Origin of the sequence: Dactylosporangium vinaceum (assembly GCF_019904175.1) — a bacterium.
Taxonomy (GTDB): domain Bacteria; phylum Actinomycetota; class Actinomycetes; order Mycobacteriales; family Micromonosporaceae; genus Dactylosporangium; species Dactylosporangium vinaceum.
The window spans coordinates 3715725-3773395 of record NZ_CP061913.1; the positions used below are offsets into that span (position 1 = coordinate 3715725).

Below are 57671 nucleotides of genomic sequence, written 5' to 3' on the forward strand. Positions count from 1 at the left end.
TCAGCACCTCGGCCCGGGCCAGGTCGACGCTGCCCTCGCGCAGCTCCCACAGCAGCGTATCCGGGCCGATCCGGCTGGCGTGGTACGTGTACACGCCGGGCTGGTAGGTCTCCGGTTCGGTCCAGCGCAACCGGCCCGACTCCGCCACACCGCTGTCCAGGACCCGAAGGCATGCCGCGAAGGAGCCGTTGGCCAGCATGTGCGGCCACAGCTCGCTGCACAGCCGGCCGATCGCCCCGGCCCGGTCGGGCTGGCCGGCGCGGGCGGCGGCGTTCATGTACGCCAAGCGCATGTCCACCGCCTGCCCGGCCGCGTCGCGTACTGCGGTCGCCAGCGTCACGGCCTGTGACAGCAGCTCCAGCGCGGCGGCCGACGCGGTGTCGCCGAGGACGTTCGCTGCGCCTGCCTCGCCGGCCTGCGTCACGTCGCTGCCGTCATCACGCATAGGACCAGGCGGCGCCTTGCCGAGTGGCGGATGTACCCGATCACGGTTCATAGCCTAACGACGACCCGGCAACGGCGGGAACAGCACAAACGGCCATGACGCCGGCCCGGAATCGTCCGGCTGAGGACGGCTTCACCGCGGCGACCGGCACGGCTCACCATGTTTGCCTGGGCGACGGTGCGGGCGTGGCGACGAGCGCGGAATGTCGGCGGCACTCAGGTGAGCGACCGGTCCGGGCAGCGTCGCATCTGCGCCCAGACGCGCTTGCCGTCGCCGTGTGTGTCGACGCCCCAGGCCAGGGCCAGGCTCTCCACGATGGCGAGCCCCCACCCTCCGGTGTCATCCGGCGTGCGTGGACGCGGCACCTCCGGGCTGCCGTCGTATGCGCCGATCGTCAGCACATCGTCGCGGAGGTGCAGTTCGACCGCTATGTCCCCGCTGCCGTGCCGGAGGGCGTTCGTGGCCAGTTCGCTGACGATGAGCAGTACCTCTCTGAGCCAGTTCTGGTCGTTGAGACTCCAGCCGTCGAGCACGGCCCTGACCGCCCGCCTGGCGTGCGCCGGTGCGTGCAGCGTGACCGGCAGATCCAGGTATGCCGTCAGCCAGCCGCGAGAGGCTGCCGATGACCCGCTCGTTTCGGGAGCAGCAACCACGGGGGCGGCCACAACCACACCTCCGGCAGCGACTCGAAAGCCATTTCGATGGTTCGACGATGCACTGTCCGGTCAATCAACGCAATTTTCGACGCAACATCTGTTAGGTCGATCATCGCTGAAGTCCGAGGCGGCATTTTTTTGCTACGGTCGCAGACAGCCATGACCGACTTACAACTCTGCCGCGACAGCCTGGACGGACTCAGCGTCGGCGACGCGCTCGGCGCCCAGTTCTTCGTCCCCGGCACCACATTCCAAGATCTTCTCGACGGTACCGCACCCGCCGGCTCCTGGCCCTGGACCGACGACACCGAAATGGCCCTCTCGCTCGTCGCCGAACTCCACGCCGACGGCCACATCGACCAGGACCGGCTGGCCCGCCGCTTCGCCGAGCACTTCGAGCCGTACCGCGGCTACGGCGGCGGCGCCGTCGTCATCCTGCGCCGCATCCGCAACGGCGAACCATGGCGCGACGTGGCCCGCGACGCCTTCGGCGGCCAAGGCTCCATGGGCAACGGCGCGGCGATGCGCGTCGCACCGCTCGGAGCGTTCCACGCCGGCGACACGAAGACCGCCGCCCTCGAAGCCCTACGCTCGGCCGAGATCACCCACGCCCACGCCGAAGGCATCCTCGGCGCGGTCGCCGTCGCCGTCGCCGCCGCGGAGGCCGGCTGGGCCCGGCTCGTGCGCAACCGCCCCACCCCGGCCGAACTCCTCGACGCCGTCGCCGGGTTCCTCGTCGACAGCCAGGTCCTCACCGGCGTCCGGCGCGCGCAACACCTGCTCCGCGCGAGCGTCGGCGAGGCCGCATCCGAACTCGGCAACGGCACCCAGGTCCTCGCCCAGGACACCGTCCCCTTCGCACTCTGGGTCGCCGCCACCCACCTCGACGACTACCCGGCCGCGATCCGAGCCTGCGTCGAAGCCGGCGGCGACGTCGACACCACCGGCGCCATCGCCGGCGGGATCGTCGCCGCCTACACCGGCCGCGCCGGCATCCCCGAAGCGTGGCTCACCCAGCGCGAACCCCTCGCCGAATCCGGGATCGGCGCCGGCGGAGCGGAGAACCGCTGACATGCCCCGCGTCGTCCCGGCGGTCATCCGCGCGCTCGACATCCTCGAGCTGTTCCTCGACCGCCCCAAACTCTCCGCCGGCGAAATCGCCGAACGACTCGGCCTGCCCCGCACCACCGTCCACGAACTGCTCGTAACGCTCGTGGCCCGCTCGTACCTGATCTCACTGCCGGGCAAACCGGTCCAGTTCCGCCTCGGGATGCCGGTGTTCCAGCTCGGCGCCGCGTTCGCCGGGCAGCTCGACCTCGTCCGCGAAGCGCAGGAGGTAGCCCAGGACCTGGCCGCCGCCTGCGACGAGGCCGTGCACGCCGCGGTGCTCGACGGCACCGACGTCATCTACCTGGTGAAGGTCGACAGCACCCACCCGGTCCGGATGGTGTCCGCAGTCGGCCGGCGCCTCCCCGCGCACTGCACCGCCGTCGGCAAGGTCCTCCTCGCCTGCCTCGACCCGGCCGAACTCGACGCGCGCCTGCCCGACGGTGAACTGTTCGGGATGACACCGGACAGCATCACCACCCTGGACCAGCTACGGACCGAACTCAACAGGGTCCGCGCCGCGGGCGTCGCCGTCGACGACGGCGAGTCGGACAGCTCGGTGCGCTGCGTCGGCGCGCCCGTCCGCGACCACACGGGGGCGGCGGTGGCCGGGATGAGCATCTCCGCACCGATCATCCGGTGGACACCAACCGCCCAAGCCGAGTGGACCCGCCTGGTCCGCGAGGGCGCGGCAGCACTGTCGGAACGGCTCGGATACCGGCCGCGGAACTGAACGCGCCCAAGCGGCAAACAACACCACGCAGCCTGCGGTTCCTGGCCCGTCCACCGAGATCTCGGTGACCGATCGCAGTGCCGGCTTCGGTGACCCGCTGCCGAACTTGGCGGTCGAGGACGCCGCAATGGACGCCGCCGTCCACGCGTACAAAGACGAGGGTTGGCGTGTCGAGGCCGTCAGCCGGGAGAAGCTCGCCTGGAATCTGTCCTGTCCCCACCCTGGCGGCAGGACGGCCCAGGCGAAGTCAAGGGCGTCAGCGGGAGCCGGGCCTACGGTACTGCTCACGGCCAACGAGGTACGCGCCGCGACCAGCGAGCGCGACTGGGTGCTGCTGGTCGTGCCGTGCGCACCTACACAACGTGCCGGCATCTTCAGGTCGACCGGGTGGTAGGCGTGCGGCGGCGACCAGAGCGTTCGCCGAACGTGCCCCGCCATCTGAAGAGCAGGTCGGCAGCCGCTTCAACCTGGCCTCCGGCCGGCAGATACACCAGCGCCCATCCGATCGCCGGGGACCGGTGGTCGGTGACCGTACCGAATACCCGTTGTCGCCCCCGGCGGGCCGTCGGGCTGGCCAGATCTCCCATCGGCCGCCGCGCCCGCGCTCGAGCCGGGCCCCGGCTGCGCCGCCGCAGTCCGGCGAGCTCGCCGGCCACCTGGACCAGAGGCCGGCCCGCGACAACGACGGCGACCGGCTGGGCTGGCGGGGCGGCGGCCGCTCGCGAGTCGATCTCCGCTGTGTCGCTGTCCTGGCGGAGGGCGGCGAACCAGCGCGGTCAGGCCGGGCACGGCCCGGACCAGCCGCGGTCAGGCCCGAGGAGCCAACCGTGCCAGGCGCCGGAGCACATTGCCGAAGCGGTCAACGGCCCCACCCCGGCCAGCACGTCATGCTAGACGTCGGGACCCACGTGTCAGCGAGCGCGGGTCCCACCGACGGACGGCCGGCGCCTGTGCTTGCGAGTTCGGGAACCATCCGTGGGCCCGACGAGCCAGCTCGGCCGGAGAGCTGAACCGGTGAACGGGTTGCCAACAGTGCTTGCGTGCCCCGGCCAGGGACGTTCGGGACGCGAAGGAGCCGGTCTGTCCTCGGGAGTCGCGCATCGTCACCGGCAGAAGAGTGCGCCGCGGTCAGCGGAGGCGTGGATCGGCCGCTCGTTTGGTGATGGCGGCGATCGCCTCGTCTCTGGCCGAGTTGTCACGTGACCAAACCGGCGTGCGGCGATGTGAAGACACCATCAGCACAATTGTCCGACCGTCCCGTGCAGTGATCCGCAGCCGGGCCGGTCGTTCGCCGGCCGGTTCAACGCTTCGAAGGTCGCCGAGGCCGAACCGCCGAACGCGTCCAAGGCCGACGAGTGGCGTGAACGTGACCTCGTCACGCGTCAGGGCGAGCGTCCCTCCTAGCATCGCGATCCGGCCGGCGATCGATCCTCCCGACGAGAACGGAATACTTGCCGGCCATTCGCCATCGCTTGTCACTTCGGCACCCTCCTCGGAGTCGATCGTTGACCTGAGGAGTACCCACTTCACAGTCCACGCAGGACTCGGGCACACATTTTCTTCGCCAGGATCACGTGCACGCTCTTCGGCAGGGCAGGAAGCCGGCAGCGCTGCCGGTCCGTCACCGATCGTGACCAACTGCAACAGGCAGCTGCGCACGAACGGCGGCATGAGCTGAAGCCAAGATCTGATGAGCATTCTCGTCGGTGTGCGAGCAGATGGTCGGCAGGCTCAGTGACCTGGTCGGTGACGCAGATCGCGCCCGATGCGTCGCAGACCCGCTCGGAAGCCTGTACGGTGCCCGATGTCGTCGCCGGTCGTTTGCTGGGCGGTCAGCGGCTGCGCATAGCGGCCGCGGCACGAGCGGAAGCGGCAATCCGCTCTGTCAGCGCGGAACTCAGGGCTCGGGCGACTGACCGGCCCGAATCCAGGCGAAATAGTCGTCGAGGTGTTGCGGGTACATCATCCGGTTGACGACGCCACGCCATTGCGGTGGCAGCTCCCGGCTGGGCGTGCCGTCACCAGCGACGTCTTCGATGGCCATGTTGTATCGCAGATACGTGTCCAGCTGGGGAAACACCGTCTCGTCGAGCGTCCGGCACAGCCCTGCGCCGTGCTCGGCGGCGGACTCCACCGTCCGCAACATCCACATGTCAGCACCTGGGGCGAAGGCGAACTCTGGCGGCGGGTGGACGCGTCCGGACAACTGCCCCAAACCATGCTCGATGCCGCCCCGGTACGCAATCCAACGGTCCGTGGCGGCGTCGATGTTGATGTAATACGGCGCGCAACCCGGATAGCTAGAGTTCTGAAACCACAGAGAGTCCACGCCGACGCCATCGACGACGCGCAGAAAGCAGCCCTTCTTCCGGTCCTCGAACCCGTGGTCGCGCAGAAACGGCCGGACCTGCCCGGCCATCACCTGGTTGAGCGCCCGCCGCACTTCCGAGACCATGCGTTCACGGTATGCGGTGAAAGCGCCAGAGACGTAGAGGTTCGCGAGGCGTTGAGAACCATTTGGGCAGCCACCACTCCGGTCCGGAAACCGACGCCATCACCAGCCTCTTGCGCACCATCGGCGCCAGATGAGGATGCCGATCGGTCGTTCAGGAAGCCTCCTATGTAAGGATCGTCGGATGACCGACGAGCAGGCGCGTGTACTTGCGCGCGGCGGGAACATCGCGGTGACTTGGCTGGATGGCCGCGCCTTTCCAGGGATCCACGTACAGGGCGACACCTTCGCCGGGCTGTGTCGGCAGATCGCCGAAGCCGCCAGCCGGTTGCGCCATACTGGAGGCGACAGCGAAGCATCGGATGATCTCGGCTACGCGGTCGAGGAGATGGCTGGCATGGTGCGCTTCTACGAATCGGCACTCGCGGAGCGGGACATTCGACGGCCGTACCACCATGACGATGCCGGCTGAGGTGTGCTCAAAGCACTACGCAGCGCATCTCACTCAGTACGGTCGGCACGCCCGAATGGACCCACTGAAGTTACTACGCGTGGCGAGCGACTTGCGGCAGATGTGCGCACGTGACCTTGCCGTAGCAGGTACCTGCAGTACGGCCCTGAACTGCGGGAGCATCGTTAACGGCTCGTCTCACGTCCCGCCGCCAGCAGATCCCGGCTGCGGACCGCCGATGTAGACCCGCACGAAGTGAAGCTGAGAGTGAAGCTCGTTCGCCGCATCTAGATGGCCCGCCAGTTCCTCCGGCGTTATCTCGATAATCACATTCTTGCCCCCTTCGCGCTTCACGCGGCGGAAGAAGTCGCCTTCGATCGGAATTGAGTGTGCGACCTTATTTCGGAAGGAGACCAGACTCAGAAGCCTCGGCTTGAGGCTCTTATACGGCTCGGCAGCCATAAGATCGGGACGCTCTGCCTGGAGGATGTCCCTGAGTAGCTTGATCTTGTCGTCATACCGCATCCGATCGAGAGAGGCTTCTAGATCAGCGCGCTCGCCATCGGTCTTCGCGTACCACCAGCCGACAAGATCGGTTACCCGGAGTTCGCAAGCCTCGTGCAGGGCAAGGATTAGCTCCGGGATCGGCTCGGTGCCCAGTTGCTTGGCCAAGCCATCGACGAAACTTGAGCCCGGGCGGCCGGCGGTCTTGAACTGGGCGATGCCGGTACATTGCATCGGATCGTGATCATTTTCCGAGCAAACGCAACCGCAACCCGCCATCGTGGACACCAACACGTCACCCACGCGCTCTCCAACGAGGAACGGCTTGCCCGTTTCATCCCGCTCGGTGACCCGCACGCCAGACTTCGAAGCTTTCCGCCATGCCCGGTTGATCAGAGCCCGGTCGACCTCAATCCCGAGCGCCATGCGGCACGGGTCACAGACCATGTGGTAGGCCACGGCGAACCCCCTTGCCCTTGCTGGACGTGGGCGAACTTTACTCCCTGTCCAACTGGGGCGCCCCATGATTTCGGCCGCCGGGCCACGTGGCGCTTGAACGCGCTCACGGCTGGCGACGTGGGCGGCAGGGGTTTGGCCCCGTCCACCATTGAGGTGCCGTTCGCCTCCCGGCCGACCCCCAGGGCGACGACAAGTGAAGTCGGCAGAACACGAGGTCTCGGCGCCGCTGGCCTCACCGGCAGGCGATAGTGGGCTCGGCCGGCTGCCGCGCACGAATAGCGGCATGAGCGTGCGCGGCGATGATGCGGTCGGGCAGGGGCGAGACGGCGTCGCTAGATGTAGGTTGTGTGGCCGGGCCTAAAGCGGCATAGACGCGATTATATGAGACCTTCGAAGGACTGCCCGCCGGGACGCCAGCACATCCAATGCCCGTCCTTGAAGCCGCTCAGGAGCGCGATTTCTGGTCCGGGCACGTCGTCAGCCTCGGGATGTAGGCAGATTGCGCCTTGGTCGAACTCGATCCGAAGGCCCCGGCCCCTCTCTTCTATCGTCGCGACAACACGGCTCGGTATGAACCTGCATAACGCATCGGCGTAGCCCACCTGCCGCGGGCCGATCCGACCGGACGGCGTTTGTACGACGGGTAACACATCGCAGTTGAGGACCGGCATGTCTTCTGTCGGTCCATCGAAGCGCAGTTGCACGTAGTCCAAGACGAACTGGACCGAGTAGAGACGGAAGCCGACGAGACGACTTAGCAACGCGTTGGGAGCGTATGCACTGGGTTCCGACGGCATGGCGTCATATTGCCCGAACATCCGGCAGTGGACATCCTCGATTCGGCACGGTCGGAAGCTCGGCGCCGTCAGCCCACTCACCGTCTGTGACAAGCGCTGGGCGGCCGCCGCACACCAACGGCGGCATGTCCGGATGCGATGCGATGCCGTGGCGGCGCACATGTTGGCAGTGCCGGTATCGGTCTTGGTGTGGGTGTTAGGAGTGCTGGTCGCCGCCACGGCCGGTGAGACGGTGGACGGCCGGTTGTTGACCGGGTGACGATGCTTCAGGGGCGGGTTCCGGCCGTTGGTGGCCGCACTCGAGCTCGCGGCCCTCGAGGTCGGTCACCCACCCTTCGGACCCGTTGAAGTACACCTGTATCAGCCCAGCGTGGTAGTTCACGTCGAACGGCTCGCCTGGCCTCGTAGTACCTGGCCAGGACGACTCGCCGCCGGCCCGGCCAATCGTATGGATGACAACCGATTCGCCAGGGTTGAGCCAATAGTCCCACCCGTACCATTCGAGCACCACCTCAAGCGGTTCGGCGCTATTGTTGTGAATCGGCAAGCGGGCCAGAGGCTCGTCCCTCACGGTTCACCATCCTTACGAAGAACACCAGCCGCCGCGCACGCCAGATGAAGTGCCAGCGGTGGGAGTGACACTAACGCCCAACCCGACCGCGCCTACCGGTCCGGGCAGCACGACGCATCGACCTTGGGGAGCACGAGCATCGGCAGAACAGGTAGCCGCGACCACGCCGAGGACGGTCACCTTCGGTGACGGCCTCGAACTGCCAGGCGCGCACCAACGGCGGCATGAGCGGATGTCGACGATCAAGGTGCGGCGCGTCGTCGGGTACGGTCATCGCCGTGGATGTGGAGGACTTCTGGCGGTTGCTGGAGCATTCAGCCGAGGAGAGCACACACCCGCAGCGCCGGGCCGAGTGGCTTGAGTATCGGCTCAGCAAAGTTGCCCTGGGTCACATCATGGACTTTCAGATCTACCTTGACACCGCTCGAGGACCGATCGATACCTGGAACATGCTGGGAGGCGCCAATCTCATCATGGACGGTCTCTGCAGTGGCGACTCGTTCTGGTACTTCCAGCCATGGCTCATCGGTCAGGGACGACGCTGGTGGCAGCACGCCGCTCAGAATCCCGACAATCTCGTTGACCTCCCCGCGGTACAGAACCTCGCTGGTCGCCGTCCACAGCAGTGGCCCGATGCCGAGTGGCCGCACTGGGAAGACCTGAGCGCCGTTGCCTCCCTCGCCTACGACCGGCGCACCGGCCAGGAAGAAGGCATCTACGACGCCCTCAGCGAACGGGGTCACCCCTGCCCCTCGGCGCCGCAGATGATCGGCAACATTTGGAACACCGACAGCCCGGCCGAGATCGAACAGCGTCTACCACGGCTCAACCGGCTGTTCCCACGCGAACGCTACCTGCGGCCTTGAGCGCGCGAGCACGACGGCGACCCCTCGCCGACCGCTCGACCAGCGGCATGAGCGCGCACGTGATCAAGCAACGCTGGCGCCCCGAGCGTTCGGAACGCAACGCCCTATCACCTTTGACTGGAGGTGCTGATGCAAGCAGATGAGCCGGCCGTGGCCGAGATGGAGAGCGCGACAGCGGACCTGCTCCGCCTCGCGTTCGTCGAGATCAGATTCCTGACCGAGGATCGACACGAGGATCAGTCGCCCGAAGCTGTCATCCGGCGCCGTAAGCGCGTCAACGCGATCGCCGACATCTGCCACAACCTTCCGGGCCTGCTGGCGCCGGATCGGCGTGCCCGTCTGGCTGATGGACTGCGGTCTCTGTGGAACACTGCCAACGCGGTTCAGCGGCGTTGGCTCGTCGGCAACTGGGATCACCTCGCCTACGATCATCGGTGGCTCACCGCGTCGACACCGGACGCGACAGCAGGCACCGCCGCCGAGTGACGGTTCGCCGTAGGACCGCAGCACACCGGATGGCGGCAGATGCGGAAACGGCGGCAGCTCGGCGGCCGCTTTCTCCGCTACTACAATAAGCGCGCATCGCCGAGCGTTACGTGTGTAGACGTGCCGCCGCTGCGGATTACGCATCTTACCACTAGGCGAACCGCGCCATTCAATGGGAAGTCGACGCTCTTGGGATGGCCGAGTGACACAACAAAAGAAGCATTGAGTGCCTGACCGTCCTGATTTTCGAACGTCACTGACACCGAGTATCCGGTCGCGCCACTCTCGTCGTCTGCGATGCCGACCGTGGCAGCGAATCGGGTGAAGCCGCCTGATGTCCACGTTTGCTTGCTAGCATACTGGGCAGTTCCGCACCACTTCTTCACGCTCTGCTCGTACAACTTACCCGACATTGAGAACGATCCCGCACCAGCTGTGTTCTCAGCGGTTGACGTTCTGGCGATAAGGTAAACGGGCGAAGGCGCTGGCGATTGCTCAAGTGGTGGCTCGGACTTCACCGAACTTTGAGACGGCGCCGCGCTGGGCGAATTCTGACTCTCGAAACGACTTGGCGCCACCGACGTCGGGGAGCCGATGCCGAACGTCGGGTGCGGTGAGCCGGCGGGGCTAGTTGACACCGTTGGGGGTTCCGCAGGACCAGCCGTGATCTTGAAGTCAGTAGCATCCCGTACCAGCGCGAGGATGCTCACGAGAAGCCCGAGAATGCTGACTGCAACTCCGATTGCCGCGAGCCCAGGGTGTTCCTTGAACCAGTTCCACAGCCGCACGAACACGCACCTTCCAAGATGGCGGGCGCTGGTGACCCTATGACGCAGGCGGCAACGCGTACATCCCATTCACCCGATCGGCGGAGCTCGTAGAGAGCCATCCCAACCGTTGCCCGACGCACGTCGGGCTTGACAGGATGCTCGATCAAGCCGAGCCCCGTAACTAAGGGTGACGAGTTCGGGTCGGCCACAGCGCACCAACGGCGGCAGATCCGGTAAACCTGGATCGTTCCGCTCACAGGGCCTTCGGCGTTGGCCTGCGACGGCGCTGGCGTTGCAGGCCCGTCAGGTCAGTGATGTCGACGGTGCACCATTGCTGGTCTTCGGCTGCGAAGTGGCCGACCCATTCGGCGAACGTCCAGTCGGACTGCCCACTGGTGATCGACGCGGACGTTCGCAGCTTCGCCAGTGCCTCGGACTCCAGTGCCGTATCGCCGGTCGTCCGGGCAAGGATCACCGCCTGGACGATCCGGGCTTCTGCAGCGCCCTGGGGAGACGCGAGCAACCCGTCCCGCTCCCAGATTCCCTCGTGGCTGCCGTGGCCGGCCAGCAATAGCCGGCCGAGCTCGGCGCGGTCGTGCAGCATCCACAACATGGCGGGTACGTAGCGGCGACCGTCCTCGACGAGCTGCGGGTCGAGCGGTTCACGGCCGTTGGGCCACGGGTAGATGCGGCGGCCGGCGACGTAGCGCCGCTGCCCGTCGACAACGGTCCACTCGTCGTCGCCTTGGAACTCTGCGCAGAAACCACGGCCGGCCATCAGGTTCAGTGCATCGTCGCGAACCTGGACCCCCCACTGCAGCTGGCCGGGCGGATGCATGATCGATACCTCGCGCCGCAACCCGTCGCTGTAGTACAGCGCACTGGCCGTCAGCTGATTGCCCAGCATCTGGTCCGGCTCGGGCAACCCCCACGCCACCAGCAACTGGGCGAATACCCGCGCCCGCGGCCTGGGCCGACCTGCCATGATCACACCCTACGCGGATCGGCGGCCTATACAGCGACAACAGGAGGTTGGTCACTGCAGGCGCCGCCAACGCGCTGTCTCAGCGGCATGAGCGCGCGCTGTCGGGATGGTGTCCGGTGGAGTTCGGGCCTCCGCCGGCGCAAAGCAGGACGTTGGTTTACCGTCGCTGAGGCGGGAGGCATTCTCGGCGACGCTCCATGGAGGTGGCGATGGCTGACGTCATCGTGACAGGAGCGCGCGACCTGTCGGCAATCCAGCAGCCGTCATGTGACCCGCGTCCAGCGACCATCCTTGATACGTGCAGGTAGGCAGTGGAAGTGGGTTGGGCAATGGCTGACCAGGCAAGGCAAGTAGGGTCGGACCACGGGCTCGAACTACGACCCGTCCAGCCATCCCGGAAAAAGCTGCGACCTGGCGACATCTTCGTGATGCGGGCGGCAACCGGCCAACACCTGTACGGGCGAGTCGTTGCCGTCGATCTGCCGGAGGATCGCGCCCCCCTTCCCGGCTGCAACATGATCTACGTATACGACATACTCCGTGAAGCGGCAGAGCCGGTACCGATCGCAGAACTGACACCCGACCGGCTCCTGATCCCGCCAATGTTCATCAACCGGCTCGGCTGGAGCCGCGGCTACATGCAGACGGTCGCGCACACCGACCTGACAGCCGAGGACCTACTCGAACAGCACTGCTTTGTTGACTACTTGCGACGCGGGTATGTCGACGAGAAGGGCAAGCAACTGCCGGCACGCACGGACCCCTGCGGAGAGTGGGGACTAGCCAGCTACCTGGTGTTGTCGGACTACGTCCACAAAGCGCTCCGAGGGGAACAGCCGGTCGCGGATATCTGAAGTGCCCGGACCGCGACGAAGGTCGCGGGCGTCCTGACGATCGATCGGTCTTGACGACCAGGTGCGCGCACATCGGCAAATCCGGTAACCATGATCGGGCACCCTGGTTCGACCCCGCGCGGGCGCCGATGCTCTCGGGAGTGGTCGTCGAGCTCGTGTGGATGCGTCCCTGGTGCGATCTGGCCGGATCCTGTTGATCACAGTACGGGCGCACGTATCGCCGATGTGTTGTGATCGTCCACAGTGGACTAGTTTTGCAGATCTTTAGGGCGCGCTAAGTAAAGTGTTTGCTGAGCGGCATGCTGGTCGCCGAAACCGCGAAGGCGCAGGTCGGCATCGTGCCCGGCTCCGAGTTTCCGCATTCGTTGGCGCGCTGGGCGTGACCCTGAAGCCGCAGGTCGAAGCTGTGGCGGATAGGTATCCGTACGCCCGTGCGGATCATACTCGTGTCGTACGGCGATCACCGCGTCGGCCAATGTCAACAAGAAGGCCTGAGCTGCCCTTTCCTTCGTCGGGACAGCGGGATTCGAACCCACGACCCCAGGGGGCGTCGGAGGCCCCGGGCGAGCTGAGCGAGGTCGTGGGCGGCTTGTTCGGCGGCGTTAGGCGTAGCTGCGCGTGTAGTAGCGCAGGAGGGCCGCTGGGTCGTGGCCGAGGCGTTCGGCAACTTCGGGGATGCCGAAGCCGAGGTCGAGAAGGTCCGAGGTGAGGAGGTACCGGATCTGGTGTGACCCGATCGGGCGGACGTGGACGGCGCGCGAGGTGGTTGAACCGGTTGCTGGGGGTTGTCGGGTCGAAGAGGTGGCCAAGTCGGCCGAGGAACATGTGGCCGGAGACGAGCCACCGTCCGGCCGGCCCGAAACGCGGGCGCACCCGGCCGCCACGGGCCTGCGCCGGTCGTCGCTGCCCGGCGCCGCGCACGGGTTACGGTGGCCGAATGACTGTCGATCACGCATCGGTGTTCCGGGCCGTCGAGGCCAACGGGTACGACGATGTCCGGGTCGAGTACGCGCCGCCCGCGGTCGCCCGCGTTGCGCAGGCCGCGCTCGTCCGGCTCGTCGAGGAGGCGGCCCGCGCCGCCACCGCCGACGCGCCCGGTGTCTGGGCCGAGAGTGCCCTGCCCAGTGTCGCTGGTGCCGCCGTACGGCTCAAGGACCTGTCGGGGCCGGAGGCGGTCACCGCCTGGCTCGACGCGTTCGCGGCACGGCTGCCGGGCGACGGGGCGGTCCGGGCCGTGCCGGTCGCCGTGTTGCCGGCCGGGCTCCTGCGCGGTGCCGAGCCGCGGCTGACGGCCTACCTCGCCCTCGACGGCGCGTTCACGGACGACGCGGATGAGGCCGAGCGGTGGTGCCGGCGCGCCCTGCACGGAGTCGGGGCCCGGCCACTGGTCGCCACGGGGCCGTTCTACCAAGCCGCGCCGCCCGACGCCGCCACGTACCTCGCCACCGCCCTGCACGCCGGACGGCCGGTCGAGGTCGTCGACGCCCCAGCCGCCCGGGTCGCGCTCAACCCCGACGGGCAGGTGATCCTGCAGCGGTACACCTGGGAGGATCTCGGTCCGGTCCGGCAGGCGCTGCTCGACGGAGCCGCCCGGACCCGGCTCGGTCTCGTCGCCGTCACGTCGGTGTGGGCGCTGGACTGGTCCGACCGCGGCCGGCTCCCGCGGCCGCCGCACGTGCCGGTCGACGCGCTCGCCCGCAACGACGCCCGGTGGGGTGGGGCGATTCCGGACGCGCACGGGCTGATGCTGCTCACGCCGGAGCACCTGCGCCGCGCGAGCGTTCCGCCGGGCTGGCGGCCGACGCCGGCGAGCGGCGGGCGGGTCCTCGTCGAGGCGCCCGACCCGCGGGCCTGGCTGCGCCCGGAGGGCCCGGACGACACGGTGCTCGCCGCCGCCCGGGCCGCCTTCGCGGGCCTGCTGAACAAAGGCTGATCAGGTTCTGAACGCATCGACAGCGGCCGTTGCCCGAGTTGACCATCGCTGACATACTGTCCGCGCGCCGTCACGGGGGAGGGCAGTCTTGAACGCCTGTCGAAATGTTTTGATCTTCGTATTGTCGATCTCCTTGATCGTCACCAACCAGCAGACAGACGCACTCGCGGGGCCACCGGCCGGATCGCCCACGGCGGTGTCGGCGGCCGCCGCGCAAGCCCAGGCCCAGGCCCAGGCCCGATCCGAGCGGCAGTCCCCGCCGTCGGGGCAGGCGCGCGGTGCCGCCGTCCCCGGTGCGACGCCCCCGGCGACCAGCCTCGCGCCCCCGCCGGCGGCCGGGCAGCCGGGTGCGGAGGCGCTCGCCGCCTGCCCGCCGAACAGCAACGACGCGTCGGTGCCGGTCAACGGCGGCGCGCAGTGCATCGCCGAGCACCTGACGTCGACCCGGTGGAGCCTCGGCTATGCCTGGAATCCGGTCACCCAGACCTACACCGGCGTCCCGTGCGTGAAGGACCCCCGCGCGCTCGTCCCGAACGCGGTCTACAAGATCCAGGACTGCCGGCCGTACGGGCTGCAGGCCGAGGGCACCGCCCAGGCCCGGGTCGTCGCCCAGCTCAACGCGGCCGGCGTCTACGGCGACAGCTCGGCGAGCGGGATCACGCCGAACCTGCAGTGGGAGACCACCGTCCCGGGCGCCAGCGGGCGGCCCGATCTCGTGCTCTACGACCGTAACAACGCCGCCGGCCAGGTCGGCCTGGTCGAGATGAAGGGCACCTGGAGCAACGACAACCCGCTCACCGAGGTCAAGGCGTACGTGACGGCCTGGCCCGCGGGCACGCGGCCGGTGGTCCGCCAGCACTTCGCCACGCCGATCAACGACACGTTCCAGGTGGAGCTCGACCCCGCCTGCAAGGACGACCCCGCGGTGCACTCGAAGTACCTGTTCCACACCTACAGCGACCCGGTCAACGACGGCGTCATCTGGGTCGACAAGGCATTCCAGCCGTGCCCGGACCGCAAGAAGCAGAACCAGACCGAGGGCGACGCGCTGGCAGACGGCTACGCGGGCACGATCGGCGCCGATACCGACCACAACGGCATCGACGACATGTGGGACACCGTCAAGGCCCACACGGACCTGTGGATGGTCGGCGGCGAGATCCCGGTGATCGCCTTCGTCGCACTGCAGCAGCCGGTGAAGGTGTACCTCAGCCGCCAGGCCCTCTACGCGCTGGAGGAGGGGCTGGCCGGGCTGTCCGACGAGGCGGTCGAGGCCGCCTGGCGAAGTATCGTGCAGAACCTACCGGACGTGTTCGCCTCGTCGGAGGCGGCGATCCTGGCCGGAGACGGCGCCGCCGCCGGCCTGGACGCGGGCGAGCTGCTCGTGGCCGAGGCGATCCTCGCCGACACCGAGGTCGGCGCGGTCACGCTGTCGTTCGCGGTCACCGCCGGGCTCGTGGCCATCGCGATTGTCGCCGTGATCGCCCTGATCTACCTGCTGTACAAGTGGGGCGCGTTCGGCGACCCGCACATGGCCACCCTCGACGGGCTGTCCTACGATCTGCAGGCCGTCGGCGAGTTCCACCTGCTCAAGGCGCCCAGCCTGGGCCTGGACGTGCAGGCCCGCTTCACCGCGCTGTCCGGCACGACGACGATATCCATGCCCGCCACCTTGGCCCTGTCCGTCAACGGGACCTGGGTCGAGCTCGGCGCGGACGGCAGCGCGGTCGTCAACGGCCAGCCACTGCCGGCGACGCAGGCCCTCACCGACCTCGGCAACGGCGCGACGCTCGCCCGCCACGGCGGCACGTCGATCGTCTCGCTCGGCGCCTCCAAGGCCCAGGTCGTGTTCGACCGGCGCCGGATCGGCTTCAGCATCCCGTCCGGCATCGCCACCACCGGCCTGCTCGGCAACCACGACGGCGTGCCCGGCAACGACCTGGCCCTGGCCGACGGCACCCCGCTGGGCACGGCGACGCCCGAGGTCATCCACGGCCCGTTCGCCGACTCCTGGCGCGTCACCAACAGCGACTCGCTGTTCAGCTACGGCGAGGACCAGGACACCGCCACCTTCACCGATCATGCGTTCCCGTCCAACGTGGTGTCGCTGGACAACTTCCCGGCCAGCGACCAGGACATCGCCCGGCAGACCTGCAACAGCCACAACGTGCCCGCCGGGCCGCAGTTCGACGCCTGCATGCTCGACGTGATCCAGACCGGTGACGCCGCCTACGCCGACACCGCGGCCGCGGTCACCACGTTCCTGCAGGACGTGTCGGCCCACGGCGTGGACGCCGGCGGGGACGTCGCCGAGTCCTTCGACGGCGCCGTGGCCCGCAACTTCCGGCCGAGCAGCATCGAGACCATCGGCGGTGGCAAGGCGGCCGGCCCGGTGTTCGACGGCAGCGGGTACAGCTTCACCGTGCCGTCCGTGCCGAACCACTCGGGCGTCACCGTCGCTTTCGACGTCTACGCCGTTGGGCTCACCGCGGCCAACGCCGAGAACCAGCACCTCACCGTCACCGTCGGCGCGCCCGCCACCACGGCGGTCGTCGCGTTCACCCCGTCGGCGGCGACCGTCTCGTCCGGGCCGGCGACGGTGACCGCGCTCGGCTCCGGTACGACACCGCAGGGTGCGGCCTACCAGAAGTACCACGTGAGCATGACGGCGCCGCAGTACCAGCCGGAGCTCAGCGTGCAGCTGGCCCCGTCCGGTTTCCGCGGGCTCATCGGCAGCAGCATGGCGCTGGACACCATCACCGCGCACGTCACGCTGGTGCCGGCGCAGACCTTCGCGGCGAGCCTGCCGCTCACGGTCGCCCCGGGGACCATTAACGGCACCACGGCCGCGGGCGCCGGCTCTCTGGAGACCACCGGCTCGGCCGACGTCTACTCCTTCACCGTCGCCACCGCCGCCACCCACCTCGGCCTCGCGATGTCCGGCTGCCCCACCGGCAGCGGGCCGGCGCCGAGCTGGCGGCTGCAGCGGGCCAACGGCTCGACCATCGCCTCCGGCGGCTGCGGCGGGCAGAGCCTCGCCGCGCTCGATGCCGGCTCCTACACGCTCACCGTCACCGGGCCGGGGGCGATCGGCACCTACAGCCTCAGCGTCGAGGCGCCGCAGACCTTCGCGGTGTCGGTGCCGCTGACCGTGGCGGTGAACAGCGTCAACGGCACGGCGACCACGGGTGCCGGCCGGTTCGAGACCGCCGCCTCGCAGGATGCCTACACGTTCACCGTGCCGACGGGCGGGCGGCCGCTCGCGGTGAGCCTGCGCTCGTGCCCCGCCACCGGCTACTGGACGCCCGCGAACTGGCGGCTCATCGACACCGCCACCCAGCGCGTCGTGGACAGCGGCGGGTGCTACTACGACGACCTGGGACTGCTCCCCGCCGGCAACTACCAACTGCTGGTCTCCGCCGACGGTACCGCCGGTTCCTACACGGTGGACCTGGTGTCCCCGGAGACGTTCGCGGTGAGCACGCCGATGAAGGTCACCGCGAACACGGTCAACGGCACGGCCACCGCCGGCGCCGGCACCTTCGAGACCAGCGCGTCACAGGACATCTACACGTTCACCGTCGCCGGCGGCGGGGCGAGCCTCAACCTCAACGTGTCCGCCTGCCCGACCCAGACGATCACGTACCTCGGCTGGAAGCTGCTGGACAGCACCGGCGCGCGGCTGACGTACGGCGGCTGCGGCTACAGCAACCTGCCGGTCCTCGCCGCCGGCACCTACCGGCTGGTGTTCGACGCCGGCGGCCTGGCCGGCACCTACGCGGCGAACCTCGAGGCGCCCCAGACCTTCGCGGTGGCGCTCCCGCTGATCGTCGCGTCCGGCACCGTCAACGGCACCGCGACCGCGGGCGCCGGCAGCTTCGAGACGACCGCGTCGCAGGACGTCTACGCGTTCACCGTCGGCGCGGGCGGAGCGGCCGTCAACCTGAACGTCTCCGCCTGCCCGACGCAGATCATCAGCTACCTGCGCTGGAAACTGCTCGACAGTGCCGGCGCCACGGTCAAGAGCGGCGGCTGCTCGACCTACGCGCTCGGCGCACCGGCCGCGGGCGACTACCGGCTCGTGGTGGACGCGGGCGGGCTCGCCGGCCCGTACGCACTGAGCCTGGTCGCCAGCCAGTCGTTCCCGGCCACGACGCCGCTGGCGGTCAGCGCCGGCACGGTGAACGGCACCGCCACCCCCGGCGCGGGCACCCTGGAGACGGCGGCGTCGCAGGACGTGTACACGTTCACCGTCGCCGCGGGCGGGCAGAGCCTGAACCTCAACGTCAGCTCCTGTCCGACGCAGACGATCACGTACCTGCACTGGACCCTGTTCAACAGCGCCGGCACGACAATCAAGTCGGGCGGTTGCGGCTACTCCAACCTCGGCCTGCTCCCGGCGGGCGCCTACCAGCTCGCGGTCGGCGCCGGGGGCCTCGCGGGCACCTACGCGCTGGCCCTGGAGGCGCCGCAGACGTTCGCGGTGAGCCTGCCGTTGACGGTCACGGCAAACACTGTCAACGGCACGGTGACGGCGGGCGCCGGGAGGTTCGAGACGACGGCGTCGCAGGACGTGTACAGCCTGACGGTCCCGACCGGCGGGCAGAACCTGAGCGTCACCGTCGCGGCCTGCCCGACGCAGACGATCTCCTATCTGGCCTGGAAGCTGCTGGACAGCACCGGGGCGACGGTCAAGTCGGGCGGCTGCAGCGCGTACAACCTGGGCGTGATCCCGGCGGGCGCCTACCGGCTGGTCGTCGACTCCGGCGGCCTGTCCGGCAACTACACGATCACCGCCGAGGCCGCCCAGGCGTTCGCGGTGACGGTGCCGCTGAAGGTCTCCGCAGACACGGTCAACGGCTCGGCGGCGACCGGCGCGGGCAAGATGGAGACGGCGGCGTCGCAGGACATCTACACGTTCACGGTCCCGTCCGGTGGGCTGAGCCTGAACATCAGCGTCGGCTCGTGCCCGACGCAGACGATCACGTACCTCGGCTGGAAGCTGCTGGACAGCACCGGGGCGACTGTCAAGAACGGCGGCTGCGGCTTCTACAACCTCGGTGCCGTCCCCGCCGGCGACTACCGGCTCGCGGTCAGCTCCGGCGGTCTCGCTGGGACCTACGCGCTGGCGCTCGAGGCGCCGCAGTCCTTCGCGGTGACGCTGCCGCTGACGGTCGCGGCGAACACGGTCAACGGTGCGGCGGTGACGGGCGCCGGGAGGTTCGAGACGACGGCGTCGCAGGATGTGTACAGCCTGACGGTCCCGACCGGCGGGCAGAGCCTCTACCTGACGGTCGGCGCGTGCCCGACGCAGACGATCACGTACCTCGGCTGGAAGCTGCTCGACAGCACCGGGGCGACCGTCAAGAACGGCGGCTGCAGCGCGTACAACCTGGGCGTGATCCCGGCCGGCGCCTACCAGCTGGTCGTCAGCTCCGGTGGCCTGGCCGGCACGTACACGGTCGCCGCCGAGGCCGCGCAGTCCTTCGCGGTGACGGTGCCGCTGGCGGTGTCCGCGGACACGGTCAACGGCGCGGGGGTCGTGGGCGCCGGTCGGATGGAGACGGCGGCCTCGCAGGACATCTACACGTTCACCGTGCCGTCCGGCGGGCAGAACCTGAACATCAGCGCCGGCACGTGCCCGACGCAGACGATCTCCTACCTGGGCTGGAAGCTGGTGAACAGCGCCGGCGCGACGGTCAAGTCGGGTGGTTGCGACTACTACAACCTCGGCCTGGTCCCGGCGGGCGCCTATCAGCTCGTGGTCGCCGCGGGCGGTCTCGCCGGCCCGTACTCGCTCAACGTCGAGGCGTCGCAGTCCTTCGCGGTGACACTGCCACTGACGGCGTCGGCGAACACCATCAACGGCGTGGCCGTCACGGGGGCCGGAAAGTTCGAGACGAAGGCGTCGCAGGACGTGTACACCTTCACGGTGCCGGCCGGCGGGCAGAACCTGAACGTGACGGCCGCCGCGTGCCCGACGCAGACGATCTCCTACCTGGGCTGGAAGCTGCTGGACAGCACCGGGGCGACCGTCAAGTCCGGCAGCTGCAGCGCGTATGACGTGGGCCTGGTCCCGGCGGGCGCCTACCGGCTGGTCGTCGACTCCGGCGGCCTGGCCGGCACCTACACGCTGAACGTCGAGGCGTCTCAGTCCTTTGCGGTGAGCCTGCCGCTGACTGCGACGGCGAACACGGTCAACGGTGCGTCGGTGACGGGGGCCGGGAAGTTCGAGACGGCCGCGTCGCAGGACATCTACACCTTCACGGTGCCGTCCGGCGGGTTGAGCCTGAACATCAGCGTCGGCTCGTGCCCGACGCAGACGATCTCCTACCTGGGCTGGAAGCTGCTGGACAGCACCGGGGCGACCGTCAAGTCCGGCAGCTGCAGCGCGTACAACCTCGGCGTCATCCCGGCCGGCGCCTACAAGCTCGCGGTCAGCTCCGGTGGCCTCGCCGGCACCTATGCGCTGGCGCTGGACCTGCCCCAGACGTTCGCCGGCGCGCTGCCGCTGACCGTCTCGGCCAACACCGTCAACGGCGCGGCCGCCTCGGGTGCCGGGAAGTTCGAGACGACCGCGGCGCAGGACGTCTACACGCTGGCCGTGCCCAGCGGCGGCCAGGCGCTCACCGTGATCCTGAGCGGCTGCCCGACCCAGACCATCACGTACGGGCACTGGCGGCTGCTGGACGGCACGGGAACCCAGGTGAAGTCGGGGAGCTGCTCGACGTACAACGTCGGCACCATCGCGGCGGGCAGCTACACGCTCGTCGTGGACGCCGGAGGGCTCGCCGGGACGTACGCCCTGACCGTCCGGCCCACCTGACCGGAGGCCGCGGTCAGCCCCGGGCCGCGACATCCGGCGCACGGTGAAGCCGAACAGGACCGTGAGCACGCCGACGATCGCCATGCGGGCCGGGGCGGTGCCAGTGACCGGCAGCATGGCATCGGCGGTCGGCGTGTACCTGGCGGATGCGGTCTGGCCGTAGGCGTCGACGACCTGGTAGGTGATGGGGTCTGCCGTGCCGGTGACGGCGACGGTGGCGAGGGCGTGAAGGTCAGCACGCCGCCGTCCGTGACGACCGGTGTGACCTGCTGGCGGTCGGTGCCCTTGCCTGGTGCTGGCGAGCGGGCCGGCGGGTGCCGGTGCGGCCGAGGCCGCGACGGTTCCAGGAGGAGCGCGGCGTCGGCGCAACAGTCGCGCGCGGATGGCCGCGAGGCGACGTCGATGCGGTACTGCTCATGAACGACGCGGTGGCGGCCGTCGTCGACCGGTACGCGGTCGACGGAGCCCCGCACTGGCATGACGTCTGGCAGCTCGTCTCCGCAGGCGCTCGTTGACCAGGTCAGTGCGGTGGAGGAGACCGACTTGGAGCGAGAGCGCTGGCGGCCCCTGGCCAGGCCGTACTCGGCACCTCGTCGGCGGCCGGGTGGCAGGCGGCCCGTAGGACGTCGTAGGCCAGCCGGCACACCCGATCGTGTGGATCTTCGGGCTGCGCCTGAGGGAGTGACTGGTGGCTCGGCTCCGCGGGACTTTGGACGCTTCTGCAACCGTGCGGGATTGAGCACGCTGAGCGCTGTGGGTGACTCGAATGCGATGCGGCCGGCCCATCGGATGCCGGTGACAGCGATCGTGCTGACGGCGGTGACGGCCGCGACCGGCGCGCTGCTGCGGCGACCGTCCGCGATCGCCGTCCAGCCCGGGACGGGGGCGCGGCCATGGGCATCTCGGTGAACATGCCCAGCGGATCCACCGCCCTGGCGCTGCTGCCGCTGGCCGTGCTGGCCCTCGGCCTGATGGCGTACGCGCTGGTGCACCTCGTCCGGGCTCCGTCGGCGCCGTACGTGCCGAAGTGGGTGTGGGCCGTCGTGATCCTGATCTCCGTTCCCTGGGGCGCGCTGGCGTACCTGTTGGTACGCGGCCGCAGCCAGACCGTTGCGGACACGTCCGGGCCGGCGCTTCGGGCCGCTCCGGAGCCGCCGGCTTCGCCCGTGCCGGCCGTCCGGCCCAGGGCGGCGGACGCGGTCCTGGTCTCCACTGTGGGGTTGACGCGCGACTACGGGGCGGGCGCCGGGCTCTTCGGCGTCGACCTGCGGGTTCCCGAGGGCGCGGTGTACGGGTTGGTCGGCCCCAACGGCGCCGGGAAGAGCACCCTCCTGTCGATCCTCAGCGGCCTGCGCCGCGCGGACTCCGGCACGATCGCGGTCGGGGTCCCGCGGACCTCGGTCGCCGTCTGCCCGGACGTGCCGGAGTTCGAGCCGTGGCTGACCGCCGCGGAGGTCGTCGACCTCGCCCGGCAGTACGTCGCGCCCGCCCTCGGGTTCGACGCCGTGCGCGAAGCACTGTCGTCGACCGGCTTGAACGACGTCGCGGACCGGCGCGTCGGCGCCTTCTCCCGCGGTATGACACAGCGGCTGGGCCTGGCGGCCGCCCTGGTCGGCGATCCGCGGCTGCTGCTGCTCGACGAACCCACCGCCGCCCTGGACCCGGCCGGTCGGGCGGAGATCCTCGACCTCGTCGGAGGGATGCGCGGCCGGCGCACGGTCGTCTTCTCCAGCCACATCCTCGCCGACGTGCAGCGGGTCGCGGACACCGTCGGCGTGCTCGGCGCCGGCCGGCTGCTGTACCAGGGCAGCACGCGAGGGCTGATCGACGAGCATCTGCAACCGACGTGGTCGCTGCGGCTCACCGGGCCGGTCGAGCGGATCGCCGACGCGTTCCGGGCGCAACCATGGGTGGTGCGAGCCGACCTCATCGACCGGGACCGGATACAGCTCACCGCGGACACCGTCGCGCACGGTGAACGCGGTATTCCCTCCGTGCTCGCCGCGAGTGACGCCGGACTGATCTCGTGCGAACCACTGGCGGCCGACCTCGAGAGTGCCTTCCTGGCCCTGACCGCGAACAGCCCGGCGGTACCACAAATCCTGGAGATGCGGCGATGACTCCGTGGCGACTGGAATGGCTGCGCATGACGCGCTCGGCCCGCGGCATCACCCTGATCGCCGTGTACGCGTTCTTCGGCCTCGCCGGCCCGCTGCTGGCCAAGTACATGGCCCAGATCGTCAAACTCAGCTCCTCCGACGTCACCATCATCGCGCCGCCACCGGAACCGGCCGACGGGATCGAGAACTTCATCAGCCAGGGCAGCCAGACCGGCCTGATCGTGCTCGCCGTCGTCGCGGCCGGGGTGTTGTCCCTCGACGCCCACCGCGGACTGGCCATCTTCTACCGCACCCGCGCCACCGGCTGGTTCACCCTCGTCTGGCCGCGGTTCGTCGCCGTCAGCCTGACAGCGCTCATCGCCTACTTCCTCGGTACCGCCGCCGCCTGGTTCGAGACCACAGTGGTCCTCGCCCCGCTGCCCACCGCCCGGGTGTTGCTCGGCGCGTCGCTGGGAGCGGTGTTCCTGGTCTTCGCGGTGGCCGTGGTCACCGCCGCCGCCACCGTCAGCCGAACCACGCTGGCCACCGTCGGCATCTCCCTCGTCGTACTCCTGCTGGTGCTGCCGGTATCAGCCACCGTCCCCGTGCTGCGCCCGTGGCTGCCCAGCAGCCTGCTGACCGCGCCGGCGGCCGTCCTCACCGACGACGGCATCGCGGGCTACGGACGCGCGGTGGCGGTGTCGCTGGCCGCGACCGTCGCGCTGCTGGCGATCGCTGCCTACCGAACCTCGAGACGGGAGGTCTGACATGGCAGCCACCGGAGCTTCCGGGACCGGTCACCGTTCACACGGGGCGGCGGGCCCTGGTCTCGCCGCGACGCCACCGCCGGGGCCGTGGCGGCGCACGCTCGGCCTCGTCGCCGGCGTCACCAGCGTCGCCGCGATCGGCGGGGCGGTACAGCTGATCACCGGGACCTACACGCCACCAGTGAGCGATCTCGAGCCAGTGGGTCTGCACTCGTGGGTAGTGCCGGGGCTCTGGCTTGCCGCCAGCGTCGCCGTGCCCTGCGCCTGCGTGACACTCCTGGCCTGGCATCGCTCACCGCGGGTCGGCACCGCCGCGATCGCCGCCGGGCTGCTGCTCGGCGGCGAACTCGTCGTCCAGATACCCTTCGTCGGGCTGGACGTCCTGCAGGCCGTGATGGGGATCGTCGCGCTGGCCCTGCTGGGACTCGGCTTTGCCGCACGCGGGATATGCGGTCACTGATCCGGAACGGGCTTCAGCGAAGTCGCTACCGCCGTGAGCGGGTTGGAACGTCCGTCATGGGCGCTGCGCCGCTCAGGTGCCGTACTGCGGCAGCAGGCCGCATCGACAAGGGCTTCGTCGGCGGCACCATGGACAACACGGGCCTCACGATGGTCTCCCCCGCCGCGATCGTCGCGCCGGTGTCCGACCGGACTGGACGTGGATCGACGGCTACTGTTCGGACCACAACGGGCCATCGACCTGACCTCACCCGTCACCGTTCGTCCGGCGCGGCAACCCGACCATCCCGCACAGAAGGAGAGTGATGCGTTCGCGCCCGGCGATCTGGTGGTACGTGCTGCCGCCCGCACTGCTGCTGGTGTTCCTGGGCTGTGGCGGCCTCGTCGCGGGCCAGGCCACCGTGACGGGTGACCGGCCCGCCCGGCCGGTCGCGGGGCCCGGCGACTCGGTGCACGTCGAGCTGGAGCCCGGCGTCACGTTCACCGTGTACCAGCAGGCGCCGCGCCATGAGGCGGGGTCCGACTGCAGCCTGGCCCCCGACGGCGGCGACGCGGAGGGGCTCGGCGCGGGCAGCGGCGCCCACTGGACCGAGGTGTTCCAGCACCGGCCGGCGACGGTCCGGGCCGGCGGGAACGCCTACCACTACGGACTCCAGGTGACCGGCCGCAAGCGGGTCGGCATCACCGTCTCCTGCGCCGGCGGCCCGATCCTCGTGGAGCGCGGGTTCGAGCCGGCGTGGACCACCGTCACTGTCCTAGTGCTTGCGGTGGTACTGGCCGCGGGCGGCATGGTCGCGATCGCGGCCCTGCGCCGGGCCCCGGTCCGGGCTGGTTAGCTAGCGCATCCTTGCGCGCACCACGCCGTTCGGCTCTGAGAACCGGGCGGCGTGGCAGCTCTCAAACCGAACGCGTCACAGCTTGTGGTGCAAGTACCTGCCAGACATCCACCCGGGCAATAGTTGCCGCGGTGGAGATGGTTGGCTTACCCGTAGGCGTCACGAAGGTCAACCCCTCCGGCCCACTGCGCCGGCGAACGGCCCGCGCCGCGCCATGCGCCAGAGAATGCCGCGACCAGAGCCAACCGCATAGCCCGCTGCCAGCTGCGTCGCCGCCGTGTTGGCCAACCCTCCATCTCGACAGTCCGCGGCTAGGTTCTGTCTCGCGGATCATGGCGTTGGTTCGTTGAACTGGTGTGGCCCGTGGTGATCTGCGTAATGGCGAGTGGGCTGTGCTGGCGCCGTTGTTGCCGGCGCAGCCCGTTCGGGGTGGTCGGTGGCGTGACCACCGACAGGTGATCAATGCGATCTGCTGGGTGAAGCGGACCGGGTCGCCGTGGCGTGACCTGCCGGAACGGTACGGGCCGTGGAAGACGCCGTACCAGCGGTTCCGCAGGTGGGCCGCGGACGGGACCTGGGCCGTGCTCAAACAGCAGGTGCTCGCGCTCGCCGAAGCGGACGGCGACATCGACTGGGACGCTCAGGTCGACTCGACGATCGTGCGGGTGCACCAGCATGCGGCCGGCGCCCGTAAAAGGGGCTCGACCGGGACGAGTCACAGGCACGGCAAGGCATCGGACGTTCCCGCGGCGGGCTGACCACGAAGGTCCACACCCTGTCCGACGGACGTGGCCGGTCCCTCGCCACCCGGATCACACCCGGTCAGGCCGCCGACACCCGGCAGCTGCAACCGCTGCTGGACCAGGTGTCGGTCCCGCGTCCCGGTCGTCGTGGACGTCCACGCAAGCGCCCGGACTCGGTCACCGGCGACAAGGCCTACTCCTCGCGGTCCAACCGCGAGCTGCTGCGTTCACGGGACATCACCACGGTCATCCCGGAACCCAACGACCAGATCGCCAACCGGAAGCGACGCGGCTGCACCGGGGGTAGGCCACCGAACTTCGACCGCGTCGCTTACCGGCGGCGTCATCAGGTCGAACGCGGCTTCAACCGGCGCAAACACTGGCGCGGCCTCGCGACCCGCTTCGACAAGTTGGGCAGCCACGATCAGGCCACCCTCGACCTGGTCGAAACCCTCGACTGGCTACGCGCCGTTCCCGACAATCATGATCCGCGAGACAGAACCTAGCGGAGCGGCGCTGCCGGCCCGTACAGAGCCCTTCTGCCTGCCCACTCCGCACCGCGTACGGATCGTCGTCGTCGCCTGCGGCGACAAGATCGCACCGTGCCGGGGCCCAGGCGACGTGCAGGCCGCGATCGAACACAGCGGAGTCAGCGGCGGCGTCCGGGTGGTACCCGCCGCGATCGACGGCCGGCCGGTGACGGCGTACCAGACCGAGGGCACCATGGCCGCTGCCCACCGGATCCAGGCCATCGACGGTGTGGTGTCGGTGATGCTGGCGGCACCGTGCCGCATGACCTGAACCGATTGCCGACGTTGCTGTTCGCACCGCACGTGCCAGTCGTGCAGGCGTACCGGCGACGTGGCGGCAACGACATGTGATGCATCTGGCCACGGCTCGCGTTCTGATGAGCGATCAGGCCGCGCGACGCAGGATCCACCACACCGCGACGGTCAACACGACGGCCGACAGTACGGCGAAGATGCCGAACTCTATGCACTGGAACGTCCAGAAGCGGGTGAGGGGCTGGTAGGTGTCCACGAATCGGTAGCCGTGCTCGACCGCGCATGTTTGGGCCTCTGCGCGGGCGGGCATGGCGCTGCAGGGGTCGAGGACGCCGACGGTGCCGAGGATGTGGCCATCGCGGTCGACGACCTCGCTGCCGAGGATCCAGTCGCCGCTGTTGCGGCGCGGGCTGGTCGTACCGAACGCGTAGGTGACGTCAAGCGGTGGCCGGTAGTGGCTGCGCAGGGCCTGGATGCCGAGCTTGATCGGTAGGTACGCGACGAGGGTGAGCACCATCGCGGGCACGGTCCGCCGGAAGATCGCGCCCGCGGCGGCGCCCAGGGTGAACGCGAAGAGTGTGTAGCCGATGGGGACGATGCCGCGGACGTCGAACACCTCCGGATTGAGCCGGCCGAAGTCGTCCTGGATCTGCTCCATCGGCGCGAACCACCACGTCATCAACCAGGTCAGGGCGGCGGCAACAGTCGTGGCGCCGAGCAGGAACAGGCCCAGCTTCGTGGCCAGCCAGCGGAGCCGGCCGACCGACTGCGTCCAGACCAGGCGATGGGTGCCCTGCTCGATCTCCCGCGCGATCAGCGGGCCGCCCCAGAACATGCCGGTGAGCAGCGGCACCAGGGTGATCCAGCGGTACGAGGCGATCACGACGCTGAAGTTGGCGGTGAAGTCGCGGGCGAGGGCCTGGCAGTCGGCGCCCGAGGCGAGGCAGGCGCTCAGCCCTGAGGCGTCCATGTAGCCGGCCATCGCGCGGCGGGTCAGCAGCGCGTACAGCGCGACGGCAACGAGCAGCACCGCGGATGCGAGCAGGTTGGGGCGGGCCAGCCGCAGACTGAGCCGGGTCATGCGTTCGTGGACATGTAGGCGAGGACGAGCTCTTCCATCGACGCCGGCCGGACCGTCCAGGCCGGATCCGAGATCGGGTGTTCGGTCCGGACGAGGAGGCTGGCCCGGTTCGCGCTGTACTCGGCGTGTATTACCCGGTGCTCCGAGCCCAGCGTGGCCGCCTGAGCTCGGGGACCGGTGGCAATTCGGTGCCGGCGGAGCAGGGCCTCGCTGCTGTCGGCGAGCTGCACCCGGGAGGCGGCCAGCAGTACAAGATATTCGCAGGTCCGCTCGACATCGGTGAGCAGGTGGGAGGACAGCACCACTGTCACTCCCGAGTCGGCGACCTCGTCCAGGAGGATCTTGAGGAACTCGCGGCGGGCCAGCGGGTCCAGGTCGGCCACCGGCTCGTCGAGCAGCAGCAGCTTCGGCCGTTTGCCGAGGGCCATTGCGAGGGCCAGCTGGGAGCGCTGGCCGCCGGAGAGTGAGCCGACCTTCTGCCGGAGCGGGATGTCGGCGCGGGCCATGCGTTGACGGGCCAGCGCGAGGTCCCACCTCGGGTTCAGCCAGTCACCCACGCTGAGCGTCTCGGCGACGGTGAGGCTGCGGTACAGCGGCTTGTCCTGAGCCACGAAGCCGACCTCGGCGATCGCGGAGCGCGGCGGGCGGCCAAGGACGTGGACGTCTCCGGTGCTCGGGCGTAGCAGCCCGGTTGCGAGGCTCAGCAAGGTCGTCTTGCCGGCGCCGTTCGGGCCGAGCAGCCCGATGACGCGGCCCGGCGGCAGGCTGAGCGAGCAGTCGCGCAGTGCCCAGGTCCGGCGGTAGCGGCGGCCGAGGCCGGTCGCCTCGAGTGCGGGTGTCATGGGTACCGACGATCCCGGGGCGGACGAGCGCGCGCATCCCCCGAAGGTCACGCCCGGCCGCCCCGATTTGCGGGATCCGCCGACGGTGCGGCCGTCGATACGCTGGGCCGGTGTTCTCCCGTCTCGGTCTGCGTCCGCGCATGGCGGTGTCGTACGTTCTGGTGTCGGCCGCGGCGGTGCTCCTGGTCGAGGGGGTACTGCTGATCGTCATGTGGCCGCGCGTGTGGGCCGCGGACCGGGCCGTGCAGGCCGCACAGGACCGGGCCGTCCGGGCCGAACAGAGCCTGCTGCAGCTCACCGCCCGGTCTCTGGCCCATAACCTGGCCGAGGGCGGTTTCGCGGCCAACGCGGGCCGCAAGGGGCTGGTGCAGGTGCTTGCCGATGCGGACGGCCGGGTCGTCGCGGCCGACCCGGCTGACGCGTATCAGCGCAACGCGCAACTGCCGGCGCTCGCGCGTTCCGGTGGCCCGAGGGATGGGCGTACGGACGACAAGCGCGGGGTGTTCTACTGGGCCGCCGAGCCGAGCCCGACCGGCATCGCCTACGTGGAGCTGGACATCAAGGCCGTTCCGAGCGAACCGAAGTCCGGAACCGATCCCGGGCCGTCGGGGGACCGGCTGATCGGTTCGCTGGTGGTGCCGGGGATCGGGGCGCTGGTGCTGCTGGTCCCCGTCGGGGCGCTCTTCGGGCTGCTGAGCACCGGCCGGCTCATCCGGCGGGTCCAGCGCCTGGCCGACGGCACCGCGGCGATGTCCGGCGGCGACCTGACGGTGCGCGTCCCGGTGTCGGGCGGCGACGAGGTCGGCCGGCTGGAGCGGGCGTTCAATGCGATGGCCGAGCGCCTCGACACCGCCCTGGCCGAGCAGCGCGCCGCGGCCGGGGCCGAGGCGCGCCGGGCCGAACGCGGCCGGATCGCCCGCGAACTGCACGACTCGATCTCACAGGACCTGTTCTCGGTGAGCCTTGTCGCTGCCGGACTGCGCAAGGCCCTCGACCCCGGCTCGGCGTTGCAGCAGCAGGCCGAGTCCATGGAGCAGGCCCTGGCCCGGACCATGCGCGAGATGCGTGCGCTGCTGCTGGAGTTGCGCCCTGTGCAGCTGGAGGACGCCGGGCTCACCGTGGCGCTGGAGCAGCTGTGCCGGGCTTATACGACCCGGCTCGGCATCCCGGTCACCGCGGACCTGGCCCCGGGCCGGCTCGGCCCCGCAACCGAGCACGCGGTGCTGCGGGTGGTGCAGGAGGCGGTCGGCAACGCTGTCCGCCACGGCGAGCCGGCGGCGATCGCGGTGCGCCTCACCACCGCCGGCGATCGGGTCGAGGTGACGGTCCGCGACGATGGCCGGGGCTTCGCCGTCGGCCGCGCCGCCGGCCGCTATGGCCTGGGCCTGGAGCTGATGCGGGAACGGCTGCGGGAAGTGGACGGGACGGTGGCGATCGACACGGCGCCGGGGGAGGGCACGACGGTCACGGTGACGCTGCCCTTGGAACTGCCGGATTCGGTACCGTGAACGCCATGATCCGGGTGCTGATCGTCGACGACCACGAGGTCGTGCGGCAGGGCCTGCGGTTCATGCTGAGCCAGGAACTCGGCGTCGAGGTCGTGGGCGAGGCCGGCGATGGCCCGGCGGCGCTCGTCGAGATCCGGCGCCTGCGGCCCGACGTCGTGCTGCTGGATATCGTGCTGCCCGGGCTGGACGGGCTCGGCGTCCTGCACGCGCTGCGCGGCGCCGAGCACCGCCCGGCGGTCATCGTGCTGACGTCCTACGCCGATGAGCAGAAGGCGATCGAGGCGATGCGGGCCGGTGCGCTGTCATACCTGCCCAAGACCACCCCGGCCGACCGGGTCACCGAGGCGGTGCGGGCCGCGGCGACCGGCGGCAGCGTCCTGACGCCGGATGTCGCCGCAGCCGTGGTCCAGCGGTGGCGCGACCAGGACCGCGACGGCCCGCTCGACCGGCTCTCCGCCCGCGAGCGCGACGTGCTCGCCGAGCTCTCCCGGGGCCGCTCCAACCGGGAGATCGCCCGATCGCTGGCGCTCGGCGAGCAGACCGTCAAGTCCCACGTGTCGAGCATCCTCATGAAGCTTGGCCTGCAGGACCGCACCCAGGCCGCCATCTTCGGGCTGCAGCACGGCCTGGTCCCGCTCGGTGACGCACTGCGGAGCCCGGCCGATCCGGAAGTCCGCTGACGTCAGACGCCGAGGTTCCCCGGCCGCACCGTCGGCAGGTGCCGCGGCGGCGCAGGTAGTAGGCGTACGTCGCGATGGCCAGGCCGACGCTCCAGAGCAGCCAGAAGACGCTCGGGACGCGCAGCGCCCAACCGTCGCGCACGTCCATGGTCCACAGCATCATCAGCCCGGCCGGGACGAGCACGGCGGCGACGAGCGACGCCGGGACGACCGCCAGCGCTACCGGCACCGGACGGCCCGCCCGGAACCAGATCCACCGCGGATACACCTCGCCCCAGCGGCTGACCAGGCCGTGCGTGAGGATGCCGCCCGCGGTGGACGCGACTGCGCAGCCCAGCCCGATGTCGAGCATGCCCGGCGTGTCCTGCATCATCTGCAGGAAGTCGCGGCTGATCCCCATCGGGTAGCCCAGGAACCAGGCGACCCGCGTGATCTCGTACGGCAGCGGCGCCACGCATGCGACTGCCACTCCCCAGCGGCCCCATCGCAGCAGCTTCTCGCGCTGCGCTGCGGTGCGGCCGGCCGTCTCGCTTCGCCGCCCGCAGTGCCCGCACGCCGCCCGTTTACCGCGCTGGTAGGCGAGGGTGGCCGCGGCCCACAGCAGGCCGCCGGCGAACAGGATGATGAGGTGCGTGCGGTGCCAGTAGAGGATGTCGCCGAGCCCATCCTGTGGGCCCGGCACCCCGGTGAACGCGAAGACCAGTAGCAGCGGGGCGAACGCGAGCAGGCCGATCATCGTGTAGTCCGGGATGAAGAGCGTCAGCGCGGCTGCCGCGACCCAGCCGAAGCCGATCATCGCGGCCGTACCCCGCCGCCGGCCGGCCCCGCGCGCCATCGTCAGCGCGACGAGCGCCCCGAGGAGGCCGAGCCCGGCCATGACCGGGGCGACCACTTCGGCGCGCGTGCCTTCCAGCACCGACCCGGAGCGGTGGGCCTGGTCGATCGGGGCGAACGGGAAGCCGTCGCCGCCCGCGGTCCAGTAAAGGCCCAGGAGGCCGTACAGCAGCGACCATGCCGCCGCCGCGTAGCCGGACCAGGCCGGCCAGCCCGTGCGTGTGTGTTCAGTTTCCATGGACGGTGTACCCCCCGATCTGGACCGGGTAGTGGGGCCAGCCCGGGACCTGGACGTCCGGGTCCACGCAGTAGGCCGGCGGCGGCTCCGAGCCGTTCAAGGTCTGGATGAAGACGAGGTCGTCCGGCCGCGTGGCGTTGTCGGTGAGCTTCAGGTAGAAGCCGTGGTTCCGGATGCCATCCACGCCGTCGGGCACGGTCGCGGCGAGGAGCGCAACCTTCCCCGTGACCTCCAGGCAGGTCACGTCCGCCCAGCCCGCCGCGCGCACCGCGCCCTCCGGGCTCAGGTGCCGGTACCACAGCCGCCCGCCCGCGTTGGTCGCCGCCACCGCGAACCACACGTGGTCGCCGTCCTGCCGGTCGCCGGTGAGCGTCACCCGCCCAACTCCCGCCATCGTCTCGAACTCGGGTCGCACCGGCCGGGCCTGAGCGGCGCCGGGCGCGGCCGCAACGGCCGCCGTCGTGATGGCCAGCAGCGCCGCCACCCGCATCGTCAATCGATTCATGCCATCAGCCTGGGCGGTGGCGGTGCCGCGGACCATCTGCCGATGAGGCGATCTGCCAGGCCGCTCTCTGCCGATCGGCAGAGAGCGGCCGGCGGTACCGGCTGCCTAGGATCAGGTCATGCTGCGCGCCCACCTCGGCCGGATCGCCATGGCCGCCGACGCCGTCGTACTGAGCGCGAGCCCGGCCGCCGGGATGGCCCGCCCGTCGTATCTCGCCGCGGTTGTGCCCGGCGTGCTGGCGCTGCTGCTGGCCCTGGCCGTGCGATGGGGCCCGCGCCGGCACATCGGCCCCGCCACCGCGCTCGCCGCCGCCGCGATGGCCCTGCTGCTGTGGACGATGGCCGGCGAACTCGCCCCGCTGCAGCGCGCCATCGCGTCGCTGATCTGGACCTCGCCGGCGGCCTTCGCGCTTGTCGTCGGCGGCTACCCGCGGCTGACCGCCCACCAGCGGTCCGTCGAGGTGGAGCGGGCCCGGCAGGAGCAGCGCCTGCACTGGGCGCGGGACCTGCACGACTTCGTGGCTCACGACATCAGCGGCATCGTGGCCCAGGCTCAGGCCGCGCGCTTCGTGGCCGCGAGCCGTCCGGAGGCGGCCGGCCCGGCCCTGGAGCGCATCGAGGCGGCGGGCCTGGCCGCGCTGGCCACGATGGACCGGATGGTCGGCATGCTGCACGAGCCGGCCGGCCCGGCCGTGCGGCCGCTGCCCGCGCTGGACGACCTGCCCGGCCTGGTCGACCGGTTCCGCGGCGCCGGCGACGCCGAGGTCCGGCTGGTCCAGGACCCGGACCTGGCCGCCGTACCCCGCGAGGTCGCGGCCGTGGCATACCGGGTCGTGGTCGAGGCACTGACAAACGTCCGCCGGCACGCGGCGACCGCGCGCCGGGTGAACGTGTCGGTCACCGGGGACGCCTCGGGCGTGGAGATCCGGGTGCGCAACGACGCGGCCGCGTCGGCGCCGGCGCTGCGGCGGCGGGCCGGCTCCGGCGGCCGGGGCCTGGCCGGGCTGCGGGAGCAGGTGGTCGCGGCCGGCGGCACGCTGTCGGCCGGGCCGGACGGCCGCGACTGGGAGGTCGTCGCCGTGATCCCGGGGGCCGCCGCGTGAGCACCCGGGTGCTGCTCGCCGACGACCAGGCCGACGTGCGCAGCGGCTTCCGGCTCGTGCTGGACTCCCAGCCGGACATCACAGTGGTCGGCGAGGCGGCCGACGGCAGCACCGCCCTGGAGCTGGCCCAGCAGTTGCGCCCCGACGTCGTCCTCGCCGACGTCCGGATGCCGGGCATCGACGGCCTGGAACTGACCCGCCTGCTCACCGAGGTGGGCCTGCGCGTCGTCGTGGTCACGACGTTCGACCTCGACGAGTACGTCCACGGCGCACTGCGCAACGGCGCCTGCGGCTTCCTGCTCAAGCGTTCGGGGCCGACACTGCTCGTGGAGGGCGTCCGCGCGGCGATGGCCGGTGATGCCCTGATCAGCCCGCAGGTCACCGTCCGGCTGCTGCAGGCGATGACCACAGCCGGCCGACCCGCCGGCCCGGTCCGGCCGGAACCTGGTCAGGTAGGGGCGGCCGCGGGCTCTGCGCCGAAGCCGCTGACGACGCGGGAGGTCGACATCGTGCGGTTGGTCGCCCAGGGCCTGACCAACGCCCAGATCGGCGCCGAGCTGTTCATCTCCGCCGGCACGGCCAAGACCCACATCGCCAACATCCAGGCGAAGCTCGCACTGCCGAACCGGGTCGCCGTCGCGGCCTGGGCCTGGCGGACCGGGCTGGCCGAGCCGCTGCCCTGACCGGGCCTGACCGGACCACCGTGTCCGCCACCTCGGGCACCAGGTTCGTCGCGCAGTCCGCGAACCAGGCCACCCACGGATCCGAAGACATCCGCCGCATGCTTGGATACAGCATCCACCCGCCCTTCATGGGCATGCTCAACGGCATGCACCCCAAACGTCTCCTTCAGAAGTACCCGATGTGCCGAATGGCCACAGAGGACTGTGCGAGTCGACCGGCCGAGCCGCCATCAGCGGATCCCGTTTCCCGATCGGTGGTTGCGCACTGCCGTTCTACTCTCGGCGGGCCGCCCGTCGCGTCTCACCGTGAGCGCGGTGGATGTTCGTGACGTTCGGTGTCGCGGCGCGGTGTACGAAGGCCGGCGGCAGGTTGCGCCATACCAACCGGCTCGTTCCCGTGACGGCGAAGCGCTGGCGGAGCTCGGCGGCGAACTGGCGGGCGGGCGGCGTCCAGGCCGCGTGGGCGTATGCGAATGTGGTGAACGCGCCGGTCGGTGCGAGCACGGCGGTGACCGCGTCGAGAATCCGCTGCCGCACCGGTTCGGGCATGACCGTCCACGGCAGCCCGGAGACGACCGCGTCGACAGGGTGGTCGACCAGGTTGGCCAGCTGGGTGGCGGAGGCGTGCACGACGTCGACCGGTTCTCCGCGGTACCGGTCGGCCAGGCTGGCGGCGAGATGACCGTTGATCTCGATCGCGATGATGCGGGTGCCGGGGGCCACGCGGCGCCGGATCGCGTCGGTGAAGGCGCCGGTGCCGGGCCCCAGCTCGACGACCGTCCGGGCCTGCTCCAGGCCGATGCCTTCGGTCATCATCCGGGCGAGCGCGGGCGAGCTCGGGGCGATCGCCCCGGTCAGCAGAGGATGGCGCAGGAACTCGGTGAGAATCGACATGCCGGGGACGCTAAGTTGCATGATCATCATCGGTCGTCCGGCGATTCGGCGCTGCTCGTCCTTCTGCGGGAGGACCCGGTTCGCCGTGGGGGAGGACGTCCGGGCGGCCTCGGATCGGTAGCGTGAGGCCGGTGTTCAGGGTGAGGTGGCGCTGGGTGACCTGGGCCGGGGTGGCCGATGCGGTCCTGGCGGTCGTGCTGGTGGCGCCGGCGATCGTGGATCCGCCCGCCGGCCGGCCGTTCGGATTGCAGGCCGTCGTCCTGGCCGGGCTGGTGCTGCCGGTGCTGGGCCGTCGTCATCGGCCGGCGGCGGTGGCCGCGGTCGTGCTGGGCGCCGCGTGGCTGGGCCTGCTCACCCGCGCCTGGGCGGAACACCTGCCGCTCGCCCACCTGTCGTTGCTCGTCATGCTGTACACGCTTGTCGTGCGCGCGCGGCGGCGCGTGGCGGCGGCTGCCGGCCTGGCCACGGCGGGGTTCTTCGGCGCCTGGACGCTGACCGTCGGCGGGTCCGACGTCGCCTGGAGTCTGCTCACCTACGGCCTGGCGATCGTCACGGTGTGGCTGCTCGGTGAACGCGTGTGGGCGCGGCGCGCCTACCTCGAGTCGGTCGAGCGCCGGGCCGAGCTGGCCGACTCGGAGCGCCGGGCGCTGGCGCGGGCCGCGGCCGCCGAGGAGCGGACCCGGATCGCCCGGGAACTGCACGACGTGCTCGCCCACACCGTCAGTGTGATGGTGGTGAACGCCGAGGGCGCCCAGCTCGTGCGGCACACTGATCCGGCCGCGGTGGACCGGACACTCAAGCTGGTCAGTGCCACCGGGCGGGAGGCGTTGACCGAGCTGCGCCGTATCCTCGCGGTCCTGGAGGCGGGCGGCCCGGTACCGCCGCCGCAACCGACCCTGGCCGACCTGCACCGCTTGGCCTCCTCGGTCGGCGTGGCCACGGTCCGGGTCTCCGGTCACGGCGACGACGTGCCGGCCGGTGTCGTGGTGCAGATCTACCGGATCGTCCAAGAAGCATTGACGAACGTGGTCAAACACGCGGGCGCCGGCGCCGAGGCCCGGGTCACCGTCCACCTCGGCGAGCCGGGCCGGCGGCGGGCCGCCCGGATCGAGGTGCGCGACAACGGTACGGCCGGGATCGGCACGCCGTGGCTGCCGTCGTCCGGGCGAGGCCTCGCCGGAATGCGCGAACGGGTGGCGATGTTCGGCGGCACGCTGGAGGCGGCCGAGCGACCGGAGGGCGGCTTCCGGGTGGTTGCCACACTTCCCCTCGAGCCGGCCCGCACAGCGTTTTCACAGCCACACACCGACAGCATGGATGCATGTCCGACCAGCCGCCCTCTCGGGTCCTGATCTGCGACGACCAGGAGATGATGCGGGTCGGGCTCCGCATGGTCGTGGAGAGCCAGCCGGACCTCACCGTGGTCGGCGAGGCCGCCGACGGCTTTCAGGCGGTCGACGGCGCAGCCGAGCACCGGCCGGATGTGGTGCTGCTGGACGTGCGGATGCCCGGCCTGGACGGGGTGACCGCAGCCGGGCGCATCCGCGCCGCGCAGCCCGCCACCCGCATTCTGATGCTCACCACGTTCGACTTCGACGAGTACGTGTTCGCCGCGTTGCGGGCCGGCGTCGACGGCTTCCTGGTCAAGGACGCTCCCGCCGCGGAAATGCTCGTCGCGATCCGCGGCGTGCTGCGCGGCGACCCGATGGTGTCGCCGTCGGTCACCCGGCGGCTGTTGGACCGTTTCGTCACCGCCGGCCCCGGCCCGCTGCCCGATGCCCGCCTGACGCGACTCACCGACCGGGAAAGGGAGGTGCTCGGCCTGGTCGCTCGCGGGCTGAGCAACGCCGAGATCGCGGCCCGTCTGCACCTCGGGGAGACCACCGTGAAGACCCACGTGGGCCGAATCCTCGGCAAGCTGGGGGTTCGCGACCGGATCGGGGCGGTCGTGTGGGCGTACGAGAGCGGGTTGAGCCGCCCCGGGGAGGCTGACGGAAGGCCCGATCGGCCCGTGCGGCGCTGACGCGCCGCACGTTCACCGGGCTCCCGCGTCAGGCCGATGGCCGGGCAAGAGGTCAACCGCGGGAAGCGGGCCCGCGCCATCGCGACCACACGATCGCACCGACGAGCAAGAACAGCCCCGCAGCGCCGAGTGCGTACCACAGCCGCCACTCGTCGTCAGCCCGGAACGCCCCAGCGATGAGGTACGCGATGAGCAGCAGCTCCGCCACCACGATCGCAGTGAAAGCCCACCGCTTCCGGGCTGAAGCTCGAGGTTCAGTGCCGGTCATCGTGCCACCTCTCGTATTGACTGCTACGGACCTCGATACCCCGATCGGCGACAACGCACGCAGACATCACGTGGGCAAACATCAACCTCATGACCCGCCGGATCACCCGCGCGAACAGTCGACGCGCCACAGCACCCGCGCTCAATGCCGCCTGATCAGCGGGTGGCATGCCGGAAGCGCGGACCGCGGCATGAGCATGCGACGTGCGGCTGGCCGGGAATCTAGGATGGGAATGCGGCCAGGACTGGCGAGGGTGGAGTACCACCGGGGATGGGCCGCTGTGACGTCGGCGCCGACCGCCTGGGCAACCGCGACGCTTCGTCGTTCGTGGTCCTGGAGGCCAAGTGCAGCTTCGGTACGGCATGAACCCTCACCAGGCTCCGGCGTCGGTCGAACCTGTCGGCGCAGCGCCTTTCACGGTGCTGCACGGCAGGCCGTCTTACCTCAACCTGCTCGACGCGATAGCCGCATGGCAGCTGGTGCGAGAGGCCGCGTCCGGGTCCGGGTCGGTCGCGGCGGCGTCGTTCAAGCATGTGTCGCCGGCCGGGGCGGCGCTGGCCGGGCCGCTGGACGCGGTGACCGCCGCCCTGTTCGGGGTCGACGCGGGCGCAGATGCGGTGACCCGCGCGTATACCCGGGCGCGCGACACCGACCCGAAGAGTTCCTACGGCGACATGGTCGCGGTGTCCGCGCCGGTCACCGCCGCGCTCGCCGACCTGTTGGCGCGGGTGGTCAGCGATGGCATCATCGCCCCTGGCTACGAGCCGGGCACAGTCGAAGTGCTGGCGGCCAAGAAGAACGGCACCTACCTCGTCCTGGAGGCGGACGTGACGTTCGAGCCGCCGGCCCAAGAGGTGCGCGAACTTTACGGGCTCCGGTTCGTTCAGCGCCGCGACGATGCCCCGCTGCCTGACGAGTTGTCCGCCGACCTGCGGCTCGCGGTGAGCACTGTGCGGTACACCCAATCGAATTCGGTAGTGCTGGTTCGTGACGGTGCGACTCTCGGGGTGGGCGCTGGCCAGCAGTCTCGGGTGGACTGCATTCGCCTTGCCGGTGCAAAGGCACAGCTGTGGCACCGGCGCCGTTTCGTTCCCGGCGGCGATCCCGATGCACACCAGTCCGTACAGGTGCGCGTCGCCAGACAGCTTGAGCTGGCCAAAACCATCGACGTTCCGGAACCGCTGCACAATGTGAGCCTTGCTTCCGACGGGGCCCTACCATTCGTCGACAACATCGTTGAGGCGGCCAAATTCGGCGTGACCCACATCGCCGAGCCGGGCGGCTCAGCCCGCTCGGCACTGGTCGCCGACGCAGCTGGTGCACACGGCATCAACCTGACCCACACGGGGTTGCGGTTGTTTCGCCACTGAAGGGCCGGTCGACAATCCTGACCGGCTTGCGGAGTCACGGCGCGTAGTCGTCGACGGGATCGAGGGTTTCCGGGATGGCCGACGCATCCAGAGCATTCGTATCGTCGAGTCGCGGCAAGGCAGGCCGCCGACGGCCCGCCGTGGGCTTGCCGGGCGTGACCGCCGGCGGGGTGCGCACCCCGCCGGCGGCCACGCGCGGCGGTCAGCTGCGCAGCGTCCAGCGCTGGTTGGCGCCGCCGTTGCAGGACCAGAGCACGAGCTTCGTGCCGTTGGCCGTGGCGGCACCGTTGGCGTCCAGGCACAGCCCGGACTGGACGCCGGTGATGGTGCCGTCGGCGTTGACGTTCCACTGCTGGTTGGTCTGTCCGTTGCAGTCCCAGATCACGACGGCGGTGCCGTTCGTGGTGCCGCGGCCGGAGGCGTCGAGGCACTTGTTGCCGTACACCTGCAGCTGCCGGCCGGACGTGGGGGTGAAGCGCTGGTTCGTGCCGCCGTGGCAGTCCCACAGCTGGGCGGCCGTGCCGTTGGCCGTCGAGGAACCGGCGATGTCGACGCAGCGGCCCGACGCCGTGCCCACGATGGTGGAGCCGGTGCCGCTGCTGCCGCCACCCGTCCGCCGGACGATCCACGCCGACTCGGCCGAGCGGTTGCCCTGGGCGTCGACGACGAAGAGCCGGTAGTCGCCGGCCGTCGCCGGCACGGCGATGGAGGTCGCGGTGCCGGAGGCGGAGGTCATCGTCGGGCCGGCGGCGAACGTTGTCGTACCGGACGGGGCCAGCCACACCGTCCGGCTCGCGTCGCCGGTGCTGCGGATCGGCACCGAGGTCGCCCCGGAACCGGTGAACGTGCTGGCGGGCAGGGCGTAGTTCGCTGGCGTGACCCGGCCCGGCGCGACGATGTCCCGGTAGGCGTCCTCGAGCCCGGCGCTCACGGCGATGCCGTAGGCCGCCGCCGGCCACACGTAGTCGGAGGAGACGAGGATGTCCTGGACGGTGCTGTTCGGCAGGTTCTTGTTCGACACCTTGTTGATGGGGCCGTACGTCTGCGTGATGCTCAGGTCGTGCTTGCGCCCGAAGTCGTCGGAGTTGATGAGCCACGTGACGTTCTTGTCGACGCTCAGCACGTTGTCCCGGAAGGTGATGTACGCCGAGCCCTCGTCGGGGTGCAGCCCGTACTTGTGCCCGGCCGGCACGCCCTCGAGGTAGTTGTTGCTGATCGTCGTGCCGGGCTGGCTGCCCAGTGTGTAGATCGGGGCGGTGTCGCTGAGGCGCTGGACCGTGTCGATGATGTGGTTGTAGCTGATGGTGTTGTTGCGCGCCGTCGTGGTCGGCCGGTTGGGCGCGACCGAGCCGGAGGAGCCGTCGAAGTTCCACCAGCCCCAGCCCAGTGTGATACCGGACCACGGGGCCTTCTCGATCCGGTTGTGCTGGATCGACAGCGTGTCGGCGAAGTACGCCGAGATCGGGCTGTGCCCGTTGAACAGCACGGCGCTGTCGTAGAGGTAGTTGTTGCTGATGTCGATGTTCTTGCACAGGCCTTCGACCTGCGGGGAGTACTTCTCGTGGTTGCTCGACGTGCCGTCGCCGATGTACACGTGCTGGGGATGGCCGACCACCACCGCCGAGCCGGCGATGTCGTTGGTGGCGTTGCCGACCAGCTGGGTGTTCTGCACGTCGTTGGCCATGTTGATTCCGTCGGCGCCGGTGTGCTCGATCCGGTTGCGCTCCAGCCGGATCCCGTCGGCGTTGCTGATCTCGACGATGCCGGGCGCGACGTCGACGTTGCGGTAGTAGTAGTCGTGGAAGTTGCGCCTGGCGTAGGCGGTGTTGCCGAGGTTGCCCTGCTGCGCCTGCTTGAACGACGAGCCGGCCACGTTGAACAGGTTCCAGTCGGAGTGCGCCACGGTGAGCCCGGAGAAGGTGATGTTGCGGGTGTGGCCGCTCGTGGACGTGCCCGCGACCCGCAGGACGGTGGCGACGTTGTTCGGTGCGACCACCGACGCCGTCGTCATGTCCTCGGAGGAGGCCTTGTAGTAGTAGACGACCCGGCTCGTCTTGTCGAAGTAGAACTCGCCGGGGGAGTCCAGGAACTCGTAGGCGTTCATCACCTTGTGCGAGCCGCCGGCCTGGGCGTCGCCGTTGTACGCGCCCTGGGCGATGGCCCCGCCCGGCTGCTGGTACAGCGCCACCCGGCCGCCCCCGTCGGAGCTGGTGGTGACCTGGCGGACGCTCACGATGGCCGTGGTCCAGGTCGTGGCGGTCTCGATCTCGATGTCGTCCTGGTTGCGGGCGACGGCGGGGAAGTCGCTGAGGCTGTACCGTGACCCGTCGCACTCCGAGCCGGATTCCCATGCCCACGGCGCCTGCCCGGCGGTGACGGTGTACGTCCCGTAGCACCCCGCCGAGTTGATTGTCTTGGCGGCCATGAACGCCCGTTTGCCGTTGACGTAGAGCGCCCGCAGCTTGTTGGCGCGGTCGAGCGGGGCCTTCCAGATGTTGCCGCTGTGCTGCGTCCACCCGGTGACCGGCACGCCGCCGCTGAGCACCGGCGTCTCGCCCGGGTAGGCGGCGTAGACGATCCGGTGGCCGTTGATGCCGGAGTCGCCCGGGCCGAACTCGACGGTGGCGCTGACCGGGTAGGTGCCGCCGCGCAGGTACACGGCGATGTCGCCGCTCATGTTCGCGTTGGCCGTGCGCACGACGTCCCGGGCGCGCTGCACGGTGCGCAGGGGTGCCGTGATCGTGCCGGGGTTGGCGTCGTCGCCGTCCGGGGCGACGTAGTACGTGGCCTGGATGGCGGCTGCGGCCGGGGCCGGGTGGGCGAGTGCGGGCACCAGCGCGGCGGCGAGGAGCACCGCGAGGGTGGCCAGGGTGGGAGCGGGTCTCACGCTCGGTTCCTTTCGGCGTGGGGTGTCAGGCGGGAAACGTGCTGGTCAGGTCCGGATCCACTGCTGGTTGGAGCCGCCGTTGCAGGTCCAGAGCTGCACGGCGGCACCGTTGGCGGTGCCGGCGCCGTTGACGTCGAGGCAGAGCCCGGACCCGACCCCGGTGATCGTGCCGTCGGCGTTGACGCGCCACTGCTGGCCGGTGCCGCCGTTGCAGGTCCAGATGCGGGCGCGGGTACCGTTGGCCGTGCCCGGCACGTCCAGGCACTTGTTGCCGTACACGGTCAGCTGGTTGCCCGACGTGAGCGTCCACTGCTGGTTGGCCCCGCCGTTGCAGTCCCAGATCTGCACGACGGCGCCGTCGGTCGTGCTGGCGCCGTTGACGTCGAGGCAGCGGTTGGAGCCGGCGCCGCGGATCTGGCCGGTCGGGCCGGTGGAGCCGCCGGCCGCAGTGACCGACAGGTTGTCGAACTGGGCGGTGACGCCCTGCCCGGTGCCGTAGCCGACCTGGCCGGCGACCCAGGTGGTGTCCGAGACGCTGCCGACGGTGGTGCCGTCGATCGACGCGCTGAGGGCGCCGCCGTTGAGCGTCAGCGCGAGCGTGTGCCAGCGGCCTGTGCCGAGCGCTGCCACGGTACCGCTGGCGAGGGTCCGCCAGTTGCCGCTGGTGTTGTTGCTGCGGATCGACCACGCGCCGGTGTCGGTGACCTGGAAGTAGTAGCCGTTGAGGTTCTGCGGGCCCTGGTGGTTGTAGGTGTTGCCGCGGGCGATGAGCTGGGCGTAGCCGGACTTCTCGAGCATGACGTCGGACGAGAAGGTGTAGTTGCGCCAGGACAGGTCGCCGAGCAGGGTGTACGGCTCGGCGTGGCCGGACGTCCAGTAGATCGGGGCCTGCTCTGACATCTGGCGCACGCACTGCCCGGTGCGGCCGCCGCCGCAGCCGGTGATCTCGAACGAGCCCTGCTGGTCCATGAGGTACTTCGCCTCGCGCCCGGTGGCGTAGCCGTCGAAGGTGTCGCTGTAGGGCAGCTGGAGGTTGCCCGGCGCCGGGCTGGTCGCCGTGCTCTTGCCCTGCCCGGTGGTGGTCGTGAAGCTGTACACGTAGCCGGGCTGGACGGTGAGCGAGAAACGGCCGCCGGACGGCGTGATGTCGGCGCCGCGCACGAAGTAATCGGCCGGGTTGGACGACCTGACATTTGTCGACCACACGTGCACGGTGCCGGTCGACAGGCCCCCGGTGACGGTGAGGTTCAGCGTCTGGGCGGCGGACGCGTCCATCGTCTCCACCACGGTGCTGTAGTCGGCGCCGCCGGGGGAGCGCAGCGACACGTAGCTGCCGTTGGCGCGGTTGCCGCCGATGTAGCCGCTCGAGCTGTCGAGGTAGCGCCAGCCGGGCGCGGTGAACTGGGTCGTCTGCGCCATCACCCAGGCGTTGCGGCCGATCGAGTAGGAGCCGGACCAGGGCTGCTGGGCGACCGCGACGCCGGTGGTGGCCCACGGGATGTTGGGTGTGATGGCGGCGATGACGGGCCAGTTGATGTACGCGGTCATCTTGCCGTCGATGTAGCCGCGGTTGATGCCGCGGGCGAGGGCGGCGGCGCCGGCGTTGTAGTCGTCGGAGCCGTTCTCGCTGGCCCAGAGTGCCTTGCCGGTGGCCACGGCGTTGCCGGAGCTGGGGCAGCTGCTCTGCGCGCTGCGGTAGCCGCAGACGTAGTGGCTGCCGAAGACCGACACCGCGCTGGCGAACGCCGGGTCGCGCAGCGACTCGTCGGCGGCGGCCCAGCCGAAGTCGTCGGAGGCCACGAGCTTCACGTTCTGGTAGCCGCGGGCGTTGAGGGCGGAGCGCAGGTTCTTGTACCAGCCGGCGTTGTAGCCCTTCTCGTTCCACCCGCCGAGGTAGTTGATCGTCAGCCCGTGTGTGCCCGCGCAGTCCAGCCAGGCCAGCAGGTAGTCGATCGAGTCGTTGGACCAGAAGTTGCCGTTGCCGATCCAGCCGGGGGCGCCCCAGGCCAGCCCCACCAGGTTGATGCCCGGGTTGCGCGACCTGGCCTGCTCCATCAGCCACCACTCGTAGCCGCGGTTGCAGTTGATGCTGCCCCGCGTGTGCTCGTGGCTCGGCTCCGCGCCGGAGGTCGAGTTGGTGTCCCCGCCGATCTCCACCTTCAGCAGCTGCATCGCCGCGCCGGAGCCCGGCTTGAACAGGTAGTCCAGGATGTCGCTGCGCTGCGGCTCCGGGTAGTCGATCAGCAGCCGCGAGTTGCCGCCGCCGCCGCTGACCGCACCTACACCGTCGAGCACCCGCCCGCCCGACGAGCCGTCGATCGTGATCGCCGTCGCCGCCTGCGCCGGGGAGGCGACCGCGACGAGTGCGCTCGCGGCCACCACCGCCAGCCCTATCGTGATGCGCAAACGGTTCGCTGTTCTCGGCATGAGCCGTCCCTCCTGAGTCGTCAAGTGCTCAGGACATGAGACGTCTGATGTCTGTCCACGGTCAAGTGGTGATCTTCAATGAGTGTGTAAGTTACTGAGGCTGTTTACATGGACTGGTTCGCCTGGTCGGCGGCAGACATCATACGACTTGAGTTCTGGAGGGCTTGCCGCCGACCAGCAGCGGAGCCGCGGTGCCGCGCCCGAGTTCGCCTCATGAGCTGCTGTGAGGTGCCAAGGGCGATGCGCGCGAAGATGATCCTGGTGTGTGCGGAAGATCAGTGCCTGACTTGGGAGCCCACCCATTGAACTGCCGCAACGCCGCGCCGCAGAGACTCGTCACTGATTGCGGGCGGCCGACTGGCGAGATCGGCCGCCCGGCCGGGGCCGATGAGCGCTCACCCGATCAGGGCTCCCGGACTTCGGGATGTTGTGAGCCGCGCGAAGACCTCGCGCGGAGCAGGTGGGCCGCGAGGGCGACCAGCCAGGCGAGGCCGAGGTATAGCGACAGGCTCTCCAGCAGGCCGGCTGGGGCGTCGCTCCAGGTGCCGGCGAAGCTGAGTCCGAGCATGACGCTGGCGCCTAGGAACAGGGCAACGATAAGTGTGCCCGCCGCAACGCCGTAGGGTCGAGCGAATCGTCGGGCGTAGATGAATGCGGTCATGGCAAGACTGAGGAACACCAGCAGGCCGGCGATCTGGTGCAGCACCCCGTGCCATGACGTCTGGGAGGTCGCGCCGGGTGGATAGTGCGGACCGGGATCGGTCACGAAGACGCCGGCGGCGATGAGCGCGACGCCCGTCAGCATGACCCAGCGCGGACCCCAGACGGAGGCCGGTCCACTGTGGACCATTTGGCGCAGGCCGGTGGCGAACGCGATGAGCAGCAGCCCGATGGTGAGGAAGTTCGCGATCTGGACCCAGCCGCGCGAGGTCAATGCCAGTTCGCTGATCAGCTCGCGAGCGGGGTGGTAGTGCGGCCGGGTGAGCCCTTCGGTCAGCGTCACCACTGTAAACAGGGCGGGCCCGGCGATACCGGCATACAGGCGGGCGCTTGACATATCTGCTCCATTCAGTATCTGCATCATGCAGATAAATGACGTTGCAGATTATGCGCCGGTATAGTCGGGTCATGTCAAGGTCACGCCAGGCGCTGATCGCCGAACTCCAGGCGACACTGACGCAGGCGGTGACCGACGCGATCCTGGTCCAGCAGGCAGTGGCGGATCGCCTCGGCATGGGCCTGGCCGATTTCAAGTGCCTGACCGCGCTGCTGGAGCAGGGCTCCGCCACAGCCGGGGACTTGGCCCAGCGGACCGGGCTGACCAGCGGTGCAGTGACACGAATGATCGACCGACTGGAACGGGCCGGCTGGGTCCGGCGAATCCACGACACGGTGGACCGGCGACGGGTCATCGTCGAGCCGGTTCACGCTCGTCTCGGCGAGGTGGAACCCTTGTTCGAGGGGATGGCCGCCGGCTGGAACGCTGCACTCGCCGACTATGACGACACCCAGTTGCGTGTGCTGCTCGACCTCTTCGGTCGCATGCGAACCCTCGCCCGGGAGCAGGCCGCGATCATCCGTGCCGATCCCAGCAGCACGTAGGGTCTCAAGCACTCTGCAATGCCACCTACCGCAGGCGGCCGCCCGGGTCGGGCACATCGCGGTTCCACCCCGCGTTCTTGGCATCCGCTCATACCGCGACTCGCGCGGCCGGACGTCCAGCGGGCTCATGGGCTGGTGACGCGCACGTAGAGTCCGGCAGCGTGACCGACGATGAGATCTTCGAGGCGATCCGCCAGCGAATGGAGCTGGGACGGCCGACGGATCTGGATGATGCACTGCCGCCACGGGTGCCGTTGTCCGAGGCGGACGTTCGGCGTGCTGAGGCGGCGATCGGTTATCCGCTGCCGCCGTTGGCGCGGCGCATCTATCTGGAACTCGCCAACGGCGGCGTCGGCCCGTCCAGCGGGATCGAAGCCGTTACCGGCGGTGACTTCACGCTCGGTGAGTCGACAGACGAGCCTCCAGGCGCGTGGGATGACCCGGACGAGCCGCCCGCCCTACCACGCGGGGTCGTGTTCTTCTGCGACTTCGGCTGCGTCATGTGGGCCCTGCTGGACTGCCGGCACCCGCTGGGTCAGATGTGGTGGTTGGACCAGGGCGAACGGTACAAACTCCACCTGACGCTGCCCGAATGGTTCGCCGCGTGGCTGGCCGGGCAGCCGCGCACCGCTGTTGGTGCGTGTCGGCAAGCAGCGTGCGGCCTTCGGCTATCGGGGCTGTCGCCTCCAGGTGAATGTGGACGGCACCTGCGAGAACGTCGGGGCACTGACAAGCGCGGCGAGCCCCACCGTCCGCGGTACGATCGCGGCCCGTGGGACAAAAGTCGGAAGGCCGGCCAGGACGATCTCCACCAGCGCCGTTGCGTCGGTCTCGTCCTCGGTGTCCCACAGATCAGACCAATCCTGCGCGTCCAGCATCGACACGTAGCACCAGTCGTCGTCGATCAGCCCGACGATGACCACCTCGACCACGTCGTCGTCCCGGCTCACCTCGTCCGGGGTGTACGTGAACGTCGGACCGTTGTCGGCGGCGGTAGCGCCGTAGACGGCCGGCAAGTCCTCCACCGGCACCACACGGTCGTTCGCGTCCCGCTCGACGGGCTGCAGTCTGATCATCTCTGCTCGCAACGGACGTGCCTGAGCCGGCCAACCAGGCGGATGATGGTCCGCGCCTCCACGCTGCTCATGATCCATCATCCGCTATGCCGCTGCGTGTGCGCGGCAGGCGACCGGATGCCGTCACCGGCGGTGGCCAATCCGGGGAACTCTGCGGCATCCGGTCGGCCGGTGAGCCGTCCAGTCGCGACCTCACGCAATATCAGCTCTCGCGAGCGCACGCCCCGGTAGCCTCAGGCAGGTGTCGAGACCCGCCCAGCCGGTCATGACCATCGAGTAGGCATACGAACCGGCCTGCCGCTTCGTATGGCAGTACTACCAGTGGGATGTCGCTTCGGAGAGCTGGTGGCTGAAGCAGCGACGACCGAGCACTCGACCCTTGTTCGCTTCCGCGACGCCGCATGAACGTCTGGCCGGCACGCCCGCAGCCGGTCCACGGCCGTGCTGCTGACTCGACGACTACGGGGACGTGAGCTGTACCTCAAGCACCGTGTACTTGTCCCAGCAGTACAGGTAGCCGTTGTCGGTCGAGTACATCGACAGCTTTTGTCCATTGTAGTCAGACACGAGGTGCTCGCCCTCCTGATGGAAGACTGTTGCCCCGGACCATGCATAGAAGCCGACGTACGACTGGTCGCTGATTGACATGTATTTGGATTCGCCTGGAACCCTGAAGTATGTCTTCCCGTCATAGATGTACTGCTCGAGCAGCAACGGGGAGTCTGCGAGCACGGCCCAGCCGGACGAGTTCCGGCCGAGCCAGCCCAGCGCCAGGCCGTTGTGTGACAGCTTGATGCCGAACGTAGCGCTGGCGGCCTGCGACGCCGGCTCGGAAGCGCGGGAGCCGGAGGCGTCGACTTCTGCTACGGCTTGAAAGGCGCCGGCGGGACGGGCTGCTTCGGGATCCATGGACCTCTCCTTGTCCTAGAACGGCCTCCGGGACGTGCGCACAAGAGTCGTTGCGGCAGTGCACCAGATCCCGGGTAACGGCCGGCCGTGTCGGTACGTCCACGGTATAACCGCGTTCCGCGGGTGAGTGTCGTATGGACAAAGCCGCACCTGACCGGCCCCCGGACGCCCGGCCCGATGGCGACATCCAGCTCCGCTCGGACAGCGGCTCGTCGCGACGAGCCACGCCGACTTGCTCGCTCACGTTCACGCACATGCCGCCGTCCACGCTCGCTGAGTCCCATCAACCCGGCAGTTGCCGGCTGCTGGTGTTCGCCGCCGCGCCGGTTCCCTGCTTCGCACCGGCAGGCGACGGGCTCATCGACGGTGGCAAACGTCAGCGTCGATGTGGTGTCGACGACGCGGCCGGGCTGCGCCTGCCGGCTACCGTTCGATCACGGCTCGCCGAGATCCGAAGAGAGCCAATGGATGGTGACAGCACCACGGGCGATGCCTGCCGATCCCGGGCCGCTGCGGCCGCACCTGCAGCAGCGTCCACTCATGCCGATTTTCGGCGTCGCAGCTGCAGGTCGGGTGCGTGCTGCCTTCTTGGCCGCCTGGGCTCGCGGTCTACATCTCGGCTCCGCCTTGCCCACGCAATCACGTGGACGTTCAAGCCCACCCCGGGCCCACTCCGGCGGGTGAGGACGACCGATGCCGACCTGGCCTTGCGGTACCTGGCCGGTTTCGGGTTCACGCCCATCGGACCCGGTCGGTGGCGGTGGGACGGCACGCCGTCGGCCGAGACATCGGACGAGGACGTGGCCTTCGACACCGCGTTCGCGATCACTGCCGACGAGAGCCTGACCGCCGTACAACGCGTGCACACGGCGCTCGGCCTGCTCGACCTGACCGGCGCGTTCGTTGTGTTGGTCCATCTCAACGCCTACGTCCTCGACAACACCGCCCCAGCGGTCGCCGAAGCCTTCTGGTCCGGCTTCCGCGACCGGATGTCGGTCCCGGAGCCGATCGAGAACCTGCGGCTGCACTTGAGGACCTACTGGTTCGTCGGACACACCGCCAGGACCGCCTTCGACGCGCTGGTCGGCGACGACGTCCGCCACGTCGCGGCGGCCGGCCGCCGCCCCGACCTGGCTACCGGCCCGCTGCATTTACGCGCCCGCCACGTCCTGCAGGACTCAGGTTCGGTCAGCTGGAACGACAAGCGTGACGTCTTTCAGAGCGCGGGCACCGTCGTCGAGCTGCGGCCGGCGGTCTTCCGTGCCCTGCTCGGCAGCTACCACGCCGTCCACGGCAGCCTTGATCCCGCTGAGCCCTGACGCTGCTGGACAGCCTTCAGCTGCCCGAAGACACCGAACACCTGCCCCAGCTGCGCACGGTCCTCCGCGACGGCGTCGCGAACCACTACCAGGACCCCACCGCGTGGCGCGTCTGACGCGAGCACCGAGCAGCCGACTCAACACCCGACCGGCCAACTCCCGGTTCGCGCACTGCATCGCATGCTCGGTACGAACGTGCAGGTCAGTCTCATGGTGGAGCGGACGATGCACCATACGAACCGGCGGATCTTCCTCGAGGGCATTGCATTGCCGGTCGGCGCGGTCCGCCGGTGGAACGACGCCCGGAGCCTGAGCCGTTCGGCGGATGCCGGCAGTATCACCGCGCGATACTTGCCGGGCCCCGCTGCCCGTCCGACCCTGCAGCACGTGCGCGCTCATGCCGATGTCAGTGCGTCCGGTCATTCTGGGTTCGGGTGTCGGCTGCGGTGCTCGCTCCAGTGCTCCAGCCTCCCTAACCAGGACCCGCGTCAAGTGGGAGCACGAACGGCAGGTTCCAGCGGCTCAACGAAATTCCGACCACCTATCCGGAGAACTGGTAGGCGAGGACGTTGCTCCAATAGACCGTCGCAGCCACCAGCAGAAGGGTGCCGCCAATCCGCCATGCGCGGCGCGGTGATGCCAGCGCCCTGGCCGATAAATATGGCGCCCCAAAAACCAGAACAATGCCAAGCAGGCCGCCGATTATTCCGACCACTATCATCCACCACGGCCAGTGCAAGTTCTCGGGATCGTATCCCGCAGAGGTAATGATATTCAACCACCAGGCGCGCACCGCATCAGATGTTGGGTCAATCGCAAAAAAGCATGCGGTCGCGGCCAGTGCGAGAATCGGCGCGATGCATACCTCGGCCACCCAAGAGGTGTCGCGCGAGTTCTTGGCTACGGTAAACGCCGCGACGTATGCAAACGCCGTTGTGGCGGCCAGCGCAGCCAAGACGAGGAAGGCGACCACGGCACCGAGTATCGCTAGAAGCAGACCGGTCACGATGAATGAAGCAATGGTGGCGATGATACTGGCGCCAACGAAGCCAGCGAGAAGGCCACCCGGACTGGACATCAGTTGACCTCCGTCAAGGAGCCCGTAGGCGAGCAATTGGTTCAGAATCCCTGCCGGATACAACGCTTTCACATCACGGTCGACCAGGGAATCACTCGTCCCGGCGAATTGGCCCTGAAATGGTCGAGCGTTGATGATGCTTCAGCACCACTCGCGGCAGGTGACCTTGCTGCATAGCCGGTCCCGCGATGTCGTGGACCTATGAGTGACGGGCTTCTCGTTTAAAGGTAAAACCCTGTCGCACCGGTATACCCACCTGGGTCCAGCCATGCGTACTGGCAACGATCGTCGTATCCATGATCGACCCAGCCGCCAGCTCCCATCCCTCCGCACCAAGTCGGTTCAACAGGACAACCCATTCCGTCCAACCCTCGATCGGACCAGTCTCTCCATCCGGGTTTGCTTCACCGGGCATGTAGAGGTGGTAGGTGTTTGTCCAGGTTTGCGGGACCGCAGGCTTGCGTTCGGTGGCATAGATAAGCACCAGGGCAAGGTACTCCCAGCGGCCCGTCATCGGCGTAGCAGCAACAAATGCCGCACGCTCGACTCATGCTGAGCAATTAGCTGTGCGTGAGCTGCAGCCTGGGCCTGAAGTGCTGCAATCTGCGCCGGATGTGGACCGCCGGGCCAACTCTGATTTGGCGGCACCATCAGCATTCCCCTCTGTAGCTCTTGCCATCGTGGAGGGCCGGCCGTCGCCGTCGCGTAGGGAGTGCCGAACCAGGCACTTCCGGGATCATACGCGCAAAGGCAAAGGCGGATAGGTGGGCGCCCGAGCGTTCATGCCAATGGGCGATGTTGTAGCACCTCGGCGTCCGCGGCAAGGGCACCAAAGTCGTCCTCGTCCCCTGCCGCCGACGGTCGCCCGGGCCATCGAACGCGCCGTCGGCGACCGCACCGAAGGACCGATCCTGCGCAACATGCGCGACGGGCGCATGGATCGCCACGCCGCCACCCGGCGCCTCAGGCACCTGGCCGCGGCCGCCGGCATCCGGATGCCACGAATGCTCCGCCACACGTTCGTCACGACCATGCTCGACGCCGGAGTCAGCCTCCGCGACGTGCAGATCGCCGCCCGCCACGCCGACTCGCGCACCACGATGCGCTACGACCGGGCCCGCAACAATCTCGACCGCCACCCCAACTACATCCCAGCCTCATACATGACCTCTGGAACCTGACCACGACTTCACGACCATGCCGATGTTGGGAAACGTGATCAAGGTTGCGACCATGCCGAGAGGCGTGCATCTGTACGCTCGCACCGTGTCGGTATGGTCGATTGCGGCAGGTGTCTGATCCCCGCTTCCTTATCCGCGACGGAGAAGGAATAATGATGCGAGGGCGGCGATTAGGGCAGGTCCCCTACGACAGTGCGGAGCCTGTCGAGGAGTTCTGGAGCGCTACGCAGACGGGCTCGGACAGCCTTCTCGTAGTCGGCGTGATTCAAAAAGCGAAGACGCTTGGCTAAGGCGGTCAGGAACCCGCTACTCCGTACCGAGAAGCGCTCAACCACGCCGTCGTAATCGGCACCGTTGATGCAGTCTCGCAGGTCCGCCTCTTGGGTCCGAAACGTCGACTCGAGGTTAATGTTCACCGTCGGCCCAGCCCGCATGAGTTCATTGGCAGCGGGAAGTTGCGCCATCGCATGCTGACGAAGAACCTTAATCGCATTCTCGGATGCCAGATGCTTGATGTTCTGATCGTTGAGCGACGTCAGTGCTGCGGCTCGCGCGTCGGCAGCCATCAAAGCCCCATCCTCCCCGAGCGTCATGCCTTGATGCTCGGCGACGGCGTCGACTATCCAGGAGAGGTAGTACAGATTCTCGACTTCGTTGACCGGCAGCACCAGGATCTTCTTTGCCGCCATCGCGGCGACTTCGTCCGCGCTACGCGCATCTCCATCGAGCACGCCACGTCCATCAACCCAGTGGAAAGACTCTGAGTCATCAAGTCCGGCGACGGCCTGCTTGACCCCGTCGCCGCCCCCACACGGCACGACTGTCCTATCAGGGAAGAGGAGGCGATACAGTGCAAAGTCCAGGCTGGAGACCTCGCCTTCCACGAACAGCAGTTTTGATCGGCCCCCCAAAATTGCCTGCCGGACGGAGTCCGGTACGTCTAACTTCCCGTCCTCCATTCGGATGGCCCAACCCGAGGGCTCTTGTCCGTTCCAACTGACCGCACTTACAGTACAAACTGTCGTAGACGTCGGGTCCAATTTACCCAGCAGATCGAGATCATGCGTAAATAGAACGAATCCGGCGTCAGGCCTCTCTAGCGTGAGGGCTACGATGAAGTCCGACGAGATCGATCGGTGCAAGTGCCGTTCGGGCTCGTCAATCAGCAACACACTACCCGGTGGGGCGAGCAGTGCCTCTGACGCCAGCAGGAACGCTCCCTTCTCGCCGTCTGACATCTGGGAGATCGGGTATGCGGTACCAGCCTCGGTGACGGCGTCGAATCCACCCATGTCCGTAACACGAAAGCGGAGAGCCATGCCGGCAGCCGCGAAGACACGCTCGAGCTTGGCCAGCAGACTTTCTTCCACGCCATCGTCGGCAGCCGCTACCTCGCCTCGGTCGTATCGGCCGGCGGCCAGGGCATTGCGCGCATTGACCTTCGCGAGAAGGTCGTACAGCACCTTCGCCGATCGTTGCTCGTCGGCCACGACTGTAATGCGAGAGCTAGGTTCCGAGTCCCAAAGTGCGAAGTTGGCCGCGTGCTGCGTCCGCTGGCTAGTTGTCATCTCCACGCCAGCAGAGGACAGCCAGATTCGGCGGTGCGCGATGACCCTGATCGTCGGCGCGGGCGAGCCTCCTTTGTTGACACTCAGCCAAAAACTGAGGGCCGACTTCCCAGCCCCATTGGGGCCGACGAAGACCAGGGTTTCACCCGCGGTCACCGACAAGGCAATATGCTCCGAGCCGTCTTGGCTAGGGACAGCCCACCGCATCAATGGTGAGGCTCCCTCTTCCTGGGGCTGCAGCATCGCCGAACTCCTCGCCTCACGTTGAATGCCTCTTCACCAGCAGACTCCTGGGGGCGGGCATCAGCGTAAATGAGCTTTCAGCGCTCATGTGCCGCACCTCGCCGAAGTCGCCTTGTAGATGCCGACCGAAGCGCGAGGTGAGCCATCAGTTCCTTCAGGCCCTTCCGGACATCCTCCGCCAGGAACCGAACCGCTGCGTCGCCGCAGAGGACGCTCACAGGTCGGCCGCCGATGGCATCCGCTTCTGCCGCTGATCCTGCGCGGCGGCAAGACGGTGAGGCCGCAGTGAGTGCCGGGAGTGGCGACCGCTGAGGCCTCCTGGCCTGCTGGGTTTCAGGTCATTTGCTCATGCCTTCCCGAGACCGATACGGGGCTCCGATCTGATCGGGACATTGCAGGTGGTGATGGCTTGCTGTCCTCTCATCCGTGCTGCGGGTCAACTGCTCGGCGGAGGGGCGACTCGGGCGACCAGGAACTTCGGGGCCATCTCGCAGTAGCTGTCGGTGATTAGTTCGGCGATCTCGGTCCAGTCGGTGTGGTCACCGAGGGTGGTAGCGGCGACGTTGCGGCCCCATGGGGCGCGAAAGAACGGGAAGCCGCGGGCGGTCAGGCCGAGCAGGTCGTCGATCGGTACACGAAACGTCATCACGGTCGGTGCCTCACCGGCGATCAGATGCTGGGCGTCGAGCGGAAAACGTTCCGGGGCCGGCGTGTAGACGTGGGCGATTGTCCGCGTGCGGATCCGCCAACGGACGCCGATCCAGGCCGGTTCCTCGTATGTGTCGGGCAACCGCCGGCAGATCGGTCGCAGCCGGTCCAGGATCTCCGGCGGCACGTCTCCAGGACCGGACATGGGCAGACAGTAACGGTTGGCAGCAGACTTCGTGCGCCGGTCGCTCGTCGTCAGATGTCTCTCGTGATCCCTTCAGAGCGGGAGCGGCGTGACTGCGTTCGGCGCTGCCCGTCTGCGTGGCGTGTCGACTGGCGGTGTGTTTGTGGTTGCAGGCACCGCGGAGCGGCTCGTGTACCGTGTGGCAGTGCATGTCGAGGGATGTTCTTCGCGCTCACAGCCGAACAGGAAGCGGCGCGGATCGCGACCCGCGACGACGCCGAGGTTCGGGCGTTTGTCGAAGACGTCGAGATCGGCGACTGGGACGCTGAGCCGCTGGACTGCGAGACCGACAAGGCGTGGGACGCCATACACCGGTGTTTGAGCGACGGGACGCTCGGCTGCGGCCGGCGTCTGTCCCCGCTCGACATGGCGGTGCTCGGCGGCGGCCACCATTACGAGGGCGACGACTACGTCGTGGCCCACGTGCTGGCTGATGAGGTGACCCAGGTCGCCGAGGCCCTCGAATCCGTGAACGAGACCTGGATGCGGCAGCGCTACGACCGCATCGACCCGGCGAGCTACCAGGGCCTGCTCAGCGACGAAGACTTCGCCTACACCTGGCACTGGTTCACTCAGGTATGCGACTTCTACCGCAAGGCTGCTGTCGCTGGGCGGGCTGTCATCTTCACCGTCGATCAGTAGGACCACAGATCGAGGCGGCGGCTCGTCCGGCTTCCGCTCATGCCGCTACCCGATTGCCCTCCTCGTTGTGGTTGGGTGGGCGCGAGTTGGCGTGCTGAGTGGATCTAGGCTTATCGGTGTGGACGTGGACGACTTCTGGACGTTGATCGAGTTGTCGCGTGCGGCTGGGCCATCACAACGCGAGCGGGAGACTTTCCTGAGCGAGCGGCTTGGCCGGATCTCCCGCCGTCACCTGTTTGACTTCGTCCAGCACCTGTCCGCCACCCGGGAGCCGGCCAACACGTATCGGCTCTGGCAAGCGGCGGACATCATCATGACCGCGCCCTGCGGTTCAGAATTCTTCCACTACTTCCAGATGTGGCTCGTCGGCTTGGGGCGGCGCGCCTACGGCGGCGATCGCCGATCCCGACAGCCTGGCCGACGTACCGCAGGTCGTTCGGCTGGCGTCGCTTCCACGGCCATGGAAGAACGAAGACTTCCCGAGCTGGGAATCGCTGGAATACGTGGCGTGCGAGATCGGCGAGTTGAGGCTCGACATCGAGGGCGACATCCGCGACGTTGTCATGGAGGAGCGCCACGTCCGGCTACGCATGGACCCCAATCCGGACGACGTCAAGTAGGCCCAGCTGTCCACGGCCGAGGTGGCCAGGCAGTTTCCCCGCTTGTGGGCACTGTTCGGTAAAGCCTGGACCGGATAGAGCCGAACACCGCGAGAACCGTCCCGTGTCGCCGTTGAAGGTGCCAGGTGCACTCGATCGCAGACCTAGATTCGGTTCGTTACCGGACCTGCCGCTGAGACAGCGCGTTGGCGGCGCCTGCAGTGACCAACCTCCTGTTGTCGCTGTATAGGCCGCCGATCCGCGTAGGGTGTGATCATGGCAGGTCGGCCCAGGCCGCGGGCGCGGGTATTCGCCCAGTTGCTGGTGGCGTGGGGGTTGCCCGAGCCGGACCAGATGCTGGGCAATCAGCTGACGGCCAGTGCGCTGTACTACAGCGACGGGTTGCGGCGCGAGGTATCGATCATGCATCCGCCCGGCCAGCTGCAGTGGGGGGTCCAGGTTCGCGACGATGCACTGAACCTGATGGCCGGCCGTGGTTTCTGCGCAGAGTTCCAAGGCGACGACGAGTGGACCGTTGTCGACGGGCAGCGGCGCTACGTCGCCGGCCGCCGCATCTACCCGTGGCCCAACGGCCGTGAACCGCTCGACCCGCAGCTGGTCGAGGATGGTCGCCGCTACGTACCCGCCATGTTGTGGATGCTGCACGACCGCGCCGAGCTCGGCCGGCTATTGCTGGCCGGCCACGGCAGCCACGAGGGAATCTGGGAGCGGGACGGGTTGCTCGCGTCTCCCCAGGGCGCTGCAGAAGCCCGGATCGTCCAGGCGGTGATCCTTGCCCGGACGACCGGCGATACGGCACTGGAGTCCGAGGCACTGGCGAAGCTGCGAACGTCCGCGTCGATCACCAGTGGGCAGTCCGACTGGACGTTCGCCGAATGGGTCGGCCACTTCGCAGCCGAAGACCAGCAATGGTGCACCGTCGACATCACTGACCTGACGGGCCTGCAACGCCAGCGCCGTCGCAGGCCAACGCCGAAGGCCCTGTGAGCGGACCGATCCAGGTTTACCGGATCTGCCGCTGACGGTGCGTCGCGTGGGCGATACGCTGTCCGCCGTGACCGACCTGGACGAGTTCCGTGCACGCAGCCGCCTGCTGGCAGAGGTGGCCCGGCCGATGGTCGCGGCCGGCGCCGACGCAGATGCGATCGCCGCCGAGTTGCTGCGGACCTCCGGCTCGCCGATCATCGCGATCAGAGCCATCGCCGAAGCAATGAGTTTAGGCATCGGCGACGCCAAGTGGATCGTGCACCGTAACCTCGACCCCGAGGTTCGTCAGGCCACGGAGCGCCTGTGGGACGAGGCGATCGACGCCCTCCAACAGGCTGAGCACCCGCCTGCTGAGGATGAGCCGGCCAGTTGATCCGACCCTCGATCGGGTACCCGCCGTGCCCCCTACCCGCGCTTGCGGCCTGATCGGGTTTCTATGCCGCTGCGGGCGCTCGAAGACTGACGAGCGTCACCGATCGTGAGTGGCTGTCGTCGAGGTGGCTCACGATCGGTGCCGATGAGCGGGCACCTGATCTTGTTGGCGGCGCGATGCTGAGGCGTGCGTGCATGAGGTGCGACAATCCTCGCCATGTCGTATGACCTCGCCGTTTGGGAAGGCGATCGGCCGGCGGACGATGCAGCGGCCGCCGCCGAGTTCGAGCGGTTGTACAACCGCTACGTCGACTCGGACGAGGATGCGCCGCCGACGCCGAGGATCACCTCGTACGTGCAGGCGTTGCTGAACCGCTATCCGGATCGCGGCACCGACGGCGGCGCGGACAGTCCGTGGTCGACCGGTCCGCTGCTCGACGACGCCTGCGGGCCGTTGATCTACTTCCCGATAGTGTGGAGCCGTTGCGAGGAAGTCTCGGGCTGGGCCGCGCAACTGGCCGAGGACCACGGGCTGCATTGCTTCGACCCGCAACGCAACCAGCTCCGTACGAGGGCGCGGGTCAAGTGGCGGTTCGAGTTGACCTCAGAGCGCGGCCGCCCGGTTCGTGACCCTGATCCGGAGACGGTGCGGAAGGTTCTCGTACGTCTGTCCCGGGACAACTACGTCGCGATCCTCACCCGGGCCGACGGCTGGTACGTCCAGGCTGGGTACGGAGAGCAGGCCGGCACCCGCCCGGGTTGGTACGCACTGGAGCGCCAGGATGGCGCGATGGAACGGCATTTCCGAACCGAGATCAGCGACATCGCCGAGGTCGTGCGGGCCTTCGTCGAGTTCCTGCACGGCGACCCGACGTTGACCGCCCGCTTCGCCTGGCGGTCGTACGCTCCATGAACCTTCCAGCCGTGAACCATCGTCTCACCAAAAACATGTGGCGTCAGGAGCCGCCACTTCGCCTCCGTCCAAGACACCTCCGGTTACGATCGGGTCCGCGCTCATGGCCACGATCCGCGCGGACGGTCGACATGTGGCGCGCGCCCGGCAGGGGTTACGGGCGTAGTACTGCCGGCCGAGCGCCGAGTCGCCCGTAGGTCAAGATCCGTGCCAAGTACTCCCGGAATGGACCGACGAGGTCAGCGCTTGCCGACTCGAACACGCCATCAATGTCCTCCCGCCGCTGCGGACCAAGGAGGGCAAGAATGTTACGACGGTATCGCCGCCCTGTACCGATGTCCGA

The 57671-nt window shown here is 69.1% G+C and carries 52 protein-coding genes, 2 pseudogenes and 1 riboswitch (1 of these 55 only partly in view); of the genes and pseudogenes, 31 read left to right on the forward strand and 23 right to left on the reverse strand.

Annotated features, from left to right (window positions below):
- Both Dvina_RS16650 and Dvina_RS16655 read right to left on the reverse strand, forming a co-directional pair.
- Positions 1–445 carry the 5' portion of a GAF domain-containing SpoIIE family protein phosphatase gene (locus tag Dvina_RS16650; RefSeq protein WP_223103381.1) on the reverse strand. 1739 nt of this gene lie to the left of the window's left edge, so the window shows 445 of its 2184 coding nt (coding positions 1–445); its start codon is at positions 443–445; the stop codon falls past the left edge of the window.
- 215 nt (positions 446–660) lie between these two features.
- Entirely contained in the window at positions 661–1110 is a 450-nt protein-coding gene (locus Dvina_RS16655; RefSeq protein ID WP_223103382.1) for an ATP-binding protein, read from the reverse strand.
- A 150-nt stretch (positions 1111–1260) separates the two neighbouring features.
- Here Dvina_RS16655 and Dvina_RS16660 point away from each other — a divergent pair, with 150 nt between their 5' ends.
- The 3 genes from Dvina_RS16660 to Dvina_RS16670 all read left to right on the forward strand — a co-directional run bounded on the left by Dvina_RS16660 (position 1261) and on the right by Dvina_RS16670 (position 3335).
- Entirely contained in the window at positions 1261–2172 is a 912-nt protein-coding gene (locus Dvina_RS16660) for an ADP-ribosylglycohydrolase family protein (protein ID WP_223103383.1), read from the forward strand.
- Between the two features lies 1 nt (position 2173).
- Positions 2174–2941 (forward strand): IclR family transcriptional regulator, encoded by a 768-nt coding sequence (locus tag Dvina_RS16665; protein ID WP_223103384.1) that lies wholly within the window; start codon positions 2174–2176, stop codon positions 2939–2941.
- A gap of 64 nt (positions 2942–3005) precedes the next feature.
- Positions 3006–3335 carry a hypothetical protein gene (locus Dvina_RS16670; RefSeq protein WP_223103385.1) on the forward strand — a complete coding sequence of 110 codons (330 nt, stop codon included), beginning with the start codon at positions 3006–3008 and terminating at the stop codon, positions 3333–3335.
- A gap of 734 nt (positions 3336–4069) precedes the next feature.
- Here the strand turns inward: Dvina_RS16670 and Dvina_RS16675 are convergent.
- A complete protein-coding gene (locus Dvina_RS16675) occupies positions 4070–4612 on the reverse strand; it encodes a hypothetical protein (RefSeq protein WP_223103386.1) in 543 nt (180 codons plus the stop codon).
- 226 nt (positions 4613–4838) lie between these two features.
- Positions 4839–5396, reverse strand: coding sequence for a DUF4304 domain-containing protein (locus Dvina_RS16680; protein ID WP_223103387.1), 558 nt, complete (start codon positions 5394–5396; stop codon positions 4839–4841).
- Between the two features lie 181 nt (positions 5397–5577).
- Between Dvina_RS16680 and Dvina_RS16685 the strand changes: the two genes are divergently transcribed.
- Complete coding sequence (locus Dvina_RS16685) at positions 5578–5865, forward strand: DUF6959 family protein (protein WP_223103388.1); 288 nt, start codon at positions 5578–5580, stop codon at positions 5863–5865.
- Between the two features lie 177 nt (positions 5866–6042).
- Here Dvina_RS16685 and Dvina_RS16690 read toward each other — a convergent pair whose 3' ends face one another.
- Together Dvina_RS16690 and Dvina_RS16695 are read right to left on the reverse strand one after the other, a co-directional pair.
- The gene (locus Dvina_RS16690; protein WP_223103389.1) at positions 6043–6807 is read right to left on the reverse strand and encodes a hypothetical protein; all 765 of its coding nucleotides are present in this window, start codon (positions 6805–6807) and stop codon (positions 6043–6045) included.
- 377 nt (positions 6808–7184) lie between these two features.
- Positions 7185–7823, reverse strand: coding sequence for a hypothetical protein (locus Dvina_RS16695; RefSeq protein ID WP_223103390.1), 639 nt, complete (start codon positions 7821–7823; stop codon positions 7185–7187).
- Between the two features lie 630 nt (positions 7824–8453).
- Here Dvina_RS16695 and Dvina_RS16700 point away from each other — a divergent pair.
- Entirely contained in the window at positions 8454–9041 is a 588-nt protein-coding gene (locus Dvina_RS16700) for a DUF4240 domain-containing protein (RefSeq protein WP_223103391.1), read from the forward strand.
- A gap of 129 nt (positions 9042–9170) precedes the next feature.
- Positions 9171–9527, forward strand: a complete 357-nt coding sequence (locus Dvina_RS16705; RefSeq protein WP_223103392.1) for a hypothetical protein — start codon at positions 9171–9173, stop codon at positions 9525–9527.
- Between the two features lie 80 nt (positions 9528–9607).
- Here Dvina_RS16705 and Dvina_RS16710 read toward each other — a convergent pair whose 3' ends face one another.
- Together Dvina_RS16710 and Dvina_RS16715 are read right to left on the reverse strand one after the other, a co-directional pair.
- The gene (locus Dvina_RS16710) at positions 9608–10315 is read right to left on the reverse strand and encodes an NPCBM/NEW2 domain-containing protein (protein WP_223103393.1); all 708 of its coding nucleotides are present in this window, start codon (positions 10313–10315) and stop codon (positions 9608–9610) included.
- 235 nt (positions 10316–10550) lie between these two features.
- On the reverse strand, positions 10551–11282 hold the full coding sequence (locus Dvina_RS16715; RefSeq protein WP_223103394.1) for a hypothetical protein: 732 nt from the start codon (positions 11280–11282) through the stop codon (positions 10551–10553).
- 329 nt (positions 11283–11611) lie between these two features.
- Here Dvina_RS16715 and Dvina_RS16720 point away from each other — a divergent pair, with 329 nt between their 5' ends.
- From Dvina_RS16720 to Dvina_RS16760, 9 genes are all read left to right on the forward strand, one after another.
- A complete protein-coding gene (locus Dvina_RS16720; protein WP_223103395.1) occupies positions 11612–12136 on the forward strand; it encodes an Imm26 family immunity protein in 525 nt (174 codons plus the stop codon).
- A gap of 937 nt (positions 12137–13073) precedes the next feature.
- Complete coding sequence (locus tag Dvina_RS16725) at positions 13074–14069, forward strand: hypothetical protein (protein WP_223103396.1); 996 nt, start codon at positions 13074–13076, stop codon at positions 14067–14069.
- A 121-nt stretch (positions 14070–14190) separates the two neighbouring features.
- Positions 14191–20895 (forward strand): VWD domain-containing protein, encoded by a 6705-nt coding sequence (locus tag Dvina_RS16730; RefSeq protein ID WP_223103397.1) that lies wholly within the window; start codon positions 14191–14193, stop codon positions 20893–20895.
- 893 nt (positions 20896–21788) lie between these two features.
- On the forward strand, positions 21789–23015 hold the full coding sequence (locus Dvina_RS16735) for an ATP-binding cassette domain-containing protein (RefSeq protein WP_223103398.1): 1227 nt from the start codon (positions 21789–21791) through the stop codon (positions 23013–23015).
- Entirely contained in the window at positions 23012–23761 is a 750-nt protein-coding gene (locus Dvina_RS16740; RefSeq protein WP_223103399.1) for a hypothetical protein, read from the forward strand. The genes Dvina_RS16735 and Dvina_RS16740 overlap by 4 nt, the downstream gene beginning before the upstream one ends.
- 1 nt (position 23762) lies before the next feature.
- The gene (locus Dvina_RS16745) at positions 23763–24221 is read left to right on the forward strand and encodes a hypothetical protein (RefSeq protein ID WP_223103400.1); all 459 of its coding nucleotides are present in this window, start codon (positions 23763–23765) and stop codon (positions 24219–24221) included.
- A gap of 304 nt (positions 24222–24525) precedes the next feature.
- Positions 24526–25056: a hypothetical protein gene (locus Dvina_RS16750; protein ID WP_223103401.1), complete on the forward strand. Its 531-nt coding sequence runs from the start codon at positions 24526–24528 to the stop codon at positions 25054–25056.
- A gap of 356 nt (positions 25057–25412) precedes the next feature.
- A protein-coding gene (locus Dvina_RS16755) for an IS5 family transposase (protein ID WP_380027322.1) occupies positions 25413–26305 on the forward strand; the annotation gives its coding sequence in 2 pieces (ribosomal slippage) (positions 25413–25779 and positions 25779–26305; 894 coding nt in all).
- Positions 26283–26600: a hypothetical protein gene (locus Dvina_RS16760; RefSeq protein WP_223103402.1), complete on the forward strand. Its 318-nt coding sequence runs from the start codon at positions 26283–26285 to the stop codon at positions 26598–26600. The genes Dvina_RS16755 and Dvina_RS16760 overlap by 23 nt, the downstream gene beginning before the upstream one ends.
- Before the next feature lie 114 nt (positions 26601–26714).
- On the opposite strand, the gene Dvina_RS16765 is transcribed toward Dvina_RS16760, so the two are convergent.
- Together Dvina_RS16765 and Dvina_RS16770 are read right to left on the reverse strand one after the other, a co-directional pair.
- Positions 26715–27665, reverse strand: a complete 951-nt coding sequence (locus Dvina_RS16765; protein WP_223103403.1) for a hypothetical protein — start codon at positions 27663–27665, stop codon at positions 26715–26717.
- Positions 27662–28507: an ABC transporter ATP-binding protein gene (locus Dvina_RS16770; RefSeq protein ID WP_223103404.1), complete on the reverse strand. Its 846-nt coding sequence runs from the start codon at positions 28505–28507 to the stop codon at positions 27662–27664. The genes Dvina_RS16765 and Dvina_RS16770 overlap by 4 nt, the downstream gene beginning before the upstream one ends.
- A gap of 110 nt (positions 28508–28617) precedes the next feature.
- On the opposite strand from Dvina_RS16770, the gene Dvina_RS16775 reads away from it, so the two are divergent.
- Entirely contained in the window at positions 28618–30015 is a 1398-nt protein-coding gene (locus Dvina_RS16775; protein WP_223103405.1) for a HAMP domain-containing sensor histidine kinase, read from the forward strand.
- A 5-nt stretch (positions 30016–30020) separates the two neighbouring features.
- Positions 30021–30695 (forward strand): response regulator, encoded by a 675-nt coding sequence (locus tag Dvina_RS16780; protein ID WP_223103406.1) that lies wholly within the window; start codon positions 30021–30023, stop codon positions 30693–30695.
- Here Dvina_RS16780 and Dvina_RS16785 read toward each other — a convergent pair.
- Together Dvina_RS16785 and Dvina_RS16790 are read right to left on the reverse strand one after the other, a co-directional pair.
- Positions 30583–31767 carry an NYN domain-containing protein gene (locus Dvina_RS16785; RefSeq protein ID WP_223103407.1) on the reverse strand — a complete coding sequence of 395 codons (1185 nt, stop codon included), beginning with the start codon at positions 31765–31767 and terminating at the stop codon, positions 30583–30585. The genes Dvina_RS16780 and Dvina_RS16785 overlap by 113 nt on opposite strands.
- Positions 31757–32272 (reverse strand): hypothetical protein, encoded by a 516-nt coding sequence (locus Dvina_RS16790; protein WP_223103408.1) that lies wholly within the window; start codon positions 32270–32272, stop codon positions 31757–31759. Before Dvina_RS16790 ends, Dvina_RS16785 begins: the two co-directional genes overlap by 11 nt.
- Positions 32273–32390: 118 nt before the next feature.
- Here Dvina_RS16790 and Dvina_RS16795 point away from each other — a divergent pair, with 118 nt between their 5' ends.
- Together Dvina_RS16795 and Dvina_RS16800 are read left to right on the forward strand one after the other, a co-directional pair.
- Positions 32391–33374 carry a sensor histidine kinase gene (locus tag Dvina_RS16795; RefSeq protein ID WP_223103409.1) on the forward strand — a complete coding sequence of 328 codons (984 nt, stop codon included), beginning with the start codon at positions 32391–32393 and terminating at the stop codon, positions 33372–33374.
- Entirely contained in the window at positions 33371–34057 is a 687-nt protein-coding gene (locus Dvina_RS16800; RefSeq protein WP_223103410.1) for a response regulator, read from the forward strand. Before Dvina_RS16795 ends, Dvina_RS16800 begins: the two co-directional genes overlap by 4 nt.
- Before the next feature lie 273 nt (positions 34058–34330).
- Here Dvina_RS16800 and Dvina_RS16805 read toward each other — a convergent pair whose 3' ends face one another.
- Positions 34331–34951: a class I SAM-dependent methyltransferase gene (locus Dvina_RS16805; protein ID WP_223103411.1), complete on the reverse strand. Its 621-nt coding sequence runs from the start codon at positions 34949–34951 to the stop codon at positions 34331–34333.
- 131 nt (positions 34952–35082) lie between these two features.
- On the opposite strand from Dvina_RS16805, the gene Dvina_RS16810 reads away from it, so the two are divergent.
- Together Dvina_RS16810 and Dvina_RS16815 are read left to right on the forward strand one after the other, a co-directional pair.
- Positions 35083–36303, forward strand: coding sequence for a sensor histidine kinase (locus tag Dvina_RS16810; protein ID WP_223103412.1), 1221 nt, complete (start codon positions 35083–35085; stop codon positions 36301–36303).
- Positions 36273–36974: a response regulator gene (locus Dvina_RS16815; protein WP_223103413.1), complete on the forward strand. Its 702-nt coding sequence runs from the start codon at positions 36273–36275 to the stop codon at positions 36972–36974. Before Dvina_RS16810 ends, Dvina_RS16815 begins: the two co-directional genes overlap by 31 nt.
- Positions 36975–37026: 52 nt before the next feature.
- On the opposite strand, the gene Dvina_RS16820 is transcribed toward Dvina_RS16815, so the two are convergent.
- Positions 37027–37185 carry a hypothetical protein gene (locus Dvina_RS16820; protein ID WP_223103414.1) on the reverse strand — a complete coding sequence of 53 codons (159 nt, stop codon included), beginning with the start codon at positions 37183–37185 and terminating at the stop codon, positions 37027–37029.
- A gap of 287 nt (positions 37186–37472) precedes the next feature.
- Positions 37473–37555: riboswitch (ZMP/ZTP riboswitch) on the forward strand.
- Positions 37556–37586: 31 nt separating this feature from the next.
- On the opposite strand from Dvina_RS16820, the gene Dvina_RS16825 reads away from it, so the two are divergent.
- On the forward strand, positions 37587–38612 hold the full coding sequence (locus Dvina_RS16825; RefSeq protein WP_223103415.1) for a hypothetical protein: 1026 nt from the start codon (positions 37587–37589) through the stop codon (positions 38610–38612).
- Between the two features lie 202 nt (positions 38613–38814).
- Here the strand turns inward: Dvina_RS16825 and Dvina_RS16830 are convergent, their stop codons facing one another.
- The 3 genes from Dvina_RS16830 to Dvina_RS16840 form a co-directional block, all read right to left on the reverse strand.
- Entirely contained in the window at positions 38815–41499 is a 2685-nt protein-coding gene (locus Dvina_RS16830; protein WP_223103416.1) for a ricin-type beta-trefoil lectin domain protein, read from the reverse strand.
- A 45-nt stretch (positions 41500–41544) separates the two neighbouring features.
- Positions 41545–43926 carry a ricin-type beta-trefoil lectin domain protein gene (locus tag Dvina_RS16835; RefSeq protein ID WP_223103417.1) on the reverse strand — a complete coding sequence of 794 codons (2382 nt, stop codon included), beginning with the start codon at positions 43924–43926 and terminating at the stop codon, positions 41545–41547.
- A 403-nt stretch (positions 43927–44329) separates the two neighbouring features.
- Positions 44330–44983 carry a DUF998 domain-containing protein gene (locus Dvina_RS16840; RefSeq protein ID WP_223103418.1) on the reverse strand — a complete coding sequence of 218 codons (654 nt, stop codon included), beginning with the start codon at positions 44981–44983 and terminating at the stop codon, positions 44330–44332.
- Between the two features lie 71 nt (positions 44984–45054).
- Here Dvina_RS16840 and Dvina_RS16845 point away from each other — a divergent pair, with 71 nt between their 5' ends.
- Complete coding sequence (locus Dvina_RS16845; protein WP_223103419.1) at positions 45055–45528, forward strand: MarR family winged helix-turn-helix transcriptional regulator; 474 nt, start codon at positions 45055–45057, stop codon at positions 45526–45528.
- 200 nt (positions 45529–45728) lie between these two features.
- Positions 45729–46070: pseudogene (locus Dvina_RS55710) on the forward strand (SMI1/KNR4 family protein); the annotation flags it as partial.
- Between the two features lie 126 nt (positions 46071–46196).
- Here Dvina_RS55710 and Dvina_RS16850 read toward each other — a convergent pair.
- Positions 46197–46604 (reverse strand): hypothetical protein, encoded by a 408-nt coding sequence (locus Dvina_RS16850; protein WP_223103420.1) that lies wholly within the window; start codon positions 46602–46604, stop codon positions 46197–46199.
- A 459-nt stretch (positions 46605–47063) separates the two neighbouring features.
- Positions 47064–47513: a hypothetical protein gene (locus tag Dvina_RS16855; protein WP_223103421.1), complete on the reverse strand. Its 450-nt coding sequence runs from the start codon at positions 47511–47513 to the stop codon at positions 47064–47066.
- A gap of 680 nt (positions 47514–48193) precedes the next feature.
- Between Dvina_RS16855 and Dvina_RS16860 the strand changes: the two genes are divergently transcribed.
- Entirely contained in the window at positions 48194–48832 is a 639-nt protein-coding gene (locus tag Dvina_RS16860; protein ID WP_223103422.1) for a hypothetical protein, read from the forward strand.
- Between the two features lie 541 nt (positions 48833–49373).
- Here Dvina_RS16860 and Dvina_RS16865 read toward each other — a convergent pair.
- Positions 49374–49982 (reverse strand): hypothetical protein, encoded by a 609-nt coding sequence (locus Dvina_RS16865; RefSeq protein WP_223103423.1) that lies wholly within the window; start codon positions 49980–49982, stop codon positions 49374–49376.
- Positions 49983–50109: 127 nt separating this feature from the next.
- Complete coding sequence (locus tag Dvina_RS16870; protein WP_223103424.1) at positions 50110–50394, reverse strand: hypothetical protein; 285 nt, start codon at positions 50392–50394, stop codon at positions 50110–50112.
- 304 nt (positions 50395–50698) lie between these two features.
- On the opposite strand from Dvina_RS16870, the gene Dvina_RS16875 reads away from it, so the two are divergent.
- Entirely contained in the window at positions 50699–51091 is a 393-nt protein-coding gene (locus Dvina_RS16875; RefSeq protein WP_246656263.1) for a tyrosine-type recombinase/integrase, read from the forward strand.
- A gap of 170 nt (positions 51092–51261) precedes the next feature.
- On the opposite strand, the gene Dvina_RS16880 is transcribed toward Dvina_RS16875, so the two are convergent.
- Complete coding sequence (locus tag Dvina_RS16880; protein ID WP_223103426.1) at positions 51262–52902, reverse strand: AAA family ATPase; 1641 nt, start codon at positions 52900–52902, stop codon at positions 51262–51264.
- A gap of 436 nt (positions 52903–53338) precedes the next feature.
- On the reverse strand, positions 53339–53755 hold the full coding sequence (locus Dvina_RS16885) for an MmcQ/YjbR family DNA-binding protein (RefSeq protein WP_223103427.1): 417 nt from the start codon (positions 53753–53755) through the stop codon (positions 53339–53341).
- A gap of 198 nt (positions 53756–53953) precedes the next feature.
- On the opposite strand from Dvina_RS16885, the gene Dvina_RS16890 reads away from it, so the two are divergent.
- From Dvina_RS16890 to Dvina_RS16910, 5 genes and pseudogenes are all read left to right on the forward strand, one after another.
- Positions 53954–54436 carry a DUF1877 family protein gene (locus Dvina_RS16890; protein WP_223103428.1) on the forward strand — a complete coding sequence of 161 codons (483 nt, stop codon included), beginning with the start codon at positions 53954–53956 and terminating at the stop codon, positions 54434–54436.
- Positions 54437–54560: 124 nt separating this feature from the next.
- Positions 54561–54764: pseudogene (locus Dvina_RS55715) on the forward strand (DUF4240 domain-containing protein); the annotation flags it as partial.
- Positions 54765–55311: 547 nt separating this feature from the next.
- Positions 55312–56043, forward strand: coding sequence for a hypothetical protein (locus Dvina_RS16900; RefSeq protein ID WP_223103394.1), 732 nt, complete (start codon positions 55312–55314; stop codon positions 56041–56043).
- Between the two features lie 46 nt (positions 56044–56089).
- Positions 56090–56416, forward strand: a complete 327-nt coding sequence (locus tag Dvina_RS16905; protein WP_223103430.1) for a hypothetical protein — start codon at positions 56090–56092, stop codon at positions 56414–56416.
- Between the two features lie 216 nt (positions 56417–56632).
- Positions 56633–57328 (forward strand): hypothetical protein, encoded by a 696-nt coding sequence (locus Dvina_RS16910; RefSeq protein ID WP_223103431.1) that lies wholly within the window; start codon positions 56633–56635, stop codon positions 57326–57328.
- Positions 57329–57671: the final 343 nt, after the last annotated feature.

Excerpts from the sequence above, each read along its gene's own strand:
- Dvina_RS16660 (WP_223103383.1), top strand. The coding sequence starts at position 1,261 with ATGACCGACTTACAACTCTGCCGCGACAGCCTGGACGGACTCAGCGTC.
- Dvina_RS16665 (WP_223103384.1), top strand. The coding sequence starts at position 2,174 with ATGCCCCGCGTCGTCCCGGCGGTCATCCGCGCGCTCGACATCCTCGAG.
- Dvina_RS16675 (WP_223103386.1), bottom strand. The coding sequence starts at position 4,612 with ATGCCGCCGTTCGTGCGCAGCTGCCTGTTGCAGTTGGTCACGATCGGT.
- Dvina_RS16680 (WP_223103387.1), bottom strand. The coding sequence starts at position 5,396 with ATGGTCTCGGAAGTGCGGCGGGCGCTCAACCAGGTGATGGCCGGGCAG.
- Dvina_RS16685 (WP_223103388.1), top strand. The coding sequence starts at position 5,578 with ATGACCGACGAGCAGGCGCGTGTACTTGCGCGCGGCGGGAACATCGCG.
- Dvina_RS16705 (WP_223103392.1), top strand. The coding sequence starts at position 9,171 with ATGCAAGCAGATGAGCCGGCCGTGGCCGAGATGGAGAGCGCGACAGCG.
- Dvina_RS16715 (WP_223103394.1), bottom strand. The coding sequence starts at position 11,282 with ATGGCAGGTCGGCCCAGGCCGCGGGCGCGGGTATTCGCCCAGTTGCTG.
- Dvina_RS16720 (WP_223103395.1), top strand. The coding sequence starts at position 11,612 with ATGGCTGACCAGGCAAGGCAAGTAGGGTCGGACCACGGGCTCGAACTA.
- Dvina_RS16725 (WP_223103396.1), top strand. The coding sequence starts at position 13,074 with ATGACTGTCGATCACGCATCGGTGTTCCGGGCCGTCGAGGCCAACGGG.
- Dvina_RS16735 (WP_223103398.1), top strand. The coding sequence starts at position 21,789 with ATGGGCATCTCGGTGAACATGCCCAGCGGATCCACCGCCCTGGCGCTG.
- Dvina_RS16740 (WP_223103399.1), top strand. The coding sequence starts at position 23,012 with ATGACTCCGTGGCGACTGGAATGGCTGCGCATGACGCGCTCGGCCCGC.
- Dvina_RS16745 (WP_223103400.1), top strand. The coding sequence starts at position 23,763 with ATGGCAGCCACCGGAGCTTCCGGGACCGGTCACCGTTCACACGGGGCG.
- Dvina_RS16750 (WP_223103401.1), top strand. The coding sequence starts at position 24,526 with ATGCGTTCGCGCCCGGCGATCTGGTGGTACGTGCTGCCGCCCGCACTG.
- Dvina_RS16760 (WP_223103402.1), top strand. The coding sequence starts at position 26,283 with ATGATCCGCGAGACAGAACCTAGCGGAGCGGCGCTGCCGGCCCGTACA.
- Dvina_RS16765 (WP_223103403.1), bottom strand. The coding sequence starts at position 27,665 with ATGACCCGGCTCAGTCTGCGGCTGGCCCGCCCCAACCTGCTCGCATCC.
- Dvina_RS16770 (WP_223103404.1), bottom strand. The coding sequence starts at position 28,507 with ATGACACCCGCACTCGAGGCGACCGGCCTCGGCCGCCGCTACCGCCGG.
- Dvina_RS16780 (WP_223103406.1), top strand. The coding sequence starts at position 30,021 with ATGATCCGGGTGCTGATCGTCGACGACCACGAGGTCGTGCGGCAGGGC.
- Dvina_RS16785 (WP_223103407.1), bottom strand. The coding sequence starts at position 31,767 with ATGGAAACTGAACACACACGCACGGGCTGGCCGGCCTGGTCCGGCTAC.
- Dvina_RS16790 (WP_223103408.1), bottom strand. The coding sequence starts at position 32,272 with ATGAATCGATTGACGATGCGGGTGGCGGCGCTGCTGGCCATCACGACG.
- Dvina_RS16795 (WP_223103409.1), top strand. The coding sequence starts at position 32,391 with ATGCTGCGCGCCCACCTCGGCCGGATCGCCATGGCCGCCGACGCCGTC.
- Dvina_RS16805 (WP_223103411.1), bottom strand. The coding sequence starts at position 34,951 with ATGTCGATTCTCACCGAGTTCCTGCGCCATCCTCTGCTGACCGGGGCG.
- Dvina_RS16815 (WP_223103413.1), top strand. The coding sequence starts at position 36,273 with ATGTCCGACCAGCCGCCCTCTCGGGTCCTGATCTGCGACGACCAGGAG.
- Dvina_RS16835 (WP_223103417.1), bottom strand. The coding sequence starts at position 43,926 with ATGCCGAGAACAGCGAACCGTTTGCGCATCACGATAGGGCTGGCGGTG.
- Dvina_RS16840 (WP_223103418.1), bottom strand. The coding sequence starts at position 44,983 with ATGTCAAGCGCCCGCCTGTATGCCGGTATCGCCGGGCCCGCCCTGTTT.
- Dvina_RS16845 (WP_223103419.1), top strand. The coding sequence starts at position 45,055 with ATGTCAAGGTCACGCCAGGCGCTGATCGCCGAACTCCAGGCGACACTG.
- Dvina_RS16850 (WP_223103420.1), bottom strand. The coding sequence starts at position 46,604 with ATGATCAGACTGCAGCCCGTCGAGCGGGACGCGAACGACCGTGTGGTG.
- Dvina_RS16855 (WP_223103421.1), bottom strand. The coding sequence starts at position 47,513 with ATGGATCCCGAAGCAGCCCGTCCCGCCGGCGCCTTTCAAGCCGTAGCA.
- Dvina_RS16875 (WP_246656263.1), top strand. The coding sequence starts at position 50,699 with ATGGGCGATGTTGTAGCACCTCGGCGTCCGCGGCAAGGGCACCAAAGT.
- Dvina_RS16880 (WP_223103426.1), bottom strand. The coding sequence starts at position 52,902 with ATGCTGCAGCCCCAGGAAGAGGGAGCCTCACCATTGATGCGGTGGGCT.
- Dvina_RS16885 (WP_223103427.1), bottom strand. The coding sequence starts at position 53,755 with ATGTCCGGTCCTGGAGACGTGCCGCCGGAGATCCTGGACCGGCTGCGA.
- Dvina_RS16890 (WP_223103428.1), top strand. The coding sequence starts at position 53,954 with ATGTTCTTCGCGCTCACAGCCGAACAGGAAGCGGCGCGGATCGCGACC.
- Dvina_RS16900 (WP_223103394.1), top strand. The coding sequence starts at position 55,312 with ATGGCAGGTCGGCCCAGGCCGCGGGCGCGGGTATTCGCCCAGTTGCTG.
- Dvina_RS16910 (WP_223103431.1), top strand. The coding sequence starts at position 56,633 with ATGTCGTATGACCTCGCCGTTTGGGAAGGCGATCGGCCGGCGGACGAT.